Genomic DNA, 57671 nt, shown 5'->3' with positions numbered 1-57671 from the left:
GAGCTTGTGGTGAGCTGCCGACATGATCGCTTCCCAGACGGAGCCTTCGTCGAGCTCGCCGTCCGAGAACAGCGTGTAGACCCGCGCGCTGGAATTCTTGCGCTTCAGCCCGAGCGCCATCCCGACGGCGATGCTCAGACCCAGCCCGAGCGATCCGCCCGACATCTCCATGCCGGGCGTGTGGGAGGCCATGCCGGACATCGGCAGACGGCTTTCGTCGCTGCCATAGGTCTCGAGCTCCCCTTCGGGAATGACCCCGGCCTCGATCAACGCCGCATAAAGCGCTATGGCATAGTGGCCGTTCGAGAGCAGGAAGCGGTCGCGTCCCTCCCAGGACGGCTGCTCAGGCCGGTAATGCATGGCGTGGAAGTAGGCGACGGCAAGCACGTCGGCGATGTCAAGCGCCTGCGCGATATAGCCTTGCCCCTGGACTTCGCCCATCCGCAGCGCGTTACGGCGGATGTTGTGGGCGCGTTGCGCCAGTGTCGGCGCGTTGGCAATCGTCCCAACCGGTTCCATGGCGAACTCCTCCTCTCGCGCTCAGTGGATGAGCATGCCACCGTTGACGTCGATCACCGCCCCGGTGACATAGGCGGACAGGTCGGACGCTAGGAAGGTGTAGATTCCTGCGACATCGCTGGCTTCGCCGAGGCGGCCGAGCGGAATGCCTTCGAGTATCTTTGCCTTCATCTCGTCGGTGAGCTTGCCGGCGGTGATGTCGGTTCCGATCAGGCCGGGTGTCACGCAATTGACGCGAATGCGGTCGGGCCCGAACTCGCGGGCCATCGCCTTGGCGAGGCCGAGCACGCCGGCCTTCGCCGCGGAATAATGCGGCCCGCCGAAAATGCCGCCGCCGCGCTGCGCCGAAACCGACGACATGCAGGCAATCGAGCCGGACTTGCGCCGGCGCATGTGCGGGATCACGGCCTGGGAGAGAAAGAGCACGCCCTTGAGATTGACGTCCTGAATGCGTTCCCAGTCCGCCGGCGTGATCTCGAGCAGCTTCACCGGCTGGGTGATGCCGGCATTGTTGATGAGGATGTCGATCTGGCCGAAGGCGCCGATCACGACATCGGTCGCATCCATGCAGGATTTCTGGTCGGCGACGTCGCAGGCGAGGCCGAGATGAGGTCCGCCGGAAACGGCGTCCAGGCCTTTCGCTGCGGCTTCCGCCGAGGCGCCGTCGATGTCGAGTATCGCGACGCGGGCGCCTTCCGCGGCAAACCGCCGGGCGGTTGCCAGGCCTATTCCGCGCGGCGAGGCCGCGCCCGAAATAATTGCCGTCTTGCCGCGTAGCAGCATGCATTCCTCCCTGACATCGACCCCCGCAACGCATCTGCTATCGGGGCCCCGTTTTCTTGACGAAATCGACTACGCCCGGCGCGCAATTCGGACAAACGCGCAGTTGTCGTCCATAGATGAATCTGGTTCACTTATGGCATGTTGCTGTCCAGTATCCCGATTTCGGCGATCCGCGCCTTCGAGGCGGCCGCGCGCACCGGCTCCTTTCGCGACGCTGCGAGCGAACTTCATTTGACGCCGAGCGCCGTCAGTCACGCGATCCGCAAGCTGGAAAGCGCGATGAGCACCACGCTGTTCGAGCGCAGCGCCCGATCGATCCGATTGACGCCGGCCGGACAGAACCTGATGCGTCATGCCGGCGCCGCATTCGACAATCTGCGACGCGGCATCGAGGAGGTGGCCGGCCGCGGGCCGCAACTGCTTCGGGTCCACTGCGCGCCGAGTTTCGCCGCGCAGTGGCTGGCGCCGCGTCTCGCCCAATTCCTCGCTGCCGAGCCCCGGCTGGAAGTGCGGCTCGCCGCCAGCACCGAATATGCCCGCTTTGGCAATGACGATTTCGATCTCGACATCGTCTATGGGCAGCCCAGGAGCGATGCGCTGGAAATCATCCCGCTAGGCGAGGAAACCGTGACGCCGCTTTGTACGCCGGCGCTTGCCAAGCGAATCCGCAAGCCGAAGGATTTGTTCGGCCAGGTGCTCATTCGCTCGGAAGTCAAGCAGGTCCAGTGGCATCAATGGTTCGCCGCGAACGGGCTCGAGTCACCTGCGATTCACGGCATGCGTTTCGATCGTAGCTTCCTGGCAATTGCCATGGCCTCGAGCGGTCTTGGCGTTACGCTGGAATCGACGCGACTTGCCGAGCGCGAAATCGAGACGGGCAGATTGGTCGCTCCGCTCGCCGGCAGGGCCATCGATGTCCGCTATGTCGGCCACCATCTCGTGTTCCCCCGCGCCAACCGGCAGCGCCGCGCGGTTCGGGCATTCGCTGATTGGATCATGTCGGAGCTTGATCGGACCACCACCCGCTCCTAGCGTGCCACGCTTCATTTGATGCGTTCAACTCGGACGGTGACCGGTCCCGGCCGATCAAAAATCGAAACGTCACCGGTCACTTGGCCAAGCATGATGATCCCGGGCTGAGGGACACGGCCGTTGCGGTAGTAGATCACAAACTGATTGGAGCTCCAGAGGCCCAGTGTACCGGTCGAGAAATCAAGTTGCCGCTCGACCGCCGGCAAGGGCGACGGCAGATTTCCGGTCTTTTCCTGGCGCAGGTGATCGCGCATTTCGATGATGAGCGGCAACATACGGATCAGCGATCGGGTCGCGTCGTTGTCGACCAACTCAGCACTGACCTTGCCCCAGTCGGAGGAAATCAGAATGCGCTCTTGTGCCATTGCAGCTCCGATGAATCCGATTGTGATAACGAAAGCGATCGAGAATCGATTCGGCATTCGGCAGCCTCCCTGCTTTTCGGGCCTAGTTTCCTTGATTCACTCGGCAAGCGCCGCTGTCGCACCGCAGTCCGATCGAGAACTAGCCGGAAGGCGGAATCAATTTCCCCGGGCGCGATCTCAGGACGTGATTGTCTTTGGCAGTCGCCGATTTTCCGGATAGTCGCCGTCACCGCGGATTTAGCGCGCGCATCAAGAGCGACTGGCCGCTATAATCGGCATGAACTTATAAACGAGATCGATAAATGCCGAACAGCAAACTGGATGACCTTTTGGCCTTTGTGGCGGTTGCGCGGGAGCGCAGTTTCACAGGCGCGGCGGCCAAGCTCGACGTTCGCAGTCGGCCCTGAGCTATACCATCGGCAAACCCGAGGCGCGTCTGGGCGTGCGGCTGCTGACCCGCACCACGCGAAGCGTCGCGCCAACGGAGGCCGGCGAGGGCCTGCTTCGGACCGCAATTCCCCGGCTCGAGGAGATCGAGGCCGAGCTTGCGGCGATCAGAGAACTTCGGGAGAAGCCGACAGGCACGATCCGGATCACCGCGACAGAATATGCCGCGGACGCGATCCTGCTGCCGAAACTGGCTAAGCTCCTGCCGGAGTACAGCATCGAGAAAAATCGCAGTTTGGCGTAGGAAATCGCAGGATTGGTAGCGGGGGAGCGCTACCGCCTTTCCCCACACTCGCCGGGCCTCCGATATCTTCTTCAATCTTCCGACTCATGGAAGCGACCGAGCAGATCGGGATGTGGAACGCACCGCACACGGCGAGCTTCTCCACCAGCATTGTAGAACTGGGATGGCAGCGCAATAGCTGGCGGAGGCCGCTCTAGGATGGTAATGTCTTCAGGAGCTATTGTAGCTCCGAGACTGCGGATCTCGCTTACGCGATCAATCGCGGTCGAGACAATGGCCCTCGAAGAGATGCACTCCAAAGTCAAGCGGACGATCGCGCCTGCGGTCGGATGGCGCGGAAAATGGAGGACGTTATGGCGTCCTGGCGTGACGACAGGGTCAGGGCAACCCTGATCCGCGATGCAGCGGGAAGCGTCCAGCCGGGCAAGACCCCCCGGACTTTTGCCGAGCTTCTATTCGGCCACACCAATAGCGAGGATCTCACCAGCTACGATGCCGCGTCCCTCGCCTTCCTGGCGGAACAGGCTTGGGAGCATGTGCAGCAACGCGCGGCAGGCCGTGCCGATATCCGCGTCATCAATCCAATGATCCCGGACGGGCGCGAGATTTCCGTGCTCGAAGTTCTTAACGACAACATGCCCTTCCTCTTCGATTCGACCATGGCGGAACTCGCCGAGCAGGGCATCGAAGTCACGCTGGTCGCCCATCCGATCATAGCCGTCGAGCGCGACGCGTACGGCAAGCTGCTGCGTTTCTATGGCGAAACACTGCCCGAAGGGTCAAAGGGCGAGCGCGAAAGCCTAATCCATCTGCATATCGCCCGTCTCGACGCCGCTGACGACCGGCAGAAATTGATCGACGGCCTCACCAAGACGCTGAACGACGTGCGCGCTTGCGTGACCGACTGGCGAGCCATGCGCGCCCGCGTCGAAGGGGCGATCAAGACCTTGAGCTCCAATCCGCCGCCGCTGCCGATCGACGAGGTCGCCGAAGCCAACCAGTTCCTGCAATGGCTGTGCGCCGACAATTTCACCTTCCTGGGCCTGCGCGAATATCGCTTCTCGCCCGACAGCGCTGCGTCGGACGAGATCAGCAGCGGCGAAGGTCTCGGCATCCTGCGCGATCCTGATGTGAGGGTGCTGCGCCGCGGGACCGAAATGGTGGTGATGACACAGGAAATCCGCGAGTTTATGCGCGAGCCGACCCTCCTCATCGTTGTCAAGGCCAATGTCAGCAGCCGCGTCCATCGCCGCGTCCGGATGGACTACATAGGCATCAAACTGTACACGCCAGACGGCCGGCTCGACGGCGAACTGCGCCTCGTCGGTCTGTTCACCTCGGGCGCCTATACTCGTTCGGTGCGACAAATCCCCTACGTCCGCCACAAGGTGGCGCAGGTGCTCCAGCGCGCCGGCTTCGACCCCAACAGCCATTCCGGCAAGGCTCTGCTGCATATCCTCGAAGAATATCCGCGCGACGAGATCGTCCAGGTCGATGTCGAGACGCTCTATAATTTCGTCATGGAAGTCCTGATGCTTTATGAGCGCCCTCGCTTGCGGGCGTTGGCACGAGCTGACAAGTTTGACCGCTTCGTCTCCATCCTCGTGTTCATTCCGCGCGAGAAGTATGACACCGACGTACGGACGCGTGTCGCCGCCTTCCTGGCCCAGATATATAAGGGGACCTTGGCAGCCTCCTACGTGTCCTTCCCCGAAGGTCCGCTTGCGCGCGTCCACTACATCATCGGGCGCTATGAAGGCAAAACGCCCGTCGTCGAGCGCGCAACGCTTGAAGGCGGGATCAGCGCAATCATCGCAACATGGGGCGACAAGCTGAAAGCCGCGCTTGCGACCACCACTGACGGCATGCGGGCTCGCCTGCTCGCCAACCGTTATGCCCGGGCCTTTACCGGCGGCTATACGGAGATCTTCGACGCCTCACAAGCCATCACTGATATCGCCACCATCGAAAAGCTCAGCGCCGCTCGTCCCGTGGCGCTTTCGGTCTACCGCATCGACGGCGATGATCCGACGCGTTTCGGCCTTAAGGTCTTTTCGCGCGGCACGCCGCTATCACTATCCTATCGCGTCCCGGTAATCGAAAATCACGGCCTGCGCGTCGTCAACGAGCGCACCTACCAGATTACGCCCAGCGCCACGCCTGCACCCGCACCGGTTTGGCTACACGACATGACGATCGAGGCCAATGACGGCAAGCCGCTCGTTGTTACCGAGGAATTCGCCCGTCGCCTGGAAGCCTCGATCATGGCGGTGGTGGGCGATCGCGCCGAATCCGACGGATACAACGCCCTCATCCTGCGCACGAGCTTGAGCTGGCGCGAAATTTCGGCCATCCGCGCCCTCTCCCGCTATCTGCACCAGATCCGCGCTCCGTTCAGCCAGGACTATATGTGGGGGACATTGCTCAAGAACACCGCAATCACCGCCAGCATCGTCGCGCTGTTCCAGGCTCGCTTCGACCCGCGCCTCGCCGCCACCAAGGCCGAGCGCTCGGCGCGCGAGACGGCTCTCCTCGCCGAGATTGAGGAGCAGCTCAAATCCGTCGCCTTGTTAGACGAAGACCGCATACTGCGCCGCTTCACCAATCTGGTGCAGGCGACCGTGCGCACCAACCTGTGGCAAATTGGCCAGGACGGACATCCGCGTCCAGTGATTTCCTTCAAGTTCGACGCCCGCAAAATCGATGACCTGCCGGCTCCGCGACCGCTCTACGAGATCTTTGTCTATTCGCCGCGTGTCGAAGGTATCCATCTACGTTTCGGCAAGGTCGCGCGCGGCGGCCTGCGCTGGTCCGACCGGCCGCAGGATTTCCGCACCGAGATCCTCGGCCTTGTCAAGGCACAGCAGGTCAAGAACGCCGTCATCGTGCCGGTCGGCGCTAAGGGCGGCTTCGTGCCCAAGCGCCTGCCGCCGCCCTCCAATCGTGAGGCCTGGATGGCGGAAGGCACCGAAGCCTATCGCATCTTCGTTCGCTCGCTGCTCGAACTTACCGACAATCTCGATGGGGATGCGATCGTGCCGCCCGACGACACCGTGCGGCACGACGAGGATGATCCGTATCTCGTCGTCGCGGCCGACAAGGGCACGGCGACTTTCTCCGACACCGCCAACGCGATCTCAGTCGAGAAAGGCCATTGGCTCGGCGACGCTTTCGCCTCCGGCGGCAGCCAGGGTTATGACCATAAGAAAATGGGCATCACCGCGCGCGGTGCGTGGGAAGCCGTCAAGCGCCATTTCCGCGAACTCGACACCGATATCCAAACCGTGCCCTTCACGGTTGCCGGTGTGGGCGACATGTCCGGAGACGTCTTCGGAAATGGCATGCTGCTTTCGCCGGCGACAAGGCTGGTGGCGGCCTTCGACCACCGGGACATCTTCATCGATCCCTCGCCCGACCCTGCCATCAGCCACGCCGAGCGCCTGCGCTTGTTCAACATGCCGCGGTCGAGCTGGCAGGACTACAACAAATCGCTGATCTCGCAGGGCGGCGGCGTGTTCTCGCGTTCGCTCAAGGCAATTCCGCTCGCGCCGGAAGTGCGCGCCCTGCTGGATCTCGACAAGCCAGAGGCCACGCCTTTCGAGGTGATGACGGCGATTCTGAAGGCACGCGTTGACCTGCTCTGGTTTGGCGGCATCGGCACCTATGTCCGCGCCTCTACGGAAAGCGACGATCAGGCGGGCGATCGGGCCAATGATCCGATCCGTGTTACCGGTTCTGATGTCCGCGCCCGAGTGATCGGCGAAGGTGCCAATCTTGGCTTGACCCAGCGCGGCCGCATCGAAGCGGCGCAGAGAGGCGTCAAGCTCAACACCGACGCCATCGACAATTCGGCCGGAGTGAACACTTCTGACGTCGAGGTCAATATCAAGATTGCGCTGGCACGCCCTGAACGCGACGGGCATCTCAGTCCGAGTGACCGCAACAGCCTGCTTGCCGCGATGACCGACGAGGTCGGCACGCTCGTGCTTCGCAATAACTATCTTCAATCGCTCACGTTGTCGTTGGCCGAACGCAAGGGCGTGGCCGACAATGGCTTCCTTGCCCGCCTGATGCAATCGCTCGAGCGGCGGGGTCTGCTCGACCGCGCCGTTGAGTTCCTGCCGGACGACGTCGCAATCGCCGCGCGCACGCAGCGCGGCCAGCCCTTCACGCGGCCGGAACTCGCCGTGCTGGTCGCCTACGCCAAGCTCACCCTTTACGATGATCTGCTCGTCACGAGCGTGCCGGACGACCCTTATCTCACCGGCGAATTGTCAAAATATTTCCCGTACGAGATTCGAGACAAATTCCCCGATTCCATGAAACACCATCGTCTGCGGCGGGAGATCATCTCCACCAATATTGCCAATGCCGTGATCAATCGCGGCGGCCCGACCTGCATCGGGCGCCTAATCGATGAGACGGATGCCGACGTATCCACCATCGCTATGGCTTTCGTGGCGGTGGAAGAATCTTACGGTCTCGAGCGGCTGAATAACGCGATTGATGCGCTCGACACCAAGATCAACGGTCAAGTGCAACTCGGCCTCTACGCGGCGATTCAGGATCTCCTGCTCTCCCGCATGGTCTGGTACGTGCGTAACGTTGATTTCAAAACCGGTCTGCACGCGGTGATCTCGCGCTTCGGCCCGAGGATCCGCGAGATCGCCGCCGGGCTCGACAACGCCCTGCCGCAGGACTTGCAGGCTGGCCGCAGCAAGCGGCGACGGGATCTGGTCGATGCCGGCGTCCCCACCGACCTCGCAAACGAACTCGCCGATCTCGACGCCTTGGTCTCCGCACCGGATATCGTGACTGTCGCCGAGCGCACCACCCGCGCCATCGGCGACGCCGCCACGACCTTCTTCGCTGCCGAGGCCAATTTCCACCTTCATCCCATCATCGTCGCCGCGCGCAGCGTTCCGGCAAACGATCATTTCGAACGTCTCGCCATCGACCGCGCGGTTGACCAGATCGCAGCAGCCGAAAGAAGATTGGCCGCGGATATGCTGACAACCGGCCAATGCGGCCAGCAGGCTACCGAGACCTGGCTCGCGGCTCATCCTGAGGCGACGCGCATCCGCCGCTCCGTCGAGGAGATCGCTGGCAGCGGACTGACGCTCGCCAAGCTGACCGTGACGGCGAACCTGCTGGGGGATTTGGTGAAGGGCTAATCGGGCGCGCGGCGGCGAGACGAGAGTTGCGATGTCCAGACCATCAACCTGCCGGACTGGATTGCAACAAGTCGCGGGCTGGCGTGCAAAATCGTACGATTGGTAGCGGGGGAGGGACTCGAACCCCCGACCCCAGGATTATGATTCCCGTGCTCTAACCAGCTGAGCTACCCCGCCACGGCATCGCGGTGGCGGCAGGCAATGCCGCGGTCGCGAACGCGCGGCATATAAGGAGCGGGTCGACGACCTGTCAAGCAAAGCGAGCCGTCCGGCCAAGCATCTGCAAAATTGTGCTATTTCGGCCGGATTGACGGGTCGCCGCCGGGACTGCCGGGCGGCGGAATCACCGGCGTCCTGCTGCCGTTCGGCGCAGGCGCATGCATTTCGGGATCTATCCCCGGAGGCGGACACAATACGCCCTCCGAACGGGCCAGTTTGTCGCCGAGCGGCTCGGTCCGTTGGCCGGTGGTCGTTCCTTCCGGGGTCTTTCCCCCCGGAACCGTCGGGCTCGAATGCGGCGTCGGCTGCATCGGGGCACAATTGGCGGCGCGGTCGGGCGATGGCGGTGCGGTCTGGGCAGGCGGCGTCGCCGGGCTGGGCGGGGCTTGAGCGCCCGCCATACTCGTAGCTGTCATCAACACGCATGAAAGAAGAAGTGCCCGGTGCATTGCCATGCCGGGAAAACGGTCCGCGCGCGCGGAGGTTCCCCAATAAGGCGCCGCCTGCACTTCACGATTTCCGAAAACGGATCAGCGAAAAATGTCCCATCGGCGGCATCGGCCGCCGCTCGGTCAGGGTGACGCCGCCATGTTTGGCGGCCCAGTTGGTCAGGCGTTCCCACGGAAATTCCGGCCGCCAGCCTAGTCGCCGCGCCAGTGGCGCGAACGCCAGTTCGAACGCGCGGCGCGGCCCGGTTTCGGCACCGATGTGATTGACCAGAATGAGTTCGCCGCCGGGTTTCAGCACGCGGATGAAATCATCCAGCGTGCGTTCCGGATCCGGCACCGCCGTGATGACATATTGCGCCACCACCGCATCGAAAAACGAATCCGGAAACGCCAGGTTCTTGGCGTCCATCACCGCAAGCGCTTCGACATTGATCAGGCCGAACTCGCGCACTCGCTTGAGCGCCCGCCGCAGCATCGGCTCGGAAATGTCGACGCCGCACAATTTCGTGTCGCGCGAATATTCAGACAGCGACAGTCCGGTGCCGACGCCGACGTCGAGAACGCGTCCGCCTATCTTGTCGGCTTCCGCGATGGTCGATCGACGACCTTCGTCGAACACCTTGCCGAAAACCAGATCGTAGACCGGCGCCCAGCGCCCATAAGCCTTTTCGACCCTCTCGCGGTCGATATCCCCAGCCATTCCCTCTGCCCCGATTTTTGTCTCTTAAGTGCGCATCACCTCGGCGAGCGGCGCGGCCTTTTCCTGCGCCCCTGCCCTCGCCACCGGATGGCGTGCGGTCGCGTTCTTGATGAATCCGCCGCCGAGCACGCGCGCCTGTCCCGCAGGCGCATCGTAGAACACACAGGCCTGGCCGGGCGAGACGCCCTCTTCGCCGGCAACGAGTTCGACTTCATAACCGCCGTCGACCACACGCAGCCAAGCCGGCTGCGGCGCGCGCGTCGAACGCACGCGCACGAACATCTCGATGCCGTCACCGATGACGCGGTCGAGTGCGCCGTCGCCGATCCAGTTGACGTCGCGCAGGCGGATGCGATCCATCCGCAACGCCTCGCGCGGCCCCACCACGACCCGGCGGGTGGTAGCATCGAGCTTGACGACATAGAGCGGCGCGCCGGCTGCAATGCCCAGTCCCTTGCGCTGGCCGACGGTGAAATGAACGATCCCTTGATGGCGGCCGATTGTACGGCCCTCGAGATCGACGATGTCGCCGGGCTCGATCGCGCCGGGCTTGAGGCGGCCGATGATGTCGGTGTAGCGCCCGGTCGGCACGAAGCAGATGTCCTGGCTGTCCTGCTTTTCGGCGACTTCGAGGCCGAACCGCCGCGCCAGGTCGCGCGTCTGCGGCTTGGTCATGTCGCCAAGCGGAAAGCGCAAATAGTCGAGCTGCTCGCGCGTGGTCGCGAACAGGAAATAGCTCTGGTCGCGATCGGCATCCGCGGCGCAGACCAGCGCGCGCGATCCGTCGGCAAGGCGGCGCGAGGCGACATAGTGTCCGGTCGCGAGCGCCTGCGCGCCGAGTTCACGCGCGGTCGCCAAGAGATCGCGAAACTTGATCGAGCGGTTGCACTCGATGCAGGGCACCGGCGTTTCGCCGAGCGCGTAGCTGTCGGCGAAATTGTCGATCACGGATTCGCGGAAGCGGCTTTCATAGTCGAGCACGTAATGCGGGATGCCGATCCGCTCCGCCACGTTGCGGGCGTCGTGGATGTCCCGACCCGCGCAGCAGGCGCCCTTGCGATGGGTGGCCGCGCCATGATCGTAAAGCTGCAGCGTGATCCCGACCACGTCATAGCCCTCGGACTTCAGCAAGGCGGCCGTCACCGAGGAATCGACGCCGCCGGACATGGCGACCACGATCCGTGTGTCCTGCGGACGGCCTTCGAGATCCAAACTGTTTCGCATGCCAGGGGTCATCGACTTCCATCGCGAACACGCCATGGCGGTTCGCGGCCAGGGTTTAAAAAGCCTTCTTAAAAAGCCTTTATGTATAAGGCCTTACGGCGTCATTCGGCCATACCGGGCCGGATCGGACGCCGCTCTTTAATATAGGCCGTATTCTCGTGAAGCAATCAGCCGATCCCCATTTTGGAGCTTGTCCAGGACGGCAAATCTTGCCGCCGGGCAGAAAAGGCGGCCGTGGTCACGCTCCGCAATCCGGGCACTATCTTTCTAAGTACTTGAAATAACGTGATATTTTTTACCGCAGCGGCTGGCCCGGTCCTTGCTGAATGGTAGCCGAGAGCTCAGCGCGAGGGTTACCCGTGGTTAGTGTCACGTCAGAAGTATCGGCAAATGCATCTTTCCAGAGCGCGGCGGCGAGGTCCGCCCGGGCGGATTCCGATCCGCCCGCCGGAAACGACAGCTTCGCGGCGCTGGTCGACAGCAACACGGCCGCGAGCCACAACGACCGCGCGCAGGACGCAGCGCCCTCCCCGCGCCGCTCCGACGACGCGCAACCAGCTTCCGACAACCGTTCGCGCGACAGCGCCGCCGCATCCGACAAAGCCGACAAGACCGCGCGCAACGACTCGAATAATCGCGACGCCGCGGCCAAGGTGCGCGACGACACGACACGGGACGACAAGACACGCGACAACGGCAAGGTCGACACCAACGCCGATGCCGAGACTAGGTCCGCAAAGACCGGTCGCGCCAAATCGAAGTCGGACGCACCGAAGTCCGAGAAGGCGACGTCCGACGAGGCGACGCAGGCTTCTCCCAGAGACGCCTCACCAGCGACCGATCAGACCGAACTGGCGCAGGACGGAACGGCCGTGGTGACGGCCGACGCGATTGCCGTCGCCATCCCTGCTGCCGCAGCGCCGGCGACAACGGCCCCCGCCGCGCCCGCAACCGATAAGGCGACCGCGCCGCTTGCCATAGCGGCGGCTGCGATCGCGGCCTCCGCTTCGCTCGCCGCCGAGACCGCGCCAACCAGTCCCGCCGGTGAAAGCGCCGAAGCGACCGCCACCACGACCGCGAACGCTGCGCAAGGGGACGGCACGAAAACCAACGCGCAAGGCATCGGCCAGACCGTCAGCGCCCAGGCCACATCCGCCGACCCGTCGGTCACAACCGGCATCGCTCAGGCCGCTTCCGTAGTTGCAGCGACACCCGCCGCCACCAAATCGGCCGTGCCGCTCAAAAGCCCGGATCTCGCCCGAAAAGGCGCCACGACGGTCATCGAGCAGGTCGAAACCTCCGACGCCATCGCACCCGCAGCGACTGCCGCTGATACTATCGTGCCTGCCGTCACGCAGCCGACCGAAGCCGCAGGCAAGCTTAAGTCCGAGAATGGCATCGCTGAGACCGTGAAGGCCGACGCCTCGGGTAATTCCATCGTGCCGTCGGCCGCCAACGCCAACACGCATTTTGCCGCCCCAGATCTCGTCGGCCAGACGCCGGTCAACACGTCCGGCAACGGCCTGCAGGCCGCCGGCACGATTCAGACGCAGCAACCGGCCACTTCCACCACGATGGCGGCTGCCGCTACCCAACTCACCGCCACGGCAGCCACAAGCGCGGCGGTGCCGGTGAGCGGGCTTGCGATGGAAATCGCGGCTTCCGCCAAAAGCGGCAAGACCCGCTTCGAGATCCGGCTCGATCCCGCTGAACTTGGCCGCATCGACGTCCGCATCGATGTCGATCGCCACGGCCAGGTGACGTCGCATCTGACCGTCGAACGGCCGGAAACGCTATCTATGCTGCGTCAGGACGCCAACCAGTTGCAGCGCGCACTCGACAACGCCGGCCTCTCGACCGGCAACGGCGGCCTGCAGTTCAGCCTGCGCGACCAGTCTTCGCAGGGCCAGAACGACGGCAACCAGTCCAATCCCAACGCCCATCGCCTGGTGGTGAGCGAAGAAGACAACGTTCCGGCCGTGGTCGCCGGCCGCAGCTATGGTCGCATGCTCGGTTCGAGCGGCGGCGTCGATATCAGGGTTTAAAGGGAGATCGCCATGGCAGTCGATGTAACCATGCCGACAACGGTCGTCTCGGCGCCGGGGACCGGCAGCGCCACGAGCAACAACACGTCTTCGACTAAAACGGCAGGGATCGCCGACAACTTCCAGACGTTCCTGACGCTGCTGACCACGCAGCTTCAGCACCAGAATCCGATGGATCCCCTCGACACCAACCAGTTCACCCAGCAGCTCGTGCAGTTTGCCGGCATCGAGCAACAGCTCAAATCGAACGAGCAGTTGAAGGCGCTGGTGGAAATCGAGAAGAGCGCCCAGGCGACGCAGGCGCTGGTCTATGTTGGCAACACTGTCGCCGTCGACGGCAGCAAGGCGCAGTTCAACAAATCGGCGACCTGGAATTTCAATTCCGAGAAAGACACCAGCGCGACGATCACGATCACCAATTCGACGGGACAGACGGCGTATACCGGCAACTACACGCTGAAGAAGGGCGGCTCCAGTTTCGTCTGGGACGGCAAGGGCAATGACGGCGTGCAGTGGCCGGCCGGCACTTACACCTTGACCGCCACGGGCAAGGACAGTTCGGGCAACAACGTCGCGATTTCCACCGAAGTCCAGGGCGTGGTCGACTCGGTCGATCTCAGCGCCTCTCCGCCGCTGCTGTCGATCGGCGGCCAGAGCTACACCACCGATAAAATCAAGCGCGTGGTCCGTCCGAGCACCTCAAGCTAGCCCAACGGACCCGCTCGCGGGGCCTAGCTCCTAGCTCCGCTGTTTTACCCCGGCAATCCCAGATCGAACGAACGCGTTCCGGGAACCGGGCGGGCGTATTTTCCATCATTTTCAAGGAGATTCGTATTGAAGCCGTAGGCTTAGGCAAATTTTAAGCCGACGGGCGTAGGTTACCATGGTGAGTTCAGTGGTTGAGAGTTTGTGAGTACGCCATGACAGAACCCCATCGCCCGAGGGTAAAATACGTCATCGGGCCTGACGGCAGTCCGTTAACAATTGCCGACCTGCCCGCGCCCGGCACCAAACGGTGGGTGATCCGCCGCAAGGCCGAAGTCGTTGCCGCGGTCCGTGGCGGCCTGCTCTCCCTCGAGGAAGCCTGCAGCCGTTACACGCTGACCGTCGACGAATTCCTGTCCTGGCAGTTTTCCATCGACCAGCATGGCCTGGCAGGCCTCCGGACCACCCGGATCCAGCAATATCGCCAGTAACTCTCCCGAACCGAAAGATTTGATGAAAACCGGCTTCGTTTTACGAAGCCGGTTTTTTTCATGCCGGAACTATTCGCGGCGGCCTTAAGGGTTGTTAACCATATGGAAACCATCCCCTAGGCAATAATTGCCCAGTCGGTCCCTCGGGCCGAATCCCTGGGGGCGGTTGGTGCAAAGTCTCGTTGCTTTCCTGAAAGGCCTGGGCGCAGCGCGGCTGATGGCCATGGTTGCGGTGACGACCGCGCTGATCGGCTTCTTCGCCTTCGTCATCATGCGCGTCACCACGCCGCAGATGACCACCCTGTTCACCGACCTCTCGTTTGAAGATTCCTCCAGCATCATCAAGGATCTGGAACGCCAGGCGATTCCCTTCGAGCTGCGCAACGAAGGCGCGGTCATCATGGTCCCGAAGGACAAGGTTACGCGGCTGCGGATGAAGCTGGCCGAAAGCAACCTGCCCAAGGGCGGTGGCGTCGGCTACGAGATCTTCGACAAGTCCGACGCCCTCGGCACCACGAGCTTCGTCCAGAACATCAATCATCTGCGCGCGCTGGAGGGCGAACTTGCCCGCACCATCCGCGCCATCGACCGCATCCAGGCCGCGCGCGTCCATCTGGTGCTGCCGGAGCGGCCTTTGTTCGCCCGCGAGGCGCCGGAGCCGTCAGCCTCGATCGTGGTGCGGGTGCGCGGCAGCCTCGAACCCCAGCAGATCCGCGCCATCCGCCACGTCGTCGCCTCCGCCGTCAACGGACTGAAGCCGCAGCGGGTATCGATTGTCGACGAAGCCGGCCGGTTGCTGGCCGATGGCGCCAGCAAGGATCCCGAGATCGCCGTCGGCGACGAGCGCCGCACCGCCTTCGAGAAGCGCATGCGCAACGAAGTCGAGGCGATCGTCTCCTCGGTGGTCGGCCAGGGCCGCGCCCGCGTCCAGCTCACCGCCGACTTCGACTACAACAAGGTCACCCAGACTTCCGACAAATTCGATCCTGAGGGCCGCGTACTGCGCTCCACCCAGACCCGCGAGGAATCTTCCCTGACTGCCGAGAACAGCGGCCAGGTGACGGTCAACAACGAGCTGCCCGGCAACCAGACCAACACCACCACGCCGGCGGCCCGCGACCAGAGCAAGAAGAGCGAGGAGACCAACAACTACGAGATTTCCCGCACCACCAAGACCGAGGTCACCGAGGCCGGACGGGTCAACCGGATCTCGGTCGCGGTGCTGGTCGACGGCGCCTATACCAAGAACGAAAAAGGCGAGATGGTCTATCAGGACCGCAGCAAGGAGCAGCTCGACCGCATCGCCACGCTGGTGCGCTCGGCGATCGGCTTCGACCAGAAGCGGGGCGACCAGGTCGAGGTCGTCAATCTCCGCTTTGCCGAAGCGCCCTCCGTGCCCCCGGTCGTCGAACCGGGCGGGCTTCTCGGCATGCTGCAGTTCACCAAAGACGACGTCATGTATGTCATCGAGCTCGGTGTCATGATGCTGCTCGGCCTCGTGGTGCTGTTCCTGGTGATCCGTCCGCTGGTCAAGCGCATCCTGGCTGCCGAAGTCATTCCCGCTCCGGCCGAGACCGTACCCGCCTTGACTGACGGCAGCACACACCCCGAACTCGGCCCCGGCCAGGCCCTGATCGCCGGCACCAGCGGCACCGCCCAGTTGATCGATGTCGCGCAGGTCCAAGGCCAGGTCCACGCCCAGGCCGTGCACAGGGTCGGCGAGCTGGCCGAACGTAATCCGAACGAGACCGCCTCCATTGTTCGCCAATGGCTGAGCGAACCCGCCGAGAGCTGACATGGCCGCCGTACCGCAAACCTCAAACGCCAACGACATCACCACCGTCATCTCGGCGCTGGCGAGCCGTCAGAGCAGCCGGCCCAAGGGCAAGCCGTTGAGCGGCCCGAAGCGCGCCGCCATCCTGATGCTGGCGCTGGGCGAGCAATATGGCGGCAAGGTGTGGTCGCTGCTGGACGACGACGAGGTGCGCGAACTGTCGATCCACATGTCGACGCTCGGCACCGTCGAGGCCGATGTCGTGGAAGACCTGCTGCTCGAATTCGTCTCGCGGATGTCGGCTTCCGGCGCCCTGATGGGCACCTTCGACGCCACCGAACGGCTGTTGCAGCAATATCTGCCCTCCGAACGCGTCAGCGGCATCATGGATGAAATTCGCGGCCCTGCCGGCCGCAACATGTGGGAGAAGCTCTCCAACGTGCAGGAAGAGGTGCTCGCCAACTATCTCAAGAACGAATACCCGCAGACCATCGCGGTGGTGCTGTCGAAGTTGAAGCCGGAGCACGCCGCGCGCGTGCTGGCGATCCTGCCCGAGGACCTCGCGCTCGATGTGGTCGGCCGCATGCTGAAGATGGAAGCCGTCCAGAAAGAAGTCATCGAGCGCGTCGAGCAGACGCTGCGCACCGAATTCATGTCCAACCTGTCGCAGACCCGCCGCCGCGACGCCCACGAGGTGATGGCCGAAATCTTCAACAATTTCGACCGCCAGACCGAGACGCGCTTCATCACCTCGCTGGAAGAGGAAAACCGCGAATCCGCCGAGCGCATCAAGGCGCTGATGTTCACCTTCGACGACCTCATCAAGCTCGATTCCGCCTCGGCGCAGACGCTGATGCGCAACGTCGACAAGGACAAGCTCGGCATCGCGTTGAAGAGCGCCAATGAGGAGGTGCGCGCCTTCTTCCTCGGCAACATGTCCTCGCGCGCCGGCAAGATGCTGCTGGACGACATGGCCGCGATGGGACCGGTGCGGCTGCGCGACGTCGACGAGGCGCAGGCGCTGCTCGTCAACCTAGCCAAGGACATGGCCGCCAGGGGCGAAATCACCCTGACCAAGAACCGCGCCGACGACGAATTGGTGTACTGATGGCCGCGCCCGCAAAATTCCTGTTCGACACCGACTTCGCAGCCCCCGATAGGACGCGCGAGCGTGCCGCCACGGCCGCCGAGATCGCGCAGAAGGTCGCGGAGGCTGAAGCACGTGCCTACCGCGCCGGCTACGAGGCAGCCCAGCACGAGGCCAGGGTCGAGAGCGACCGCCGCTCGGCGCTGGCGCTCGAAGAAATCGGCATCGCCATCCGCGGCATCGTCACGCGTTTCTCCGGCATCGAGGCGAGAATGGAAACCGAGGCCGTCGACGTCGCGGTGGCAGTGGCACGCAAGCTGTGCACCGAGCTGATCGCCCGCGAACCGCTCGGCGAGATCATGGCGCTGGTCAGCGACTGCTTCTCGCATCTGGTCGCCACGCCGCATCTTGTGGTTCGCATCAATGATCAGCTCTATGAGGCCGCCCGCGAGAAGATCGAACGCCAGGCGGCCCAAAGCGGCTTTGAGGGCCGGCTGGTGATCCTGGCTGAGCCCGGCATCGCCACCGGCGACTGCCGGATCGAATGGGCCGACGGCGGCGTCGTGCTGGAGCGCGCGGCCATCGAAGCAAAGATCAGCGAACTCGTCGGGCGCTATCTGGCGTCTCGCGATCAGGCCGCAATGTGAAGGCCATGAGGACTGAACCATGAGTGACACCGACGCACAGGTACCGCTACCCGATCTCAACGCCGCCGACGCGCCGCCGGTTGACGATCTCGCCTACAACGAGGACGAACAGGCCTCGCGCATCGCGGCCGACCTTGAGGCCGTATTCGACGTGCCTGTGCAGGTTTCGGCCGTGCTCGGCCGCTCCAAGATGGACGTCGGCGAGCTGTTGAAGCTCGGACCCGGCACCGTGCTCGAACTCGACCGCCGCGTCGGCGAAGCCATCGACATCTATGTCAACAACCGTCTGGTGGCGCGTGGCGAAGTCGTCCTGGTGGAAGACAAGCTCGGCGTGACCATGACTGAAATCATCAAGGCGGAACGCAGCTAACAATTTTGGCGATACGCGCCCGGAAGGCGCGAACAGACGGACAGGAGACAGACATGCGGCTTCTCATCGTTGGCACATTGAAGGGCCAGCTCACGACCGCCACCAAGATCGCAATGGCGAACGGAGCTTCCGTGACCCATGCCGAAGCGATCGAACAGGCGATGGCCGTGCTGCGTGGCGGCAAGGGTGCCGACCTGCTGCTGGTCGACGTCGGCCTCGACATCCGCGACCTGGTGATGCGGCTGGAAGCCGAACATATCCACGTGCCGATCGTGGCCTGCGGCATCTCCAACGATGCCCGCGCCGCGGTCGCCGCGATCCACGCCGGCGCCAAGGAATACATCCCGCTGCCGCCCGATCCCGAACTGATTGCCGCCGTACTCGCCGCCGTCGCCAATGATTCACGTGATCTGGTCTATCGCGACGAAGCCATGGGCAAGGTGATCAAGCTGGCGCAGCAGATCGCGGGCTCGGATGCTTCCGTGATGATCACCGGTGAATCCGGAACCGGCAAGGAAGTGCTGGCGCGCTACGTCCATTCCCGCTCCAACCGCGCCAAGCGGCCGTTCATCTCGATCAATTGCGCGGCGATCCCCGAGCACCTCTTGGAATCCGAACTGTTCGGCCACGAGAAGGGCGCCTTCACCGGCGCGGTCGCCCGCCGCATCGGCAAGTTCGAGGAAGCCACTGGCGGCACGCTGCTGCTCGACGAAATTTCCGAAATGGACGTACGGCTGCAATCCAAACTGTTGCGCGCGATCCAGGAGCGCGTGATCGACCGCGTCGGCGGCACCAAGCCGGTGCCGGTCGATATCCGCATTATCGCGACCTCGAACCGCAATCTCGCAGACGCCGTGCGCGAAGGCACCTTCCGCGAGGATCTGCTGTTCCGCCTCAACGTCGTCAACCTGAAGATCCCGCCGCTGCGCGACCGTCCGGCCGACATCCTCGAGCTGGCGCAGCATTTCGCCAAGAAATATGCCGAGGCCAATGGCGTGCCGCTGCGCCCGATCTCAGTCGATGCGCGGCGGGTGCTGACATCAAACCGCTGGCAGGGCAACGTTCGCGAGCTGGAAAACACCATCCACCGTTCGGTGCTGATGGCGCAAGGGGACGAGATTGGGCCTGAGGCCATCCTGACCCCCGATGGTGACCGGCTCGACCTCGCCAAGACCGCGCCCGCCGTGGCCCACGCCACCTTTGCCGCTGAACAGGTGACCCGTGCCCTCGTCGGCCGCACCGTCGCGGACGTGGAGCGCGACCTGATCCTGGAGACGCTGAAGCACTGCCTCGGCAACCGCACCCATGCCGCCAACATCCTCGGCATCTCGATCCGTACGCTGCGCAACAAGCTGAACGAATATGCCGACGGCGGCATCCCGATTACGCCGGCGGGGGCGGGCGATAATCAGCGGTTTGTCACGGCGGGGTAGATTGCTCGTTCCCCGGACGCGGCGCAGCGCGCGAGCGGTGCGCTGCTGAGCCGGGGTCCAGCTTCACTGCACTCCAGACAGCCGTCACGCAATCTGGGTCCCGGCTCTGCACTGCAGCGTTGCACGCTGCAGTGCGTCCGGGACACGATCGCGCCGGGAATAACTCGGCGCATCCGGCTTGCGGAAAATGTGAATGGGATCGCCGGGCTGCAGGTCACGCCCGGTAAAGACAGCATAGGCGTACAGCGCGAGATAGGCGATCGCGATCGCGCCGATGCCATAAAATACCCAGGTCGCCAATCGCTTCATTAGATAGCCGCACCACGTTGAGCCTTCGCAAGGTTAACACACCGTGGGGCGCTGGCCCAACCGCTATCCCGCCGCGACTTTTGCCGCCGGCGCGACATTGATCGCCAGCTTGCCGTAGCGATCCCTGAATGCCTCGGTGTCGATCTCCTCGAGCTGGATCGCGCCGCTCATCACGCCCTGCTTCCAGGCGTCGTGTTCGGGGTCGTTCTGGAATTCGGGCATCACCTCTTTGGCGAACAGTTCGAGCGATTCACAGATGTGCTCATGGGTATTCTTGCCCGCCTGATTGAGCAGGATCACCTGGTCGATGTGCGAGGTGCGGAAACGTCTTAGCTTTTTGCGAATGGTTTCCGGCGACCCGATCAGGCCGCCGCGCAGCGCCGCCTCCTGCGCCTCGGGATTTTCACGCTTCCATTTGTTGTACTCGTCCCACATGTTGACGGTGCCGGGGTCGGGACGCTGGCGGTTCTGCGAGGCGCCGTAGTAGCGCAGCGCGAACTGGAAGAAGGTGGCGCCATCGGCACGCGCCCGGGCCTCCTCATCCGTCTTGGCGCACATGAAGAACGACACCAGCGCCATGTTCGGATTGATCTCGTATTCCGCGAGCTTCTTCAGCCGCTTGGTGATCGCATTGTAATAGGCATGCACCCAGGCATGCGCCGCTTCAGCGCTGACGAACTGGAAGCCGAGCGCGCCAAAGCCGTTCTGGCCAGCGCGTTCGATGGTTGGCAATTGCGAGCACGCCATCCACAGCGGCGGATGCGGCTTCTGCACGGGCTTAGGCACCACATTGCGCAGGGGGATATCGAAATATTTGCCGTGATGCTCGGTACCGACCTTGGTGAACATCGGGAAGATCGCCTGAACCGCCTCCTCGAACACCTCGCGCTTGGTCTCCATGTCGCGGCCGAACGGCGTCAGTTCGGTGATGGAAGCACTCTCGCCCACGCCGAATTCGCAGCGGCCGTTGCTCAGGAGATCGAGCACCGCGACCCGCTCGGCGACGCGGGCGGGATGATTTGTCGTGAGCTGGAAAATGCCATGGCCAAGGCGGATATTCTTGGTGCGCTGGCTGGCGGCGGCAAGAAAGGATTCCGGCGCGGGGGAGTGCGAATATTCTTCCAGGAAATGATGCTCGACCACCCAGGCGTAGTCATAGCCGAGCCGGTCGGCGGTCTCGAGTTGCGTCAGCGCATTCTGGTAGAGCCGGAGCTCGTCGCCCTCTTCCCATGGGCGCGGCAGTTGCAGCTCGTAAAAGATGCCGAATTTCATGACGCCTCCCAAGACCACTTGTTGTTTTCGGGTGAGTGTATTCTCCGCAAATCGCAAGTCTAGCCTTGGTCGCGAAATGGCAATTCCGCGTCACGGAAGTTGTCTTGCATGGAACGCGCGAATGGTTAGCTTTACGGTCTGTTGAGTCGCGGCCTCACCGCCCGCTCTTCTCTCCATCTGGATCCCATGACCACCTTTACGCCGCATCAGGATTCCGCGCTGAAGGCCGTTGCCGACTGGCTAAAGGCCAAGCCGGGCCGCAACGGCACGCCGCCGGTGTTTCGCCTGTTCGGCTATGCCGGCACCGGCAAGACCACGCTGGCGCGGCACATCGCCGAGGGCGTTGATGGCGAGGTGAAATATGCCGCCTTCACCGGCAAGGCGGCGCTGGTGATGCGCAACAAGGGTTGCGACAACGCCTCCACCATCCATTCGCTGATCTATCGCGCCAAGGAATCCGGCGTCGAGCAGCCGAGCTTTGAGTTGTGGGACGACGCGCCGGCTTCGAAGGCGAAGCTGATCGTGATCGACGAATGTTCGATGGTCGACGCCGAGCTCGGCCGCGACCTGATGTCGTTCGACTGTCCGCTATTGGTCCTCGGCGACCCCGCGCAGTTGCCGCCGATCCAGGGCGGCGGCTTCTTCACCAATTGCGAGCCCGACGCGATGCTGACGGAGGTGCACCGGCAGGCGCAGGACGACCCGATCGTGCGTATGTCGATGGACATTCGCGAGGGCCGCGAGCTCGAAATCGGCCGCCACGGCGAGAGTGAAGTGGTGCCGCGCAGCGAGCTCGATCCCGACCGCGTCATGAGCGCCGACCAGGTGCTGGTCGGGCGCAACAACACGCGCCGCGCCTACAACATGCGGATACGGCAGAAGCAGAACATCGAGGATCCCCTGCCGGTCGCCGGCGATAAGCTGGTGTGCCTGCGCAACAACCGCAAGAAGGGCCTGTTCAACGGCGGGCTGTGGCGCGTCAAGTCGCGCACCCAGCCGCGATCGAAATCACAGATATTAAGCATGCGGCTGTCGCCCGACGAAGAGTTCGGCCACAAGGTCACCAAGGTCTCGGTGCGCCATGATTGCTTCCAGGGCGGCATCGAGGCGATCCCGTGGGAGCAGCGCAAGCCCTATGACGAGTTCGACTACGGCTACGTGCTCACGGTGCACAAGTCGCAGGGCTCGCAATGGGACGACGTCGTGCTGTTCGACGAGAGCTTTGCATTTCAGGACAGCCGGGCGAGATGGCTGTACACCGGCATCACGCGCGCGGCGAAGCGGCTGAGTGTGGTGGTTTAGACGGCGCTACCGTCATTGCGAAGCAAAGCAATCCATGGTGCTGCGTGCGGAAGCATGGATTGCTTCGTCGCGAACGCTCCTCGCAATGACGACGGCAACTACTTCCCGCCACGAAACAAGAATCCTCGGCGTCCCGGCAATGATCCCTGGGAAGCCGGCTTCCGGCCGCTTGCCGCGGTTTTTCACGAACTCGTGTGCCATCAGCCGTAACATTATGTGCCGCGGGCCGTATCTTTGGCACCGGAGAGAACCGGGCCGATTGCGAAACACCGTTGTCGCTCTAAACTGACCCCAACTAGGCTATCCAAGAGGAAACAATGTCCCCTCGCCATTTCAGCCGCCTCTCGCTGTGCGCCGCCGCCATCGCTGCGCTGGCCATTGCTGCTTTCACGGTAACGCCCTCGCGTGCGTCGGAAGCGGCCGTCATCATTCCCGCGCCCACGCTCGACGTTCAGGCGGCCGACGGCATCCAGACCGCCGTGATCGCCGGCGGCTGCTTCTGGGGCGTGCAGGGCGTCTACCAGCACACCGCCGGCGTGCTCAACGCGGTGAGTGGCTATTCCGGCGGCAGCAAGATGACCGCGAACTACACCATGATCGGCACCGGCACGACGGGACACGCCGAGGCGGTCGAGATCAAGTACGATCCGAAGAAGATCAGCTACGGCAAGATCCTGCAGATCTTCTTCTCCGTCGTGCACGACCCGACCCAGTTGAACCGCCAGGGCCCCGACATCGGCACGCAATATCGCTCGGCGATCTTCACCACCAATGACGAGCAGAAGAAGGTGGCGGAGGCCTATATCGCGCAGCTCAACGCCGCCAAGGTCTACAAGAAGCCGATTGTCACGAAGGTCGGCCCGCTGCAGGCATTCTATCCGGCGGAAGACTATCACCAGGACTACCTGACGCTGCACCCGAACCAGCCCTATATTGTCTTCAACGACATCCCGAAGATCGAAAACCTGAAGAAGATCTTTGCGGAGAATTACATCGAGCAGCCGACGCTGGTACGCAACGCGAAGGCTGCCAATTGAAAGGCTACCAATTAAGGAGGGCAAATGTCCGATACCAAGACATCCGGCAAGGTCGTCAAGAGCGAGGCCGAATGGCGCAAGGAGCTGACGCCGATGCAGTACGCCGTGCTGCGCGAGAAGGCGACCGAGCGGCCGTTCTCGGGCGAGTATGAGCACGAGCACCGCAAGGGCACCTATACCTGCGCCGGCTGCGGCCAGACGCTGTTCGAATCCGACGCCAAGTTCGACTCCGGCTGCGGTTGGCCGAGCTTTACGCAGCCTGCAGTGGGCAGCCATATCGATGAGGAGCGCGATTTCAGCCACGGCATGATCCGCACCGAAGTGTTGTGCTCGAAATGCAATGGCCATCTCGGCCACGTTTTCAACGACGGCCCCGGCCCCACCGGCCTGCGCTACTGCATCAACTCGGCGGCCTTGAAGCTGCAGCCGAAATAAGTTCCTGCTGGGCGGCCTTTCCGGTCGTTTCGGCGGCTATGGCAGGGGCCGTTCCGCGATGGGCCCGGTGGCGCGATTTTAATCGTGCTTCTCATCCTGCTCCTGCCCGGCAAGCTGCAAATCGTGGAACCCATTGAAATAACTTGATTTAATTTACCCGCCCCGCAGCCATGCGTGGATTCATCATCACCCCCGATGCCGGACTTCAGGGGTCGCATTTTTGTTAAAGAAGCTTATATTGGGGCCTGAAATGACGTGCACGGCGTGGCCCCTGCTGTGGCCCACCGTCATCCAATCCCCATTGCTCACACGAAAAGAGCCGAAAAAGATTGAGGTCACCGTCCATGCGTCCATTCAGCTACAACACCGCCGCCGAACTGTTTCCCGCCGCGATCCGCAAGAAGAAGCGGGCCGGTTTTGCCTATCGGCGTTTTGGCACCGCGGCGGAAGCAGTTCGCTTCGCGATCGAGGAATTGCCGGCGGACTCGCTGAATGGCGCCTATCTGCAGGTCGAGGAAGCGCGGTTCGACCAGAGCGGCATCCGCTCGCTCTATGAAAGCGAGGCGTTCCCGCTGCCGCGTCGTCCGCGCCCAGCCGCCACCGACGACAAGGCCGACGCGGCCTAACGCTTCCATATTTTCAAACAGCGCGCCCCCGGAAATCATTTCGGGGGCGTTTTTCTTTAACGCGGCTGCTTATCGAGCCAGCGCTTGAGCATGCGCACATTGCGCACGTTGGCGCGGAACATGACGTCGAAGGCGTCGCCCGCGACCGGCACCAGGCCAACCGCGCCGTCAAGCGCGACATTGGCGAGCATCCGCGCCGTGATGTGCCAGGGCGCGCCAAGCGCACGCGCCTCGCGCACCACCCACAGCGAAATCGCCGTCGTGATGATGTCGCCGACCACCGGGATCAGGCCGATCAGCCCGTCGATGCCGTAGCGAAAATTGGTGCCGGGAACGATGAAGGCGACATCCAGCAATTTGGCGATGGCATCGAGCCGCGCGATCCGCTGCTCGCGCGTCAACTCGCCGAACGGATTGGCGGCGGAATGACCGAAATCGAACTGCATTCCCTCGAACCGCGTATGCAGGTTCGGCTCGGGGAGTTCGCGCCCCTCCTGGTCGATAACCGGCCCACGTCCGGGCGCGCGTGTCCGGGAAGACGGTCCGGAACGCGAACGGGGCGGCGTATAGATATCGTCGTCTGGCATGGGCATCAGATGGTAACGCGAATGCGAGGCGCAAGTTGCGTCAAATTATCGCTTTCCCTGTCATTGCGAGCCAATGGGTCGCGCGAATGCGCGCCCGATGACAGGCTCTGCGAAGCAATCCATTTCTCCGCATAGAGGCGACAATGGATTGCTTCCGCCTTCGCTCTTCGAGCTACGGCGGACAAGTCGCTGCGCTCGCAATGATGAGGTGATAGCGTCGCAATACACCACTGTCATCCCCCGCGCAGGCGGGGATCCAGTACGCCGCGGCCTAGCCGTTCAATCACTACTGGATCACCCGCCTTCGCGGGTGACGACAATTGAGTCCCGTCGGATGGGTTTCACTGCGCGATACCCATCAATGCCGGTTGCAAGACGATGGGTATCGCTGCGCTCCACCCATCCTACAATTCGGAGTATGACTTCGCGATCTCGCGACGCGTTGCGCCCGAGCTTTGCTCTTCACTTCCCGCCCTCCTGATCAGAGCAACTGTGGCGAGGTAGCCCGGTGCTCGGGCGGCCTCAAGGCTGGCGCTGGCGCGCCCCCGCCTTCGGCGGCTACGGCCTTGACCCCGCCCGTTCACCGGTCTGTTGGCTTTGCATGAGCTCGGCCGAGGACCGAGCGCATCAAGAAGTCTGTTCGATCAGCTCAGCGCATATCGACTGGGATCCCACTTCTGCCGTCGTGCGATCATGGTGTTGAGGATGATGATCAGCTTGCGCATGCAGGCAATGAGAGCGACCTTCGGCTCCTTTCCCTTGGCAAGCAGGCGTTGATAGTAGGCCTTCAGAACGGGATTGTTCTTAGTGGCTGCGCCAACGCAGGGCATGTAGATGGCGTTACGGACCCAGCGCCGGCCACCCTTGATGTGGCGCTCGCCGCGTCGCTTTCCGCTATCGTCGTCATAAGGGGCAACGCCCATCAAGGCAGCGGCGATCTCGTCGCTCACCTGGCCAAGTTCCGGAATCCCTGCGACAAGGCTTGCGGAGCTCGTCTCGGCCAAACCCGGCACACTCTCGATGATCTCGACGCGCTCGGCAAATTCCGGCGTGGATTTGATTTTGGCGGAGATAGCGGCTTCGAGCTTGGCAATCTCGCTGGTCAGGCTCTTCAAGATGCGGGCATGCGCTTTTTGAACCAATCCCGGCGCAGCATGTTCGCTTTGGCTTACCAAGCGTATCCTGGAATCGATCAGGTCCAGGCGCGCCTTCACCAATGCCTTCAACTCCTCACGTGCCGCGTCGTGTTTCTGGCTCGGCGCCTCGCTGAACGTCTCGGCGAACCAGGCGATTATCTCTGCGTCGATCGCATCGTTCTTGGCTAGCCGTCCTGCCGACAGCGCGAAGCTGCGGACCCGCTTGGGATCGACAATCCGCACCTCGATGCCAGCCTCGCGCAGCACCTTGGCCCAGGCACGCTCATAGCCGCCGCTCGCTTCCATCACCGCCTTGTTCACCTGGTGCTTGCGAAGCCACGCCACCAGCTTGCGCTGCCCCTGTGCTGTGCTCGGCCAGGTCTGACGTAATTTGAACGCGCGTATGCATGCATCTACTTTGTCCTTGGCCACATCGATGCCCACGACACCGGGATCATTTTGTGCCATCATCCACTCCCTTCCTTGCTCGGTACGGGCTCAAAGCCCTTGCAACTGTTCGGGTTGAGGAAGACACCGGAGCTGTCCCTCGCTCTGATACAGGCTCTGTCGCCTTTGGGCGCAACGGGCTCAGCTCCAGCAACGGGCGGTTGGTGCGCAACCGCCCGTTCGCACATTCTGATAGATTTTCTGGACACAAGGGCGCAGGGAAGACCGGGTGCGCGCCGCACCCGCGGTCTCGTGTGCAATTTGCGCACTAAGAACGCGCACACGAGCATACAGGTACAGCGGGAGCATCCCGGCCTTCCCTGCGCAATGGCTTTACGGCTTACTTCGTGCTCTTCCCGGTGAACGGCTTTCTTGCCACCGTCGCCCCCGAGAAGCTTCGCTTCTCCTGGGACTTAACGCCAGCACCGCGGCGCCAGAACCACACGACTTCGCCGTACGCTTCCGGCGCCACCGTCTTGCGCGCCTTCCGCGTCCATCGCATCTCACCGCACGTTCGTGACGATCGCGAGCCGCCCCTCAATCGGGTGAGACGGGCGGAGTTATGCAGATGATTTGCGTCACAAGTTAAGCGGAATATTTTTGCCAAAGGGGCTGGACAGGTTTTTACTGATTTGCCCGTCGTGCCAATTGGTCGCGGCCGCGCTTTGAATTTTCGCTTACGAGCGCGGCAAATCAGTCGGCGGAGCTGTAGGGTGGGCAAAGCGCAAGCGTGCCCACCCTCAAGCAGCGCGTTCGATGATCGATGGTGGGCACAGCGCTATCGCGCCTTTGCCCACCCTACGGATCTACGGATCATCGCTACCACGCATCGATGCACGGGCGCTTCTTGGTCGCGCGCACTTCCGGCTTTGGCACCGAGCGCAGGCCGGACATGATCCAGTGCCGCGTGTCGGCGGGATCGATCACTTCGTCGATCTCCAGCACGGACGCAATCGAGACCGCCTTGCCGTTGGCGTAGAGCTCGGCGACCTTGGCCTTGTAATAGTCCTCGCGCTCGGCGGGGTCTTCGATCGCTTCCATTTCCTTGCGGAAGCCGAGCCGGACATAGCCTTCCAGCCCCATGCCGCCGAACTCGCCGGTCGGCCAGGCCACGGTGAAGAACGAGGCGTGGAAGCCACCGCCGATCATCGACTGCGCCCCCAAGCCGTAGCCCTTGCGCAGCACGATGCCGAACAGCGGCACCGTGAGGCTCGCGCCGGTCACGAACATCCGCGCGACATGGCGCACGATCGCGGTCTTTTCCGCCTCGGGCCCGACCATGAAGCCCGGCGTGTCGCAGAGCGATATAATCGGGATGTCGAAGGCGTCGCAGAGCTGCATGAAGCGCGCGGCCTTGTCGCCGGCCGCCGCATCGATCGCGCCGCCGAGATGCTTCGGGTTGTTGGCGATCAGGCCGAACGGTTTTCCCTCGATGCGGATGAAGGCGGTGATCATGCCGACGCCGAAATCGCGACGGATTTCCAGCACCGATCCCTCGTCGGCGAGCAGATCAATAACGGTGCGGATGTCATAGACCCGCAGGCGGTTTTCGGGAATGGCCCGGCGCAGCAGGCGCTGGTCCGGCGCTTTCCAGTCGGATACCGCGCCCTGGAAGTACGATAGATACTTTTGTGCCGCCGACGTCGCTTCCGCCTCGTCCTCGACCAGAATGTCGATGACACCATTGGGCGACTGGAACGACACGGGACCTACTTCCGCCGGATGATAGACGCCGAGCCCGCCGCCCTCGATCATCGCAGGTCCGCCCATGCCGATCGAGGCGTTCTTCGTCGCGATGATGACATCGCAACAACCCAGCATCGCGGCATTGCCGGCAAAGCAGTAGCCGGAGACAACACCGATGACCGGCACGAGACCGGAGAGCTTTGCGAACTGCACAAAGGACGGGCCGTCGAGCCCGGTCATGCCAAGCCTGTCGGTATCGCCGGGCCGGCCGCCGCCACCCTCCGCATAAAACACCAGCGGCATCCGCCATTGCTCGGCTAGGCCCAGCATGCGGTCGATCTTCTTGTGGTTCATATGGCCTTGGGTGCCCGCCAGCACGGTGTAGTCGTAGGCGATCACCATGCAGCGGGCGGCGTCCGCGCCGAATTGTTGCGCATTCACGGTGGCCACGCCGGAGATCAGGCCATCGGCCGGCGTGTTGCGGATCAGATCGTCCACCGTGCGCCGCCGCCGCTGGGCGGCAATGGCGAGCGAGCCATATTCGACGAACGAGCCTTCATCGACGAGATGGGCGATATTCTCGCGCGCCGTGCGCTGGTTGGTCTTGCGGCGGCGCTCGACCGATGCGGGCCGATTTTCGTCCTGCGTGATGGCGCGGCGCTCGATCAATTCCGCCAGATCGGGGCGAATGTGGTCGAGATCGAAATCCTCCTCCTCCGCCACATCATGCGCGTCGATCTCCGCCGGCTCCAGATAGAGGATCGGCTCGTCCTGCATCAGCGTGACGCCGGCGTCAGCCGCAATCTTCGTGACCCTGCCACCATGCGGCGCGGTCACCAGATGCTCCATCTTCATGGATTCAAGCACGGCGATCTGCTGGCCGGGGCGGACGAGGTCCCCTTCCCTGACGTCGACGGCGACGATCGTGCCTTGCAGCGGCGCCGGCACCGGCTCCGAGCCTGCCGGCCCCGCCGATACGGCGGCTTCAGGCGTGGCGTCTTCCGCCGCGCTGCCGGATTCGATCAGCGCCGTCTCCGCCGTCGCTTCGGCCTCGCCCACCAGGGCCGCGACGTGTTTGTCGATGAAGCCGGTGCTGAGGCGGTTATCAACGAAATCCGGATGCGCCAGGACCGCGGCGAGGAAGGGGATGTTGGTGGCGACGCCGCCAATGCGAAATTCACGCAGCGTCCGCGAGGCCTTATGCACCACGTCGGTCCAGTTGCCGCCCGGCGAATGCACGATGACCTTTGCGAGCAGCGAATCGAAGGCGGCGCTGGTCCGGTAACCCGAATAGCCGAACGTATCGATGCGCACGCCGGGGCCCGACGGCAGGTCGAACACCGCCAGCGTCCCGCCGGTCGGCCTGGTGGCGCCGGTCTCGTCCATCACCTCCATGTTGACACGGAGCTGCATCGCAAAGCCGCGGGGCCGCGGGATATAGCCCTGCGCAAGGCCGAGCGAGCCGAGCGTGGCGCCGGCTGCGACGGCGAGCTGCGATTGCACGAGATCGAGGCCGAGCACTTGCTCGGTGACGGTATGTTCGACCTGCAGACGCGGATTCGCCTCGATGAAGGCAAACGCCTTGTCGCTTGTCCTGGCATCGTTATCGACCAGGAATTCGAAAGTGCCGAGATTGTTGTAATTGACGGCGGCGGCAAGTTCCTTGGCCGAGTCGATGATGCGGGTGCGCAAGCTATCGGTCAGCGACGGGCTCGGCGCGATCTCGATCAGTTTCTGGTTGCGGCGCTGGATGGTGCATTCGCGCTCCCACAAATGGCTGATGGCGCCGTGGTGGTCGCAGATGATCTGCACCTCGATGTGACGGGCATTGCGGATCAGGCGCTCGACATAGACGCCGTCGCTGCCGAAGGCCGCTATCGCCTCGGACTGGCAGCGCGCAAAGGCTTCCTCTAGCCTGGCCACGTCATCGACGATGCGCATGCCGCGCCCGCCCCCGCCGGCAATCGCCTTGATCATGATGGCGCCGCCGGGGCCGAGCGACTCAAGGAAGGCCTTCGCCTGTTCGAGGCTGGTTGGGCCACTGGTGCCTTCGATAACCGGCACGCCGCACCGCTTCGCCAATGCCTTCGCCTGCGCCTTGTCGCCAAACAGGTCGAGCGCCTGCGGCGACGGCCCGACAAAGACGATGTTTTCTTCGGCGCAGCGCCGGGCGAGCGCGGAATTCTCGCTAAGGAAGCCGTAGCCGGGATGCAGCGCATCGCACCCGGTTGCCTTTGCGGCCGCGATCATCGCCTCGATGTCGAGATAGGCCCGTGCGCCGCGGCCGGGGATTTCATGCGCGGCATCGCCGGCGCGGACGTGCAGCGACTGGGCGTCATCGGCGGAATAGATCGCGACGGTGGCAAGCCCGGCGTCGCCGGCGGCGCGCGCGATGCGGATGGCGATCTCGCCGCGGTTGGCGATCAGCAATTTGTGGAAGGACATCGACGTTTCCGTTCAGGCGTCGGAGCGAACTGAAGGGGTGACTGCCCCATCTCGCCCCGCTTGCTTCCCCCATGCACCACCGACGGCGAAACACGGCCACCGGTTCGTTTCCCGTTGCTGAACATGAAACCTTTGCCGAGATTCTGCGCAAGTGGAATTTCGTTCCACATCACGGAATTCGCAAGACAGGCTCGGCTTAGCGGCAATCCAAATGCGCTTCGAACCAGCTTTGCAGCGAGGTCGAAAGCGCCGGCCAGGCGCGCTGAAGGCCGGAGAGCTTTTTCGCATTGGCGCGGTAGATTCCGCGCAGCTCATTCTCGATTCCAGGCAGGTCGACGCCGGTGCACCGGGCTTCGCTGACGATCAGCCGTCCATCAACTACCACATCGCGCAGGAGAGACGCGTTGCCGCGCGCAAACAAGAGGTCGATGGGCTCGACGGGGATGATCTGGTCGCGGTCGAGGCGGTCGAGATCGAGGGTGACGAAATCGGCCGGTGCGCCGGAGATGAGTTCACCGGTACCGGGTGCGCCCGTCGCCTTGCGGCCATTGGCGATCGCGAGCGCGAGGAATTCGGAAGCGGTCCAGGTTCGCTGGAAGCCGAGGCCGCCGTGCATCATCTGCACCAGCCGCATCTCGCGCAGGACATCGTCATCTTCATCGAGCGCGAGACCGTCGACGCCGACCGCGATGGCGCAGCCACATCGGTGTGCCGCGGCGATCGGGGCGAGGCCGGAGCGCAGGTGCATATTTGAGGAGAAGTTGGTAACGATACGCGCGCCGGACGCAGCGATCATTTCGATCTCGTCGGGGCGGGCGTGGATGCAATGCGCCAGCGTCAGCCGCTCCGACAGGAAGCCGATGTCGCGGAGATAACGGACGATGCCATCCGGGAAATGCTGGTCTGCCCAGGCGCGCTGATAGATTGTCTCCAGAAGATGCATGTGGATGCGTCGCCCGGTCTGTGCCGAATTCTCAGCCACCGCCTCGAGCAGCGGTTTTGAGCACCATTGCACGCCCGCGGGGCCAAGCTGTACGTCCACCTTCGGCCCCGCGATAACCGAGGCAATCGCATCTGTCAGCTCAATGTAGGCTTTCGGCGGCATCGGCGCACGGACGAACAACTCCTCGATCGTCTTGCGGTCATCGTCGGAGAGTTCTGACAGCACCGGTTCGCTGTCGCCATAGACCACCGGATTCTGGTCGCGCACGGCGAGCGCAAACGCGATGCGGATGCCGACGTCGGACGCCGCCCGCGCAATCGCCTTCGCCTCCTCGACCAGCGGCATGGTGCCGCTTGGCCGGGTGTAGTGCACCATCATCGCCGCGCAGCCCGCCCGAGCCGAGCGCGCCAGCGCGGAAGCCGCGGTCAGATAGGGATCAACCGGCGTGCCGAGCGCGGAGCGCAGGATCCAGCTTTCCAGGGGCATGCCGAGCGCGCAGAACGAGGACGCGGTCGGCCGCGCGTGATCGTGGGCGTTGACGAAGGCGGGAAGAATGAGGGAGCGCGGGCCGGTTGTAGGTGACGTCGCCGGCGAGATCGACCTGATGAGGCCGTTGTCGTGATGAAGCACGACGTTGTCGAGCAGCCCGCGGTCGGAGCTAGAGAATAGGCTGTGTGCGGCAACTTCGGTGGCCATAAGGGCACTCCGTCATTGCGAGGAGCCAACGGGTCGCGCGAAATGCGCGCCCGATGACAGGCTCCACGACGAAGCAATCCATCTTTCCTCGCACGGAGGCATGGATTGCTTCGCTACGCTCGCAATGACGAGTTGATATACCACCCTGTCAATTCGCCGTATACACCAGCTCCCGCTCCGCGCGCGGCGGCAGGAATTCGCGGGAAAAAATCTCCGACGGCGCCGGTGCGCGGGCGAGCTGGTAGCCTTCGACAATGATGCCGATGGCGCGGGCCATGCGGTCGTCCTTGACGTCGCCGACGCCGATCTCCTTCATCTCCGGCGAGACGATCAGCTTGTCGAAGGAAAACTGCAAGCGGCGCTTCTCGACCTCTGCATTGATCAGATTGTCGTAGTTCAGCGCGGCCTTCATGCCGGCATTCTGATCCTTGGCGATCGCGATCACGGCCTTGTTGACGGCACGAACCAGACCAGCGACGGCCTTCGGATTGGACACCAGCAGCTTGCGCGATACCATCATGCCGTTGGAATAGAGGTCGAGCCCGTAGTCGCCGAACGAGAACCATTTGTAGTCCTTGTCGGGGTCCTGGCGGTTCAGCACGAGATTGAAATAGCTGGTGATGTTGAAGACCAGTGCGGCGTCGATATCGCCCTTGATCAGCATCGGCTCCTGCAGGTTCGGCGCCATGTTGGAGATCTTGATCTTCTCGCCCTCCAGCTTGTTCTTGTTGGCAAACACCGGCAACAGCCGCGTCGTCGGCGTGCCCTGCGCGCCGCCCAGCGTGCGGCCCTCAAAGTCCTTGATGGTGTTGATGCCGCTGGTCTTCTTGGTGACGATGGCGAATGGCGGCTGGTTCCAGATCATGTAGACCATCACAGGGGCGTCCTGCGGCTTGGTCGAGGCGTTCTGGATGATGGCGTTGACGTCGCCGAAGCCCGCGTCATAGGCGCCCGACATGATGCGCGTCACCGTCGCTCCAGAGCCCTCGCCCTGATCGATCACCACATTGAGGCCCTCTTCCTTGAAGAAGCCGTTATCCTTCGCATAGAAGAACGCGGCATCAGAGCCTTGCGTCTTCCAGCCCAGCGTAAACTTGATCGTCGTCTCCTGGGCATTGGCAACGCCGGTAAACAGGACGGCTCCCAACAGCGCGGCACTTACTCTGGCTAACATCGCGGGTCTCCTCGATAAGGGTTGAAGGACAGTTGGCGAAACCTTGGCTCATGTTGCGATCATGTCGTTCTTGCGGGTGGCCCAGCCGGTGACGCGCCCCTCGATTACGGAGAAGATCACGTAAAGCGCGACGCCGAGGCCGGCGAGCACGAACAGACCGGCGAACACCAGCGGCACATTGAAATTCGAGGACGCAGTCATCATCACATTGCCGATGCCGCGGTTCGAGGCGACGGTCTCCGACAGCACCGCGCCGACAAAGGCGTAGGAAATCGCGACCTTCAGCGAGGCAAAGAAGAACGGCATGGTCCGCGGCAAGCCGACATTCCAGAGTATGTCGAACTTGCTGGCGCCCAACGCCTTCAGCACGTCTTCGAGTTCGGGTTCGGTCGTCGCCAGTCCCGTCGCGATGTTGACGACGATCGGGAAGAAGCAGATCGAGAGCGCGGTCAGCACCGCCGGCACGCTGCCGGAGCCGAACCACAGCACGAAGATCGGCACGACAGCGACTTTTGGAATCGAGGAAAATCCAACGAGCAGCGGATAGGCGGTATCATAGGCGGTCTTCGAGACGCCGATGATAGCGCCGAGCATGACGCCAAGGCCCACGCCAAGAACAAAACCGATCATCGTCGTCGCCAGCGTCTGCAGGATGTGCGGCCACAGGATCGGGAATTTCTCGATTAGCGTGACGAGCACCTGCGAGGGGCGCGGCAGCACCAGGTCGGACATGCCTGATATCAGGCAGAACAATTCCCAGGCGACGAAGAACAGCACGATCAGTGCTGCCGACCAGGCTTTTTGGCGATAATCGAGATCGGGCATGTCAGGCTGCTCCCTGCGCAGAAGCCGTTCTGGCATCGACGATGAAGGCACGGAGCTTCTGGTTCAGCGCGACGAAATCAGGCTCGAAGGTCATGGCCACGGTGCGTGGCCGGGCGAAGTCGACCCGGCTGTCGTCGAGGATGCGGCCGGGCCGCGCGCTCATCACGCAGATGCGGCTGCCGAGAAAAGCGGCCTCGCGCAGATCATGGGTCACCAGCAGCACGGTCGGCCGGTGGGCGATCCAGAGGTCCTGCAGGATCGACCACAGCTCTTCCCGCGTGAACTGGTCGAGCGCGCCGAAGGGCTCATCGAGCAGCAGCATGCGCGGCTCGTGAATCAAGGCGCGGCAGAGATTGGCGCGCTGAAGCATGCCGCCGGAGAGCTGCCAGGGGTAGCGGTTGCCGAACCCTTTGAGGCCGACCTGCTCCAAAAGCGCGTTGGCCTTGTCGCGGAATTCGGCCTTGCGCAGCTTTCGGAACTGCGAGCGAAACGGCTCGACGATCTTGAGCGGCAGCATGATGTTGCGCTCGATCGACATCCACGGCAGCATGGTCGGATTCTGGAACGCCATACCGACGCGGAGCGCCCGCGCGGCGACTTCGCGGCCGCCGACGATGACCACGCCTGATGTGGGCTGCACCAGGCCGCTCACCAGCCGCAGGATGGTCGACTTGCCGCATCCGGACGGCCCGACGAGGGCGACGAACTCGCCGTCGGCGATCCGCAGCGTGGTCGTAGAGAGGGCCCGTACCGCCCGGGCGCCACGGCCGAAGGTGACAGAGGCTTCCGAGAGTTCGATCGCGATCGGAGCGGCGGAAGCCGGAACCGGCGCGCGCTGAAATTCGGAATGTGGTTGCATGCGCATCATGGCTGGAAGTGCATGCAAGCCGGATGCCAGCGAAACTTGCCTTTGAAATCAATGAGCCTACGGTTCGCCGCCCGAGCCGGCGGACTCCTTTTGTGCAATTCCGCCCTCAAAGTGCATGCAATTGAGGCGCACAATCAGTCGGTAATTGTGATAAGAGAGCCCCATTCGAAGCACCCGTCAGGAGTCGCCGATGGCGCCCCGCTCCGCCAGCAAGACCGCTGAGCCGTCCGACAAGGTCGGCGTGATCTGCCGCGCGCTGCGCCGCGCCATCATCGAGCAGGCGCTGGCGCCCGGCGCAAAGCTGCCGGAGGATTCACTCGGCGAGCGGTTCGGCGTCAGCCGCACCATTGCTCGCCACGCGCTGGGCCAATTGGCCGCCGAAGGCCTGGTCGAGCTTCGCCGTAACCGGATCGCCGTGGTGGCGACGCCGAGCTGGCAGGAAGCGCGCGATGCCTTTGATATCCGGATCGAACTCGAACGCCTGGTGGTGCGCCAGCTCGCCGGCAAGCTGACCAAGAGCCAGATTGCCGAACTCAATGCCCATGTCGATGCCGAGGACCGCGCGCGCGACGGCTCGGATGCGGTGTCGATTCGCCTCGCGACGGAATTCCACATCCTGCTCGCCAACATGACGAACAGTCCGATCCTGGTGCGCTACGTCAGCGAGGTCGCCTATCGCTGCTGCCTGACGCTATCGCTCTACAGCCGGCCGCACTCCTCGGAATGCGCGATCAACGAGCACCGCGCGATCATCGCAGCGTTGGTCAAGGGCGACGAGACCAAGGTGATGAGCCTGATGCACAGCCATCTGGATTCCGTGGCCAGCCGCGCGCTGGTAGCCCCTGCCCCGCCGCGCGGCCGCGATTTGCTGGATATTCTGGCGCCCTATGCCGAGGAAAGCGAAGGCGAGCGGGTAGTGAAGATGCCGAAGGTGGTGCGGGCGAGGTAGGCGACGTGTCCCGGACGCGGCGCAGCGTGAAACGCTGCTCCGCAGAGCCGGGACCCAGGGATCGGCGAGTGGACCCCGGATCAGCAGCGCACCACGCCGCAAGTGCGGCGTGCTGCGCAGCATCCGGGGAGCGACCTCACGCCTCAATCCCCATCTGCACCAAAATCCGCTCGGCGCTGTCGTTCCAGACGTCCATCTTCACGATCTGCCCGCCCCTGACCACGAAGCGATCGACATAGCGGTTACCTTCGAACGGCGTGCCGTCGAGCCATTCGCCATACAGCGTGCCGATGCTGTAGACCACGGTCTCTTCCGCGCCCGGGCAGACGTCGAAGCGGTCCATCTTCTTCTTGACCCAGCGATAGCGCCGCGCGTTGAAGCCGGTCGGGCCGCGCGGATGATCGAACTCCCGGCCACCGGTGAACGTGATGATCGTGCCCGGCTTCATGTAGGCCGCGGCCGCATCGGGATCCGGGATCATCGAGGCCGTGAGATAGGCCTCGACCACCTCGGCGTCGGACATTCCCTTCACTTCGGCTTTGGCGGCGACAGACATGGCGGTTTCTCCTGGTGCGGCGAAATACTACAGTTCGAGCAGCAAACTGCATGCACATATTTTGAACAGTTCAGCCTTCCAATTGCACACAATCTGGAGCTGCCCGGCGCCCCCGCTTCCGATAGGTTGAGACCTTCTTTCTCCAGCCAGACGCCCGATGAACACCAAATCCGCCTTTGACCTGATCTTCCGCAACGCCAGGACGCGAACCTTGGCCACGCCTGTCGATATCGGCGTCGCCGGCGGGCGTATCGTCGCCATCGAACCCCGGCTTGCCTGCGAAGGACCCGAGATCGAGGTGGACGGCAGATTGGCCCTGCCCGGGTTCGTCGACAGCCACATCCATCTCGACAAGGCCTGCCTGCTCGGCCGTTGCGCGCACAATCACGGCAGCGTCAGCGAAGCCATCGCCGCCGTCGCCGCGATGAAGCGCGATTTCACGGTCGAAGACGTCTATGCGCGCGGCGCACGGGTGATCGAGCGCGCCATCGTGCATGGCACGACGCGGATGCGAACCCACGTGGAGATCGATCCACGGATTGCGCTGCGCGGTTTTGAGGCGATCAAGGCGCTCAAGCGCGATTATGCCTGGGCGCTCGATCTCTCGATCTGCGTGTTTCCGCAGGAAGGACTGACCAACGATCCCGGCGCGGAGGAACTGCTCATTGCGGCCTTGCGCGACGGCGGTGAGGTGATCGGCGGCTGCCCCTATATGGACACCGACCCGAACGCGCATCTCGAAAAGATTTTCGACCTGGCGCAGCAATTCGATATCGATGTCGACCTGCACCTCGACTTCGACCTTGACCCCTCCTGGTGTCATCTCGAAGAGGTCTGCCGGCAGACCGAGCGGCGCAACTACGAGGGCCGTGTCGCGATCGGTCACGCCACCAAATTATCGGCGCTGCCGCCGGACCGGCTGAAGGCCGCAACGGCGCGCCTCGCAAAATCCGGCGTCGCTGTCACCGTGCTCCCCGCCACCGATCTCTATCTGATGGGCCGTGACGCCACGCATAATTCGCCGCGCGGGCTAACGGTGGCGCACAGGCTGGTTGAAGATGGCGTTCTCTGTTCGGTCGCGACCAACAATGTGCTCAATCCCTTCACCCCGTTCGGCGACGCTTCGCTGCTGCGGATGGCGAATTTCTACGCCAATGTCGCGCAAGCAGGGGTCAGCGACTTCGACGCCTGTCTCGATCTCGTCACCGAATTGCCGGCGCGGCTGATGAACCTGCGCGATTACGGCATCGCGCCGGGCAATCCGGCGGACCTGATCATTCTCGATACCGACAGCGGGACAAACGCGATCGCGGAATTGCCTGATGTGCTGATGGGATTCAAGAACGGGCGGAAGGTGTTCGAGCGGCGAAAGCCGACGCTGTTTTCGCCGCGGGGCTAGCGCATTCCGGAACGTCGGTGGCTACATCCTTCGAGACGGCGCTTTCGCGCCTCCTCAGGATGAGGTCTGAAACCGAAGTCTAAGACCCTCGTGGTGAGGAGCGCGGCAACCCGCGCGTCTCGAACCATGCAGGCCTCGGCGCGCCGGATAAGCACGATCTGCATTGACGGTCTGCGCTGCCCTGCAATTGACGATCCGGCCAATCCGTTGTTGTTATCAGCCAACCACAACAACAAGCCCGGGGCAGGAAATCATGAAAAAAGCCACCACCATAAGAAGCGTCGAAACGCTCGCCTGCGACGCCGGCTGGCGGAACTACCACTTCGTCAAGATCATGACCGAGGACGGAATCGTCGGCTGGAGCGAGTACGACGAGGGCTTTGGGGCGCCCGGCGTGACGGCGGCGATCGAACGGCTTGGCGCGCGCGTTGTCGGCAAGAACGCGTTTCAGCACGAGCGGATCTACGCCGAACTGTTTGCCGCGACGCGACCGGCCGCCGGCGGCGTAGTGGCGCTGGCGCTTGGGGCGCTTGAGAATGCGCTGCTCGACGTCAAGGCGAAGGCGCTCGGCGTGCCCTGCTACGAACTGCTCGGCGGCAAGATCCGCGACCGCATCCGGGTCTACTGGTCGCACTGCGCGACCTGGCGCATCAACCACCCTGATTGGTTCAAACCGGCGATTATCGATCTCGATGGCGTGAAATCGATCGGCCGCGAGGTGCGCGAAAAGGGCTTTACGGCGATGAAGACCAACATCTTCGTCTATACCGACGGCAAGCCGCAGGGCTGGCGGCCGGGCTTCGGTTCGCCGTTCGAACCCGAGATCAACGTCGATCGCAAGGTGCTGCGCAATCTCTGCATGCACCTCGAAGCAATCCGCGACGGCGCCGGTCCCGACGTCGATCTGCTGCTCGACCTCAACTTCAATGCCAAGACTGAGGGCTATCTCAAGATACTGCGCGCCATCAAGGACATGGATCTGTTCTGGGTGGAGATCGACACCTTCAACCCGCAGGCGCTCGGGTACATCCGCCGCCAGAGCCCACATCCGGTCTCATCCTGCGAGACGCTGTTGGGGCTGCGCGAGTTCCTGCCCTATTTCAACGAACAGGCGATGGACGTCGCCATCATCGACACGCCCTGGAACGGGGTGTGGCAATCGATGAAGATCGCCGCGGCCGCCGAGCACTTTGAGGTCAACGTCGCCCCGCATAATTTCTACGGCCATCTCTGCACCATGCAGAACGCGCATTTCTCCGCCGCGGTGCCGAATTTACGCATCATGGAAACCGACATCGATCGCTTGGCGTGGGACCATGAATTGTTCACCCACGTGCCCGAAATCGTCGACGGCCATCTGATAATGCCGGACCGCCCCGGCTGGGGCACCGAGCCCAACGAGGAAGGCCTGCGCGCCCATCCGCCAAAGAGCCAGGGCGGGCTGTTGAATTACGGGCAGAAGAAGTAGGCGGAGCCATGTGCCGTCATACTCCGCGCATGCGGGGTATCCAGGACGCCGCGGCCTGCATGGCTCAATCGCGTGCGTCTCGGCGTACTGGATCGCCCGCCTTCGCGGGCGATGACAGTGGTGATGATCGTAGGGTGGGCAAAGCGAAGCGTACCCACCATTCAGCTTGTGCAATGGGAAACGTGGTGGGCACGGCGCTTCGCGCCTTAGCCACCCTACATTCAGAACATCACTTATCGCCCGGCACGCCCAGGAACGCGCTCTCGATGACGTCGCCGATCGGCTGCCAGGCGCTGCCGTCGAACTGCACCAGCCGCATCTGCTCGATCGGATGGAAGTCGGTCGGCCCGGTGTTGATCGCTATTCCCGGAAATGCGACCCCGCTCTGGTAATTCCGTAAGGACGCCGCCTGCCGCATGATGTTCTCGCGCGACAGGTCGTCGCCGCACTGGGTCAACACCTGGACCAACGTCTCGGCCGCTGCATAGCCGAAGATGGCATTGCCATCCTCCTTGTCGCCGTCAGGATAATACTTGTCCATGAACGCCAGCCACTCCTTGATCGCAGGGTCATCCCTCCAGGTGGTGTCGCTGGCATCTTTGAGGAACGAGGTGGAGATCACACCGACGGAATTCTGCAGCCCCGCCGGCCTCAGCGCGTTCGCGATCGAAGCTGCCGCATTGACCAGCAACAACACAGGATGCCAGCCCAGTTCAGCCGCTCTACGGATGGCACGCGCCGAGATCGGCGGTGCGCAGTTGAGCACGAGCACTTCAGCGCCGGAGTTCTTGAGAATGTCGACCTGGGTATCGATCGACATATCGGCATCAATGGCGATATCCGCAACGATCATGTTGGCGGTGATGCCGAGCCCCTCCTGCAATCCCCGGAACAGGTCGCGTCCGAACTGGTCGTTCTGCCAGAGCACGGCGATCTTCCTGCTTGGATAGGCGGCCTGGATGTAATTGGCATAGATCCGCCCCTCGGAGCGGAATGTCGGCTGCCAGCCCATCGTCCAGGGAAATCGCTTCGGATGCGCCCACTCCTCGTCGCCGGAGGCGACGAAGAGCTGCGGGATATTTCTCTCGTTGAGATAAGTTCGCGTCGCCAGATTGGTCGGCGTGCCGAACGACCCGAACATCAGGTGCACGCGTTCCTGCTCGACCAGTTCACGTGTCTGCTCGACTGCCGTTCTTGGATTTGAGCTGTCGTCGCGGGAAATGAACTTGATCTGCCGGCCGTTGATGCCGCCGCGCTCGTTGATCATGTCGAAATAGGCGGCCTCCGCCCGGCCGATCGAAGCGAACGCGGCCAGCGGGCCGGTGTAGGGCATGAGGTTGCCGATGCGGATTTCGGTGTCGGTCACGCCGGCAGCCCGGGCCGGCTGCAGGTCGGCCAGTATCGATGCCAAGAACACTGCGAAGAAGGCTGGTGACAGCCATTTTATTCTTGTTTTCATCAACGCGGCCCCTCGAACCCGAGCTGTTCAGAGCTCGTGACGCCACCCAGCGATGACGATGATAGCGCGGGAGTTCAGGTTGTTAAAATGAAATGTTGGCGGCGCGGCATTGCCACGCCAAATGGGTCGCCAGTCTTCATAAAATGAGACGTTGCGGTTCAAGCGTGTTTGATGTCCGATATACCGCTCAGCAGCGGCACGAATTCGAACATCCCTGGATATCCGAGTTCCGTCTAAGCAGTGTGTGGCAAGGAGGTCGAGGCATGAGGATAACGATCGTAGCTTTGGGAACGGCCCTGGTCCTGTGTAACCTGGGCACGTTTGGTACCGCAGCGCATGCGCAGACGGCCCAAGTCGTTCGTGAACCACGGGAAAGGCCCATCATCAGGGTGCCCGTCGTAAGGCCAACTCCCTACTGGGATTACAATATCGTTCCACGATATCGTTATCGCCCTGAGGACGACCGGGTCGATCCATGCGGCGGGCCCGTAGTGCCGGTGATACGCGAGGGGCCTCAAGAGGCAACGGTTCCGTTGTGGCTGGCGAACGAATTGGGTCTTGGCCGTGTGCATGGTCGAGATTGGCCGTGTAGGGGCCGAAATCGGTAATGCACCGATTTGAGCAGCAACGTAGCCGCATGAGCCAACGGGTCGCGCGAATGCGCGCCCGATGACAGGCTCCGCGACATGCGGGACAACGGCCGGTCCCGGATATCGCTTCGCTCATCCGGGCTACATATCATTGCAACGATATATCCAGCCAACCAAGCTCGTTGACCGTGACGCGGTCGCCAGTGTCGACGAGCACCGTGGTGGTCTCGGCTTCAATGATCGCCGGCCCCGTCAGCGTATGGCCCGGCTGCAGGTCGTCGAGCGCGTAGACCGGGACTTCGCGCCAGCCGCCGAAGAAGGCTTGCCGCCGGCTGCGTGGCGAACAGGCGCTGGATGATGCGGCTTCGCGAGCGCCCTCGTCTTGCCGTTGGACCTCGCCGACCGCGGCGACGCGGGCGTTGACGAAGACGACCTCCTGGCCACGCGAGGCGTAAGTGTACAATTCCTCGTGCCTGATGTGGAAGCGGTCTTCGATCCGGTCGACGAGATCGGCGGCGTTCCAGTCGAGGCCGTCGAGCGAGACGTCGATCTCAAAGATCTGCTCGCCATAGCGCATCTCGGCGGAGCGTTCGATTGTAATAGGCCCGCTGAACCACGAACGCAGCCGGCCCGCGGCCTGCTGTTCCAGTCCGGCGAATAGCTCCCGCACCTCATCGGCCGAAACGCGGGCGCCGGCGCCGTAATGCGTACTGCTGACTTCATAGCGGAGATCGCTGGTCAGCATGCCCCAGGCCGACAGCACCGATGCCACGCTCGGCACGATGATGCGCTTGATCTCGAGTTCGCGCGCGACTTCTGCTGCGTGCAAGCCAGCCGCGCCGCCGAAACCGAGCAGCGCAAACTTTCTGGGATCGACGCCGCGGCGTAGCGTCATCAGGCGGATGCCGTCGGCCATGTTCAGATTGATCATCCGATAAATGCCGGCGGCGGCCTCGACGCGCGACAGCTCCATCGCACTGGCGATGCGATCGATCGCGGCTTCCGAAGCCGCGCGGTCGAGCGGACGTTTGCCGCCCATGAAGGCGGCGGCATCGAGATAGCCGAGCACGACATTGGCATCGGTGACTGTCGCGGCCTGCCCGCCATTTCCGTAACAGGCCGGGCCCGGCACGGAGCCGGCGCTCTCCGGCCCCACCCGCAGCGTGCGGCTGGCATCGACGCTGGCGATCGAGCCGCCGCCGGCGGCAATGCTTGCGATATCGAGGCTGCGCAGCGCGATGCGCTGGCCGGCCAGCATGCCGTCGGCGGAGAGCGAGACCTGTCCCCCAGAAATCAGCGAGATATCGGTGGAGGTGCCGCCCATGTCGAACGGCACCAGATCGGGAATGCCGACCAAATCAGAACAGCGCCTCCCGCCCGACATGCCGCCCGCGGGACCTGACAGCACCGTGCCCGCAGCAAGCCGAGAGGCCTCTCCGACCGGCGCCATGCCGCCATGCGACAGCACGACAAAGAGACTACCTTTGAAGCCGGCCTCGACGAGACGCGTTTCGAGATTGGTCAGATAGCGCCGCACGATCGGCTCGACATAGGCGTTCACGATCGTGGTCGAGACGCGCTCATATTCCTTGATCTGCGGCAGCACGTCGCTGGAGCGCGAGATGCTGATGCCGGGCAGCGCCTGCTGCAGCCGCTCGACGGCGGCGAGTTCGTGAACCGGGTTGAGATAGGAATGCAGAAAGCACACCGCGACCGAGGTCGCGCCTGACTGCCTGATGCCGGCAATGGCCTTGTCTAGCGATTTTGGATCAAGCGGAATGAGGACACTGCCGTCGGCCTTGAGCCGCTCCCTGACACCGAAACGCAAATCGCGCGGCGCCAGCGGCGCGGGCGGCGGTGAGCGCAGATCATAGCGGTCGGGCTTCAGTCCCTCGCGCATCTCGATGACATCGCGATGGCCTTCGGTGGTGATGAGCGCAACCTTTGCGCCCTTCCGTTCCAGCAGCGCATTGGTCGCGACCGTGGTGCCATGTACGAGGCGATCAGTCGCAGCGAGCATTTCCGCGCGCGTGACGTTGAGCCGCCGCGCCAGCTCTTCCAGGCCTGCCATCACGCCGAGCGATTGATCCGCCGGCGTGGACGGCGATTTTGCAAATATGGTTCGCCCGGTCTCGTCCGTGGCCACCAGATCGGTGTAGGTCCCGCCGACGTCAACGCCAATTCTGAACATGATTAGCTACGCTGCTCCGCCGCGACTTCGGTCAGGCCCTGCTCGCGGTCGCGCCGCCGTGCCTCCGCGGACCGTTTTTCGGGCGGCCCCCAACCGCCGCCGCCGGAAGAGCGTATTTCCAGACAATCGCCGGGGCGAAGCTCGATGCCGACTTCCTTGGTGCGCAGTACGCGCGGTTCGCGGCCCGCGGAGAGCAGACGATAATGATGCGGCTTGCCATCCTCGCCACCGAGCATGCCGCAGGGACCGTGTCGCGCGCCGTCACCGGCAGTGTTGCCCTTTGCGATCTCTTCCGTCTCCAGCACCAGATCGAGCGACACGCCGAGGCCGCCGCGATACTGGCCGTCGCCGCCGGAGCCCGGACGGAATTCATGCGTGCGGAAATGCAGGGGAAAGCGCACTTCGGCCACTTCGAGGCTGCCGAACTTCAGGCCGCCGACCGAATGCCACTCGCCGATCGATGACCAGCCGTCGCCGCCGGAAGACGCACCGCCGCCGGGGCGCGCCTGAAACAGGTGCCAGATGAAATTCTTGCCGGTGCGCGGGTCCTCGCCCTGGATCGCGATCCGGAATCTTCGGCTCCAGCCCGCCATTGCGCGCTCCGGGCAGGACGCCGACAGGGCTTTCACGATGGCTTCGACGATTTCATTGGAGGGATGGCTGGTGCACAGCGTCACCGGCCGGCCCGGATCGGCCCACACCACCGTGCCCTGTTTGGCGATCACCTTCAGCGGCCGCAGCGCGCCGGTGTTTTTGGGAATCTCCGCATCAATCAGGTAGGCAAACGCCATCGCGACTGCGGCCTGCATGTTGGCGTGCGAGGAATTCACAAAGCTCGTCGATTGTGGATCGGAATCGGACAGATCGACCTCGACGTCGCTGCCCTTCTTGGTGACTTTCGCGGCGATACAGATGTCGGTACGACCGTGGCCGTCATCGTCGAGAAACGCCTCGCCGAAAAATACGCCGTCCTTCCAGGTCGACACCACGGCGCGGGTCTGCTGCTCCGTCGCGTCGAGGATCGCTTCGACGGCCGCTTCGACCACCGGCGCACCGAATTCCGCAAACAATCGCGACAGCCGCCGCTCGCCGAGATGCGCAGCCCCCAGCATCGCCGCGAGGTCGCCGCGGAATTCGCGGGGGTTGCGGATGTTCAGCGCCAGCAGGTCGAGCAGATCGTCGCGCAGTCGGCCTTCCTCGTAGAGCTTGATCGGAGGGACACGCAGCCCTTCCTGATAGATCTCGGTGGCGGCGGGATTATAGGCGCCGTGGGTGGCGCCGCCGATGTCGCTCTGGTGCGCGCGCACGATAGTCCAGAGCAGCCGCCGCTCGCGGTCGAACACCGGCACGAAGGCGGTCAAATCAGGCAGATGGCTGCCGCCGTGATAGGGATCGTTGAGCAGGATCACGTCGCCGGGTTTAACGTCCTTGAAGCGCTCTTCGACCGCGAGTGTCGCCCATGGCAGCGCGCCGACATGAACCGGCAGGTGATCTGCCTGCGCGATCAGCCGTCCCGCGGGGTCGCAGATCGCGAGCGAAAAATCTCGGCTGGAATTGAGAATCTGCGAATAGGAGGTGCGAAGCATCGCCTCGCCCATCTCCTTTACGATCGAGCTGAGCCGATGCTGGACGACGGAGCGCGTGATGGGATCGATCCTGGCGGACATGGTTACCTGCTATTATCTGGCATTCTGCGCCGGAGTGTAGGATGGGTTGAGCCCTTGCGAAACCCATCAACGCAGGAGGCCGGCATGATGGGTATCGCTGGCGTTCCACCTATCCTACGTATACATCAGAAACACGATCGTCCCCACGATCACTGCCGCCGCCATAAACAGCAGCACCGCAGGCAATCCGAACATTGCCGCGACCACGCCGGTTGCCGATTGCATCAGCGCGGCGCCGAGGAAGAACGCGAGGTTGACGGCGGAGAGTGCCTTGCCGGCGTTCTGCGCGCCCGCCAGTTGTCGCGTCATGCCGAAGAGCAGCGGCTGTGCCGATATCGCGATGCCGATCAGCACCAGCAGTACGGTATCAAGTCGCGGCGGCATCACCGTCACTCCGAACAGTTCCGAAAGCGGATAATGCGGCGCGGCCGCCGCCATCAGCGCGAGCAACACGGCTACGAAGGAATGGGTGGCGGCCAGCACCTCGCGGCGGTGCCCGATATTGCGGTCGAGGATGCCGATCAAGAGGGGACCAACGATTAACGCCAGCGTGAACAGGCCGAGCGCGTTGCCGGCCTCGATGCGGCCAAGCCCTTTGATTTCCATCAGCCACGGTCCGCCCCATAATCCGCGCAACACCAGCGAGGCCGCCAGCGAGACCAGCGACAGCGCGATCAGGCCGCGCAGTGGGCGCGACAAGCCGATGCGCAGCACCTCGGCCATTTGCGAGAACGGCGAGGAGTCATCGGCATGCGCGGCCGGCTGCTTCGGCACCAGCGCGAATACCGCCACTGCCACCACGGCGCCGAAGCCAGCGGAAATCCAGAATCCCGCGCGCCAGCCAAAATGTTCTACGACGAAAGCCAGCGGGCTCGACGACAGCAACATGCCGACATTGCCGATCGAGAGGATGATGCCGGACCACAGGCCGAAGCGCGCCGCCGACATCTGTTTCGCCGCCAGCGTCATCGGGCACATCAGCATGCCCGAGGTGGCGACCCCGAGCAGGAACTGGCCGAACAGAAAGCTCTCCGGCCCGGTGGCCAGACCCGACGCCAGCGCGCCGACGATGGTTCCCGCCAGCAGATTGAGCGACACCGGCCGCACGCCAAAGCGATCCATCGCTGCGCCGACCGGAATCTGCGAGGCGGCAAAGGCGAAATGATAGATCGAGGTCAGGCTCGCCAGCGTCTGCGAGGGCGTTTTGAAATCGGCCGCCATCACGTCGAGGCTCACGGCCGGAATGGTTCGCAGCAGCGTCGACAACATGTGACCGCAGGCCAGCGCCAGCAGCGCAAAAATCAGGGCGCGGAAATTGACATCCGCACCGTCGGCCTTGCCGTCGTCCATGAGCCGTCTCGCCCCAAACTGTTTCGGGGCGAGGTAGCACCAATGTGGTGGGAACGCGAATCCGCCCGCTCGCGGCGATCAGTTCCTGTGGAACACCAGCGTTCGCAGTTCGATGCTCTCGCGCGGCGGCGCATCGGCCGGCGTAGTCGGATCGACGAAGGCGGTATGCGGCCCGAAACGTGTGCGGCCGTCGGTTGCTGAATCGTAGCACTTCAAGAGCAGCGCCTCGTCGGTCCGCATTTCCGGAATGTAGTACCAGCGGTGGTTCGGGTTGTATTTTACCGAATAGGTTTCGCCGCTGCGGTTTGGATAGATCAGGTCGGAAGCAACGAGATCGCCCGGCTCCACCGTCTGGCCGTCGCACATTGCCAGCGGCGTATCGCGCAACGGACCCCGGATCGGCCGCCAGACATTGACGACCTGCACCCGTCCCTTCAGAAGCTCGTCAGCCTCATCCGGCAAATGCTCGCGCACGCGGTTGGCGCCTGATTTATCGGTCTGGTCGACATGGACGCGCGTGGCCGGCTGCCGTGGGCCAGCGCCCCTGATATCGGCGGCGCCCTCCACGCGTTTGCGCACGGTGTGATCGAAGATGAAGACGCGGTCGGCTTTGAGGGTCGCCTTCAGGAAGGCTTCCACGGCGGGGTAGTAGACGTTCTTCACTTCCTTATCGTCGTAGAAATTCCTGACGATGGTGGGATGGCGGACCAGCGCAAAACCCTCGCGGTCCAAAGAGAGGTTGGCGGCGATCAGGCGCGCGTCGAAGATCGGGACGTTGTGCGGCTCGGGCAGCGCGGAGGATTTGGGTTCGCCCGGCGGCGGATCGAAGGCGTAGGTGCGGGGCTTTCCCGGCGTGGGCGCGAGATAGTTCAGCTCGGCGGCGACGAAGGGAAGCGATTCGAGTTTTGCTTGCTGCAGGCCCATGGTGGTCTCCTGGACTCCATTGTTGTTCTGCTTGATCTTGGCGCGGCCGCCGGGCCCCACAAGGCGCGTTCGAAAATAGCAACATTGCCGTTTCCGGCTTGGGCAAACGGAGAAAATCCTTATCGAGGACGCCTGCCAAACCGGATGGTATTTCCGGCGCTCACGCGTCCGTCATCGCGCAAAAGCGCGCGTTGACGCTGCGATGAGGCACGGCAACAATGGGGTTCACTCGACCGGTTCCGGGTCAAATCACAGGCAGAACGACATGCAAGTCACGATGAAGGACAGAGTCGCCGTCATCACCGGCGGCAGCAAGGGAATTGGCTTCGCCGTCGCCCGGCAATTCGCGGCCTCCGGCGCCAAAGTGGCGATCCTCGCGCGCGGCGCAGCCGATCTGACGGCGGCGCGGGAGCTGCTCGCCAAGGACGGACTGGAAGTTCGCGACTACGTTTGCGACGTCTCGAAGGCGGAAAACATCGGCAATGCGCATGAAAGGATTGTCGCCGATCTCGGCTCGGTCGACATCCTCATCAACAATGCAGGCACCGCGCGGACGATGGCATTCGAGAATATCTCCGATGAGGCCTGGCAGGAAGACCTAGATCTCAAACTGTTCGCGGCGATCCGCTTCAGCCGGCTGGTCTGGCCGGGCATGAAGGCGCGCAAATGGGGCCGCATCATCAACGTGCTCAATACCTACGCCAAGCGCCGGCGGCCTCCTCGGCGCCGACCTCGGTCTCCCGCGCGGCCGGCATGGCGCTGACCAAGGTGATGGCGAGCGAGGGCGGCGAGCACAACATTCTGGTCAATGCCATGCTGGTCGGCCTGATCATGAGCGATCAATGGGTGAAGCGCCACGCCGCGCAGGCGCCCGATATGGAGTTCGAGGTGTTTGCCAAGAACCTCGCCAAGGGCACGCCCTTGGGGCGCATCGGCACGGCGGAGGAATTCGCCAATCTGGCCTGCTTCCTAGCCTCCGAGCAGGGCTCGTTCATCACCGGCACGGCGATCAATGTCGATGGCGGGCGGTCACCGGTGGTGTGAGGGTGAGTTGCGCTGCTGCATCTTCTCCCTCGCCCCGCTCTTGCGGGGAGAGGGTTGGGGTGAGGGGCTGTCTCGGCAAATTCGAAAAATCGGAGTGGGTGGAGAGCGCGCCCCTCACCCGCCGCGCAAGCGCGGCGACCTCTCCCCGCAAGAGCGGGGCGAGGTGAAGTAAACAAAAAGGCCCCCGTCGCCAGGGGCCTTTTCGCTTTTCTTAAACCGCGTCCTTGGCGGCCTTGACCGGGCGGGCCCGGACGATCTTGCGGGCCGGCTTGGCCTTGAACATCATTTCCTCGCCCGTGAAGGGGTTGGTGCCCTTCCGAGCCTTGGTCGCCGGCTTCTTGACCACGACAAACTTCGCGAAGCCGGGAACGAGGAATACCCCGTTCTTCTTCAGTTCCTTGTGACCGACGTCGACGAGCGTGTCCATCACGCTCTTGACCTCTTTCTTCGAAACTTCGGTGGTGGTCGCGATCTTCTCGATCAGCTGCGACTTAGACATTTGGGTGGCCATGGTTGCTCCATTGATTCTGGCACAGGCGACGATATGGCGGAAACCGCCTAAAAAACAGGGTTTCCGACATTCTGCACAACTATCTCGCTAGTCGAGTTGCAGTGATTCGTCCAATTTTTCGCTGAAATTCAGGCCTCCAAAGCCGCCGGACCCTGTTTTTAAGGGGTTTGAGGCGCCTTGTTCGGGACTTTACCCGGCAATCCCAGACTGCGCCCGCCGCTTAGCCTCTATTCTGGCGAGCCGCGATTTTCGCCTTCACGCGCAAGAAATCGGCAGATCGAATGGCCGGCGAGCACGTTGTTTTCTGGCAGGATTTTCCGCACGCGCGCGACGATTTGAAAATGACTCGCGTTGGCGTTCCATCGTAACATCGAGCCCAAGGCGGACGCGTGAACGGTCCGCCATCAATATTTGTTCGGAGACTTCGCATGGATTTGACGCGCCTTGAGATCAATCGCCGCACCGCGTTGCTGACGTCGGCGGCCATTGCGGCCAACGTGGTCAATCCGATGCGGGCCTTTGCGCAGGAAACGCCGCGCAAGGGCGGCGTGTTCTCCGTCCATTACGCCGCCGAGCAGCGCCAACTCAATCCGAGCATTCAGGCTTCCACCGGCGTCTACATCATCGGCGGCAAGATCCAGGAGAACCTCGTCGATCTCGACGCCAACGGCCAGCCCGTCGGCGTGCTCGCCGAAAGCTGGGAAGCCTCGCCCGACGGCAAGACCGTGACCTTCAAGCTGCGCAAGGGCATCACCTGGCATGACGGCAAGCCGTTCACCTCGGCCGACGTCGAATTCACCGCCATGAACATGTGGAAGAAGATCCTCAATTACGGATCGACGCTGCAGCTGTTCCTGACCGCGGTCGAGACGCCTGATGCCCACACCGCGATCTTCAAATACGAGCGGCCGATGCCGCTGAACCTCCTGCTCCGTGCCCTGCCCGACCTCGGCTACGTCTCAGCCAAGCATCTCTATGAGAGCGGCGACATCCGCCAGAACCCGACCAACCTTTCGCCTGTCGGCACCGGCCCGTTCAAGTTCGTCAAATATGAGCGCGGACAATATATCATCGCCGACCGCAATACGGATTATTGGCGCCCTAACGCGCCCTATCTCGATCGCATCGTCTGGCGCGTGATCACGGATCGCTCCTCCGCCGCGGCGCAAATGGAAGCCGGCGAACTTCATTACGCTCCATTCTCGAGCCTGACGCTCTCGGACCTCGCGCGGCTCGGCAAGGACAAGCGCTTCATCGTCTCGACCAAGGGCAATGAAGGCAACGCGCGCACCAATACGCTTGAGTTCAACTTCCGCCGCAAGGAATTGTCCGACATCCGCGTCCGCCGCGCGATCGCGCATGCGATCAACGTGCCGTTCTTCATCGAGAATTTCCTCGGCGATTTCGCTAAGCTCGGCACCGGGCCGATCCCCTCGACCTCGACCGATTTCTATCCGGGCCCGAACACGCCGCAATACCCCTACGACAAGGCCAAGGCCACGGCGCTGCTGAATGAAGCCGGCTACAAGCCGGGCACTGGCGGCACGCGCTTCACGCTAAAACTGTTGCCCGCGCCGTGGGGCGAGGACATCTCGCTGTGGTCGACCTTCGTCCAGCAGTCACTGGGCGAGATTGGCATCCCGATCGAGATCGTGCGAAACGACGGCGGCGGCTTCCTCAAGCAGGTCTATGACGAGCACGCCTTCGACCTCGCCACCGGCTGGCACCAATACCGCAACGATCCCGCGGTCTCGACCACGGTCTGGTATCGCTCGGGTCAGCCGAAGGGCGCGCCCTGGACCAACCAGTGGGGCTGGGAAGACAAGAACGTCGACAAGACCATTGACGATGCCGCGACCGAAATCGATCCGGCCAAACGCAAGGCGCTTTATGCCCAGTTCGTCAAGGAAGTGAACACGGAGCTGCCGGTCTGGATGCCGATCGAGCAGATTTTCGTCACCACGATTACGGCGAAGGCACGCAACCACTCCAATACCCCGCGCTGGGGATCGACGAGCTGGCACGATCTTTGGCTTTCCGCTTGACGCCATATCCGCCAAGATAGGTCTATGCGCATTCTGAGCCTTGCGGGGCGGCGGCTTGCCGCCTCGATCCCGACCCTCGTTCTGATTCTGATCGGTGTGTTCCTGCTGCTGCAGTTCGCACCGGGCGACACCGTCGATGCCATGATGGCGCAGATGGGCGGCGGCGATGCTGCGACCGCCAAGGAGCTGCGGAAATTCTACGGGCTCGACCTCTCGATCCCGGCGCAGCTCGGCAATTACCTCTGGCGGCTGGTGCGGCTCGATCTCGGCTTCTCCTCGATCTACGGCAAGCCGGTGGCCTCGGTCATCCTGGAGCGGCTGCCTCCGACGATCCTGTTGATGACGGCCTCGCTGTCGTTTGCATTTTTCTTCGGTCTCGTCTTCGGCGTGATCGCCGCCCGCAGCGTCAACCGTTGGCCCGATACGCTGATCTCCACGCTTGGCCTGATCTTCTACGCCACGCCCTCGTTCTGGTTTGGCTTGATGGCCATTGTCGTGTTCTCGGTCTATCTGCAATGGCTGCCGCCCGGTGGTTTTGAGGACATCGGAACGGTCCGGACCGGCATCTGGCGAGCCCTCGATATCGCAAGCCACCTGGTGCTGCCGACGCTGACGCTCGGGCTGATCTTCCTGGCGATCTATTTGCGCATCATGCGCGCCTCGATGCTGGAAGTGCTGAACCTCGACTACGTCCGCACTGCACGCGCAAAGGGCCTCGACGAGACGCGCGTGGTGACGCGGCACGTGCTGCGCAATGCGCTGTTGCCGATGGTGACGCTGATCGGGCTGCAGGCCGGTACCATGCTGGGTGGATCGGTGGTGGTCGAAAGCGTGTTCTCGTTGCCGGGGCTCGGGCGGCTTGCCTACGAGTCCGTGGTGCAGCGCGACCTCAATACGCTGCTCGGCATCGTGTTCGTCTCCGCGCTGCTCGTCATCACCGTCAATTTCATCGTCGACCTCATCTATGCACGGCTCGACCCGCGCATCACGGCGGAGGGTTAGGGCCATGGATGCGGTCAAGCGTTACTTCCGAAGCCCCGCCGCGGTGGCAGGCCTGATCCTGCTGCTGATCGTGATCGCGATGGCGATCTCCGCCGGCTGGTTCTATCCACGCGATCCGCTGGCGCTCGCTGGCCGACCGCTGGTCTGGCCGTTCTCCAATCCGCGTTTCCTGCTCGGCACCGACAATTCAGGACGCGATATCGCAGCCCAAATTTTCTACGGTGCGCGGATATCGCTCTTGATCGGCGGCGTCGCAACCGCAATCGCGATCCTGATCGGCATCCTCGTTGGCGCCTTCGCCGGCTATTACGGCGGCTGGGTCGACAATGTCTTGATGCGGATCACCGAAGCGTTCCAGACGCTACCGAACTTCGTGCTGCTGCTGGTGCTGGTTGCCGTGTTCGGCTCGACGCTGACCACCGTCACCATCGCGGTCGGGGTGGTGTCCTGGCCGGCGCCGGCGCGGCTGACCCGCGCGGAATTTTTGTCGCTGCGCAACCGCGAATTCGTCCAGGCCGGCCGGATGCTCGGCATGAAGAACATCCAGCTCATTTTCGGCGAGATCCTGCCCAATGCGCTGCCGCCGGTCATCGTCTACGCCAGCGTGGTGATGGCGGTCGCGATACTCCTCGAAAGCGCGCTCGCCTTCCTGCGGCTGTCCGATCCCAACGTCGCATCCTGGGGCAATTTGATCGGCCTCGGCCGCGATGTGCTGCGGGTGCAATGGTACGTCTCGGCGATCCCGGGTATTGCGATCCTCGTCACAGTGCTCGCGGTGTCGCTGGTCGGCCAAGGCCTCAATGACGCGCTCAATCCGAGGCTCAGGGGCCGATGAGCGAGCACGAGACCATCCTCTCGCTCGACAGCCTGAGCGTCCGCCTGCCCGGCGGCGCCGATCGCGCGCACGCGCTTAGGGACGTGTCGCTGGAAATCGCCTCCAACGAGATCCTCTGCGTGGTCGGCGAATCCGGCTCCGGCAAATCGATGATGGCCAACGCGATCATGCGGTTGCTGCCCAACGAGGTGACGATCGACGGCGGCCGGGTGATGTTCGAGGGTCGCGATCTCTGCAAGACCTCGATCGCGGAGATGCGCGAGGTGCGCGGCGCAGGCATTGCCATGATCTTCCAGGAGCCGATGACGGCGCTCAATCCGCTTCGTACCATCGGCGACCAGATCGCCGAGATGTTTTCGGTCCATACCAAATTGTCGAAGGCGGAGATCGGCGCGAAAGTGCTGGCCCTGCTCGCCGACGTCCGCATTCCCGATCCGAAAGTTGCAGCAAAGGCCTATCCGCACGAGCTATCCGGCGGTCAGCGCCAGCGCGCCATGATCGCGATGGCTTTGGCGCTCGATCCAAAGCTTCTGATTGCGGACGAGCCGACGACGGCGCTCGACGTCACGACCCAGGCGCAGATTCTAAAACTGATCCGCGACCTGCAGCAGCGCCGCAGGACGGCCGTCATGTTCATCACCCATGATTTCGGCGTGGTGGCGGAGATCGCGGACCGTGTCGTGGTGATGCAGCATGGCGTCGTCGTTGAGCAAGGTACGGCTTCCGATGTGCTGCACCATCCGCAGCATGCCTACACCAAGCAGCTCATCGCTGCCGTGCCGCCGCTGAACGCGCCTCCCCCGCGGACGCTTGCCTCTGACAACATCCTGACGATCACCGATGTCTCGAAGACCTATCGAACCGGCGGCTTTCTCGGGCGCGGCGCGCGCGTGACGCCGGCCGTGAAGAACGTATCCCTCAACCTGCCGCGCGGGGCGACGCTAGGCATTGTCGGCGAATCCGGCTCGGGTAAATCGACGCTGGCGCGCTGCATCGTGCGGCTGATCGATCCGGATACGGGATCGATCGTGCTGGACGGCAACGACTGGGCGAAGATGTCGCGCGAAAACGTCCGCCGCGAGACGCGGCATATCCAGATGGTGTTTCAGGACCCGTTCGCTTCGCTCAACCCGCGCCGCAAGGCGGCCGAGCTGGTGGCGCAGGGCCCGATCGTACACGGCACACCGCGCGCGAAGGCAATTGCAGATGCGAAAGAACTGTTTTCACTGGTCGGGCTCGATCCTTCCTCCGCCGACCGCTACCCGCACGAATTCTCCGGCGGTCAGCGCCAGCGCATTGGCCTCGCCCGCGCGCTGGCACTGAAGCCGGACGTGCTGGTGGCGGATGAGCCGGTATCGGCGCTCGACGTCTCCGTGCAGGCGCAGGTATTAAAGCTGCTCGCCGAATTGCGGGCGCGGCTCGGGCTTTCCATCGTCTTTATCACCCATGATTTGCGCGTGGCCGCGCAAATCTGCGACCTGGTCGCCGTGATGAAGGACGGGGAGGTTGTCGAGCATGGGCTGGCGGCAGAGGTGTTCGGCAACCCGCAACGCGCTTACACGCGGGCACTACTCGACTCGATCCCTGGCGGCGAATTTGCGCGAGAGCACGCGACGGAGGCGGTGTAGCGGCACTCTCCCCTCTCTTCGCGGGGGGAAGGGGCATCACGCCATCTCGCGGGCATCTCGGCGGCGATAGACCAGCAGCATCAGCGGCGCCAGTTTGCGCAGAATGCCGTGGGCGACGATGGGCGCTGGCTCGGTGAACGGCAGTGCCAGTTCATTCTCCGGCACGCCGCGGACGGCCTTTGCCAATTCATTGCCGAGCGGAATGGTCAGCGCCACGGCGCGGCCGTTGCAGCCGGTCCAGCCATAGGCATTGGGGCCGAGCTTGTGGATGCGCGGCAAAAAGTCCGTGGTCATGCCGACATAGCCGTTCCAGACATAGTCGAATGAGACCTCGCCGATCTGCGGCCAGAGCCGCTGCAGGCGCTCGGTGACGCGCGCCTTGATCCGTTCCACCTTGTTACCGGGGCCGATCACCGCGCCGCCGGTGACCAGACGGTTTCGCGCGTCATAGCGCGCGAAATAGAGTTCGCCATGGGTATCCGACATCGCCTGCCGGCCCGGGATGATGGTCTTGCGGACGTTGTCCGACAACGGCTGCGTCGCCATTTGCCACGACAGCACCGGCATCACCTCGCGTGCAATCTCAGGCACCAGCGATTTGGAGAATTCGCCGCTATAGGCGTTGCTCGCCACCACTAACGCACGGCCGGAGATTTCGCCCTTCGTGGTTTTGACCACCCAGCGGTCGCCCCGGCGCTCAAAACTTTCCGCTGGCGAGCGTGCGTAGATGCGCGCGCCGAGGCCGAGCACAGTACGCGCGAGGCCACGGGCCAGCGCCAGCGGATTGATGTGACCGCCACTCTTATTCCAGAAGCCACCGAACCATGCATCGGAGCCGAGCATGTCGCGCGTCTGCTCGCGCGACAGCAATTCGACCGGCGCGCTGAACTTCGACCACTGCCGCACCCGCCGTTCCGCGATCTTGATGCGGCCAGGCGAATGCACCGGTTGAACCCAGCCGGTCTGTTCCCCCTCGGCGTCGATCTTGTAGCGCCTTGTCACGTCGAAAAGATAGGACGCGCTGTCACGCAGTATACCGACGAAACGTTCTCCCGCCTCGCCGTGCTTTGCGACAACGTCCTCCGGATCAGGCCGCGACAGCGTCGGAATGACCTGGCCATTGTTGCGGCCCGATGCACCCCAGCCCGGCTCCGCGGCTTCGACGATGGCGACATCGACCCCGGCCTCGCGCAGATGCAGCGCGGTGGAGAGGCCGGTGAAGCCGCAACCGATGACGACGACATCCGCCTGCTGCGTGCCGATCAGTTCCGGTAAATCAGGTCCCGACGGCGTCACGGCCGCCCATAGCGAATCGGGCCAGCGGACGTTGCTCGTGTTCATCATGATCCTTCCTTGCGGGCAACTGATCGTTCTGATTAGCTTAGCCCGCTAACAAGCCTCAGGGAACAAAAAGAGTGGCACTCAAAAACGTCATCGGAATCGATCACGCCGTAATCATGGTGAAGGATCTCGACAAAGCCGCCGAAAACTACAAACGGCTCGGCTTCACCGTGTCGCCGCGCGGCACCCACAGCGCACATATGGGATCGGGCAATTACACCATCATGTTTGACCCCGACTATATGGAATTGCTCGGCGTGCTGACGCCGACAGAACATAACGCTCCGGCGCGGGCGTATCTGGAAAAGAATGGCGAAGGCATCGAGCGCATCGCGTTCACGGCCGTGGATTCCGCCGAAGGCGCGGAAGAAATTCGCGCGCGCGGCTATCCGCCGATTGGACCGACCGATTTCGAACGTCCCGTGACGATGCCCGATGGCACGATATCCGCTGCGAAGTTCCGCACGTTTCAATGGCCGACGGCGAAAGCGCCAGGCGGCGTGCGCATCTTTGCCTGCCAGCACAAGACGCGCGAGACGGTATGGATTCCTGAACTGATGAAGCATGCCAATGGCGCCAAGCGCCTGAAGCAGGTGCTGATCGTTACCCCGGAGCCGGCGGATGACGCCGCCCAACTCGCGAGCATGATCGATCGCGAGGCAAGGGTCGAACCGGACGGCGTCATTGCAGTCCCTTCGGGCGGCGAGCGCGCCGACTTCGTATTCCTGACAAAGACCCAGCTTGGCACACGCTACCCTGACGTCCCGCTGATGGGGCTGCCTGAGCGCGGCGGCGCGGGGCTGGTGATCGCGGCCGATCTCGCGGCGGCGGAGAAGGCGCTTGGCGCGACGGGCGTGAAGAGCGCTGGTGGCGTGGTGGTGCCGCCGGCCGAGGGCAACGGCACGATGCTGGCGTTCGTGAAGGGGTAAGTTGAAGCGCTCGTGTCCCGGACGCGGATGCAGCGTTCTCCCGGCGATGCGAAGCATCGTCCGGTACGCTGCTTCGCAGAGCCGGGACCCAGCCGGGACATTGGACCCCGGCTCTGCAGCGCACCGCTGCCGCGCTGCGCTGCGTCCGGGGAACGAAACCGTTCACTCGGCTGGTGCCGTTCTCTCTCCCCTCATCCTCTTATGTCCCGTGTCAAGAGGCGGGACATGATGAAGGGCTGTCTCCAGGAATTGCAGGAGAGGTGTCGGTGGAATGATCGTGCAAGGGT

The 57671-nt window shown here is 63.3% G+C and carries 47 protein-coding genes, 1 tRNA gene and 2 pseudogenes (1 of these 50 running past the window's edge); 26 read left to right on the top strand and 24 right to left on the bottom strand.

What is annotated here, in order from left to right; genetic code table 11:
- On the bottom strand, positions 1-519 hold the 5' portion of the coding sequence (locus tag IVA95_RS00465) for a transketolase (RefSeq protein ID WP_247508698.1). Its footprint begins 330 nt before the window's first position; the window shows 519 of its 849 coding nt (coding positions 1-519); it begins with the start codon at positions 517-519; the stop codon falls past the left edge of the window.
- A 21-nt stretch (positions 520-540) separates the two neighbouring features.
- The gene (locus IVA95_RS00460) at positions 541-1302 is read right to left on the bottom strand and encodes a glucose 1-dehydrogenase (protein ID WP_247508697.1); all 762 of its coding nucleotides are present in this window, start codon (positions 1300-1302) and stop codon (positions 541-543) included.
- A 141-nt stretch (positions 1303-1443) separates the two neighbouring features.
- Between IVA95_RS00460 and IVA95_RS00455 the strand changes: the two genes are divergently transcribed.
- On the top strand, positions 1444-2334 hold the full coding sequence (locus tag IVA95_RS00455) for a LysR substrate-binding domain-containing protein (RefSeq protein ID WP_247508746.1): 891 nt from the start codon (positions 1444-1446) through the stop codon (positions 2332-2334).
- Positions 2335-2345: 11 nt separating this feature from the next.
- On the opposite strand, the gene IVA95_RS00450 is transcribed toward IVA95_RS00455, so the two are convergent.
- Complete coding sequence (locus IVA95_RS00450; RefSeq protein ID WP_247508696.1) at positions 2346-2756, bottom strand: cyclophilin-like fold protein; 411 nt, start codon at positions 2754-2756, stop codon at positions 2346-2348.
- Between the two features lie 245 nt (positions 2757-3001).
- Here IVA95_RS00450 and IVA95_RS00445 point away from each other — a divergent pair.
- Together IVA95_RS00445 and IVA95_RS00440 are read left to right on the top strand one after the other, a co-directional pair.
- Positions 3002-3360 (top strand): annotated as a pseudogene (locus IVA95_RS00445) (LysR family transcriptional regulator); the annotation flags it as partial.
- 371 nt (positions 3361-3731) lie between these two features.
- Positions 3732-8564: an NAD-glutamate dehydrogenase gene (locus tag IVA95_RS00440; RefSeq protein ID WP_247508695.1), complete on the top strand. Its 4833-nt coding sequence runs from the start codon at positions 3732-3734 to the stop codon at positions 8562-8564.
- Positions 8565-8664: 100 nt separating this feature from the next.
- Here IVA95_RS00440 and IVA95_RS00435 read toward each other — a convergent pair.
- The 4 genes from IVA95_RS00435 to mnmA form a co-directional block, all read right to left on the bottom strand.
- Positions 8665-8741: transfer RNA gene (locus tag IVA95_RS00435), tRNA-Met, on the bottom strand.
- 116 nt (positions 8742-8857) lie between these two features.
- Positions 8858-9238, bottom strand: a complete 381-nt coding sequence (locus IVA95_RS00430) for a hypothetical protein (RefSeq protein ID WP_247508745.1) — start codon at positions 9236-9238, stop codon at positions 8858-8860.
- 55 nt (positions 9239-9293) lie between these two features.
- Entirely contained in the window at positions 9294-9932 is a 639-nt protein-coding gene (locus IVA95_RS00425) for a methyltransferase domain-containing protein (RefSeq protein ID WP_247508694.1), read from the bottom strand.
- A gap of 24 nt (positions 9933-9956) precedes the next feature.
- Positions 9957-11156: a tRNA 2-thiouridine(34) synthase MnmA gene (gene mnmA / locus IVA95_RS00420; protein WP_247508693.1), complete on the bottom strand. Its 1200-nt coding sequence runs from the start codon at positions 11154-11156 to the stop codon at positions 9957-9959.
- A gap of 359 nt (positions 11157-11515) precedes the next feature.
- On the opposite strand from mnmA, the gene IVA95_RS38950 reads away from it, so the two are divergent.
- The 8 genes from IVA95_RS38950 to IVA95_RS00380 all read left to right on the top strand — a co-directional run bounded on the left by IVA95_RS38950 (position 11516) and on the right by IVA95_RS00380 (position 19708).
- A complete protein-coding gene (locus IVA95_RS38950) occupies positions 11516-13201 on the top strand; it encodes a flagellar hook-length control protein FliK (protein WP_247508692.1) in 1686 nt (561 codons plus the stop codon).
- A gap of 12 nt (positions 13202-13213) precedes the next feature.
- Entirely contained in the window at positions 13214-13909 is a 696-nt protein-coding gene (locus tag IVA95_RS00410; protein ID WP_247508691.1) for a flagellar hook capping FlgD N-terminal domain-containing protein, read from the top strand.
- 212 nt (positions 13910-14121) lie between these two features.
- A complete protein-coding gene (locus tag IVA95_RS00405) occupies positions 14122-14397 on the top strand; it encodes a DUF1153 domain-containing protein (RefSeq protein ID WP_002714638.1) in 276 nt (91 codons plus the stop codon).
- A 169-nt stretch (positions 14398-14566) separates the two neighbouring features.
- The gene (gene fliF / locus IVA95_RS00400) at positions 14567-16192 is read left to right on the top strand and encodes a flagellar basal-body MS-ring/collar protein FliF (protein WP_247508690.1); all 1626 of its coding nucleotides are present in this window, start codon (positions 14567-14569) and stop codon (positions 16190-16192) included.
- Between the two features lies 1 nt (position 16193).
- The gene (fliG, locus tag IVA95_RS00395; RefSeq protein WP_213249252.1) at positions 16194-17279 is read left to right on the top strand and encodes a flagellar motor switch protein FliG; all 1086 of its coding nucleotides are present in this window, start codon (positions 16194-16196) and stop codon (positions 17277-17279) included.
- Entirely contained in the window at positions 17279-17905 is a 627-nt protein-coding gene (locus IVA95_RS00390) for a FliH/SctL family protein (protein WP_247508689.1), read from the top strand. The genes fliG and IVA95_RS00390 overlap by 1 nt, the downstream gene beginning before the upstream one ends.
- 19 nt (positions 17906-17924) lie before the next feature.
- Positions 17925-18275 carry a flagellar motor switch protein FliN gene (gene fliN, locus IVA95_RS00385; protein WP_065731301.1) on the top strand — a complete coding sequence of 117 codons (351 nt, stop codon included), beginning with the start codon at positions 17925-17927 and terminating at the stop codon, positions 18273-18275.
- Between the two features lie 53 nt (positions 18276-18328).
- Positions 18329-19708 (top strand): sigma-54 dependent transcriptional regulator, encoded by a 1380-nt coding sequence (locus tag IVA95_RS00380; RefSeq protein ID WP_247508688.1) that lies wholly within the window; start codon positions 18329-18331, stop codon positions 19706-19708.
- Positions 19709-19792: 84 nt separating this feature from the next.
- Here IVA95_RS00380 and IVA95_RS00375 read toward each other — a convergent pair whose 3' ends face one another.
- Both IVA95_RS00375 and IVA95_RS00370 read right to left on the bottom strand, forming a co-directional pair.
- Positions 19793-20017, bottom strand: coding sequence for a hypothetical protein (locus IVA95_RS00375; protein WP_247508749.1), 225 nt, complete (start codon positions 20015-20017; stop codon positions 19793-19795).
- Positions 20018-20080: 63 nt separating this feature from the next.
- Positions 20081-21289, bottom strand: a complete 1209-nt coding sequence (locus IVA95_RS00370) for an LLM class flavin-dependent oxidoreductase (RefSeq protein WP_247508687.1) — start codon at positions 21287-21289, stop codon at positions 20081-20083.
- 186 nt (positions 21290-21475) lie between these two features.
- Between IVA95_RS00370 and IVA95_RS00365 the strand changes: the two genes are divergently transcribed.
- From IVA95_RS00365 to IVA95_RS00345, 5 genes and pseudogenes are all read left to right on the top strand, one after another.
- Positions 21476-22591, top strand: coding sequence for an ATP-dependent RecD-like DNA helicase (locus IVA95_RS00365; protein WP_247508686.1), 1116 nt, complete (start codon positions 21476-21478; stop codon positions 22589-22591).
- Positions 22592-22908: 317 nt separating this feature from the next.
- Positions 22909-23628 (top strand): peptide-methionine (S)-S-oxide reductase MsrA, encoded by a 720-nt coding sequence (gene msrA, locus IVA95_RS00360; protein ID WP_247508685.1) that lies wholly within the window; start codon positions 22909-22911, stop codon positions 23626-23628.
- A 24-nt stretch (positions 23629-23652) separates the two neighbouring features.
- Positions 23653-24063: a peptide-methionine (R)-S-oxide reductase MsrB gene (msrB, locus tag IVA95_RS00355; RefSeq protein WP_247508684.1), complete on the top strand. Its 411-nt coding sequence runs from the start codon at positions 23653-23655 to the stop codon at positions 24061-24063.
- Between the two features lie 4 nt (positions 24064-24067).
- A pseudogene (locus tag IVA95_RS00350) lies at positions 24068-24210 on the top strand (DUF3309 domain-containing protein).
- Positions 24211-24407: 197 nt separating this feature from the next.
- On the top strand, positions 24408-24689 hold the full coding sequence (locus tag IVA95_RS00345) for a hypothetical protein (protein WP_057842144.1): 282 nt from the start codon (positions 24408-24410) through the stop codon (positions 24687-24689).
- Positions 24690-24745: 56 nt separating this feature from the next.
- Here the strand turns inward: IVA95_RS00345 and IVA95_RS00340 are convergent, their stop codons facing one another.
- From IVA95_RS00340 to IVA95_RS00310, 7 genes are all read right to left on the bottom strand, one after another.
- Positions 24746-25282, bottom strand: coding sequence for a DUF4112 domain-containing protein (locus IVA95_RS00340; RefSeq protein ID WP_247508683.1), 537 nt, complete (start codon positions 25280-25282; stop codon positions 24746-24748).
- 638 nt (positions 25283-25920) lie between these two features.
- A complete protein-coding gene (locus tag IVA95_RS00335) occupies positions 25921-26880 on the bottom strand; it encodes an IS110 family transposase (protein WP_247508682.1) in 960 nt (319 codons plus the stop codon).
- 798 nt (positions 26881-27678) lie between these two features.
- The gene (locus tag IVA95_RS00330) at positions 27679-30990 is read right to left on the bottom strand and encodes a carboxyl transferase domain-containing protein (protein ID WP_247508681.1); all 3312 of its coding nucleotides are present in this window, start codon (positions 30988-30990) and stop codon (positions 27679-27681) included.
- A gap of 196 nt (positions 30991-31186) precedes the next feature.
- Entirely contained in the window at positions 31187-32629 is a 1443-nt protein-coding gene (locus IVA95_RS00325; RefSeq protein ID WP_247508680.1) for an amidohydrolase family protein, read from the bottom strand.
- A gap of 148 nt (positions 32630-32777) precedes the next feature.
- Positions 32778-33803 carry an ABC transporter substrate-binding protein gene (locus IVA95_RS00320; RefSeq protein WP_247508679.1) on the bottom strand — a complete coding sequence of 342 codons (1026 nt, stop codon included), beginning with the start codon at positions 33801-33803 and terminating at the stop codon, positions 32778-32780.
- A 48-nt stretch (positions 33804-33851) separates the two neighbouring features.
- Positions 33852-34628 carry an ABC transporter permease gene (locus tag IVA95_RS00315; RefSeq protein WP_247508678.1) on the bottom strand — a complete coding sequence of 259 codons (777 nt, stop codon included), beginning with the start codon at positions 34626-34628 and terminating at the stop codon, positions 33852-33854.
- A 1-nt stretch (position 34629) separates the two neighbouring features.
- The gene (locus IVA95_RS00310) at positions 34630-35487 is read right to left on the bottom strand and encodes an ABC transporter ATP-binding protein (RefSeq protein WP_247508677.1); all 858 of its coding nucleotides are present in this window, start codon (positions 35485-35487) and stop codon (positions 34630-34632) included.
- Positions 35488-35686: 199 nt separating this feature from the next.
- Here IVA95_RS00310 and IVA95_RS00305 point away from each other — a divergent pair, with 199 nt between their 5' ends.
- Entirely contained in the window at positions 35687-36445 is a 759-nt protein-coding gene (locus tag IVA95_RS00305) for a GntR family transcriptional regulator (RefSeq protein WP_213249474.1), read from the top strand.
- 136 nt (positions 36446-36581) lie between these two features.
- Here the strand turns inward: IVA95_RS00305 and IVA95_RS00300 are convergent, their stop codons facing one another.
- The gene (locus IVA95_RS00300) at positions 36582-37001 is read right to left on the bottom strand and encodes a nuclear transport factor 2 family protein (RefSeq protein WP_247508676.1); all 420 of its coding nucleotides are present in this window, start codon (positions 36999-37001) and stop codon (positions 36582-36584) included.
- A 157-nt stretch (positions 37002-37158) separates the two neighbouring features.
- On the opposite strand from IVA95_RS00300, the gene IVA95_RS00295 reads away from it, so the two are divergent.
- Together IVA95_RS00295 and IVA95_RS00290 are read left to right on the top strand one after the other, a co-directional pair.
- Positions 37159-38400, top strand: coding sequence for an amidohydrolase family protein (locus tag IVA95_RS00295; protein WP_247508675.1), 1242 nt, complete (start codon positions 37159-37161; stop codon positions 38398-38400).
- Positions 38401-38653: 253 nt separating this feature from the next.
- A complete protein-coding gene (locus IVA95_RS00290) occupies positions 38654-39868 on the top strand; it encodes a mandelate racemase/muconate lactonizing enzyme family protein (RefSeq protein ID WP_247508674.1) in 1215 nt (404 codons plus the stop codon).
- A gap of 229 nt (positions 39869-40097) precedes the next feature.
- Here IVA95_RS00290 and IVA95_RS00285 read toward each other — a convergent pair whose 3' ends face one another.
- The 5 genes from IVA95_RS00285 to IVA95_RS00265 all read right to left on the bottom strand — a co-directional run bounded on the left by IVA95_RS00285 (position 40098) and on the right by IVA95_RS00265 (position 48049).
- Positions 40098-41327: an ABC transporter substrate-binding protein gene (locus IVA95_RS00285; protein WP_247508673.1), complete on the bottom strand. Its 1230-nt coding sequence runs from the start codon at positions 41325-41327 to the stop codon at positions 40098-40100.
- 738 nt (positions 41328-42065) lie between these two features.
- Positions 42066-44108, bottom strand: a complete 2043-nt coding sequence (locus IVA95_RS00280; protein WP_247508672.1) for a hydantoinase/oxoprolinase family protein — start codon at positions 44106-44108, stop codon at positions 42066-42068.
- A gap of 2 nt (positions 44109-44110) precedes the next feature.
- On the bottom strand, positions 44111-45775 hold the full coding sequence (locus IVA95_RS00275) for a hydantoinase B/oxoprolinase family protein (RefSeq protein WP_247508671.1): 1665 nt from the start codon (positions 45773-45775) through the stop codon (positions 44111-44113).
- A gap of 114 nt (positions 45776-45889) precedes the next feature.
- Positions 45890-47125, bottom strand: coding sequence for an MFS transporter (locus tag IVA95_RS00270; RefSeq protein ID WP_247508670.1), 1236 nt, complete (start codon positions 47123-47125; stop codon positions 45890-45892).
- Positions 47126-47203: 78 nt separating this feature from the next.
- The gene (locus tag IVA95_RS00265) at positions 47204-48049 is read right to left on the bottom strand and encodes a CmcJ/NvfI family oxidoreductase (RefSeq protein ID WP_247508669.1); all 846 of its coding nucleotides are present in this window, start codon (positions 48047-48049) and stop codon (positions 47204-47206) included.
- A gap of 277 nt (positions 48050-48326) precedes the next feature.
- Between IVA95_RS00265 and IVA95_RS38645 the strand changes: the two genes are divergently transcribed.
- Positions 48327-48812: an SDR family NAD(P)-dependent oxidoreductase gene (locus IVA95_RS38645; RefSeq protein ID WP_253075366.1), complete on the top strand. Its 486-nt coding sequence runs from the start codon at positions 48327-48329 to the stop codon at positions 48810-48812.
- On the top strand, positions 48803-49093 hold the full coding sequence (locus IVA95_RS38640; RefSeq protein ID WP_253075365.1) for an SDR family oxidoreductase: 291 nt from the start codon (positions 48803-48805) through the stop codon (positions 49091-49093). The genes IVA95_RS38645 and IVA95_RS38640 overlap by 10 nt, the downstream gene beginning before the upstream one ends.
- A gap of 211 nt (positions 49094-49304) precedes the next feature.
- On the opposite strand, the gene IVA95_RS00255 is transcribed toward IVA95_RS38640, so the two are convergent.
- The gene (locus IVA95_RS00255) at positions 49305-49604 is read right to left on the bottom strand and encodes an HU family DNA-binding protein (RefSeq protein ID WP_057843247.1); all 300 of its coding nucleotides are present in this window, start codon (positions 49602-49604) and stop codon (positions 49305-49307) included.
- Positions 49605-50032: 428 nt separating this feature from the next.
- Here IVA95_RS00255 and IVA95_RS00250 point away from each other — a divergent pair, with 428 nt between their 5' ends.
- Genes IVA95_RS00250 through IVA95_RS00235 form a run of 4 tightly spaced genes read left to right on the top strand, consistent with a single transcriptional unit; the run spans position 50033 to position 55114 of the window.
- The gene (locus IVA95_RS00250; RefSeq protein ID WP_247508668.1) at positions 50033-51649 is read left to right on the top strand and encodes an ABC transporter substrate-binding protein; all 1617 of its coding nucleotides are present in this window, start codon (positions 50033-50035) and stop codon (positions 51647-51649) included.
- A 24-nt stretch (positions 51650-51673) separates the two neighbouring features.
- The gene (locus IVA95_RS00245) at positions 51674-52651 is read left to right on the top strand and encodes an ABC transporter permease (RefSeq protein WP_213249454.1); all 978 of its coding nucleotides are present in this window, start codon (positions 51674-51676) and stop codon (positions 52649-52651) included.
- A gap of 4 nt (positions 52652-52655) precedes the next feature.
- The gene (locus IVA95_RS00240) at positions 52656-53486 is read left to right on the top strand and encodes an ABC transporter permease (protein ID WP_247508667.1); all 831 of its coding nucleotides are present in this window, start codon (positions 52656-52658) and stop codon (positions 53484-53486) included.
- The gene (locus IVA95_RS00235) at positions 53483-55114 is read left to right on the top strand and encodes an ABC transporter ATP-binding protein (RefSeq protein WP_247508666.1); all 1632 of its coding nucleotides are present in this window, start codon (positions 53483-53485) and stop codon (positions 55112-55114) included. Before IVA95_RS00240 ends, IVA95_RS00235 begins: the two co-directional genes overlap by 4 nt.
- Before the next feature lie 36 nt (positions 55115-55150).
- Here the strand turns inward: IVA95_RS00235 and IVA95_RS00230 are convergent, their stop codons facing one another.
- Positions 55151-56455, bottom strand: coding sequence for an FAD-binding oxidoreductase (locus IVA95_RS00230; RefSeq protein WP_247508665.1), 1305 nt, complete (start codon positions 56453-56455; stop codon positions 55151-55153).
- A 74-nt stretch (positions 56456-56529) separates the two neighbouring features.
- Here IVA95_RS00230 and IVA95_RS00225 point away from each other — a divergent pair, with 74 nt between their 5' ends.
- The gene (locus IVA95_RS00225; RefSeq protein WP_247508664.1) at positions 56530-57384 is read left to right on the top strand and encodes a VOC family protein; all 855 of its coding nucleotides are present in this window, start codon (positions 56530-56532) and stop codon (positions 57382-57384) included.
- Positions 57385-57671 lie beyond the last annotated feature (287 nt).

This window comes from Bradyrhizobium sp. 157 (genome assembly GCF_023073815.1).
Lineage (GTDB): Bacteria > Pseudomonadota > Alphaproteobacteria > Rhizobiales > Xanthobacteraceae > Bradyrhizobium.
This window is presented reverse-complemented; position numbering and strand designations above follow the sequence as displayed.

Excerpts from the sequence above, each read along its gene's own strand:
- IVA95_RS00460 (WP_247508697.1), bottom strand. The coding sequence starts at position 1,302 with ATGCTGCTACGCGGCAAGACGGCAATTATTTCGGGCGCGGCCTCGCCG.
- IVA95_RS00450 (WP_247508696.1), bottom strand. The coding sequence starts at position 2,756 with ATGCCGAATCGATTCTCGATCGCTTTCGTTATCACAATCGGATTCATC.
- IVA95_RS00440 (WP_247508695.1), top strand. The coding sequence starts at position 3,732 with ATGGAGGACGTTATGGCGTCCTGGCGTGACGACAGGGTCAGGGCAACC.
- IVA95_RS00430 (WP_247508745.1), bottom strand. The coding sequence starts at position 9,238 with ATGGCAATGCACCGGGCACTTCTTCTTTCATGCGTGTTGATGACAGCT.
- IVA95_RS00425 (WP_247508694.1), bottom strand. The coding sequence starts at position 9,932 with ATGGCTGGGGATATCGACCGCGAGAGGGTCGAAAAGGCTTATGGGCGC.
- mnmA (WP_247508693.1), bottom strand. The coding sequence starts at position 11,156 with ATGCGAAACAGTTTGGATCTCGAAGGCCGTCCGCAGGACACACGGATC.
- IVA95_RS00410 (WP_247508691.1), top strand. The coding sequence starts at position 13,214 with ATGGCAGTCGATGTAACCATGCCGACAACGGTCGTCTCGGCGCCGGGG.
- IVA95_RS00405 (WP_002714638.1), top strand. The coding sequence starts at position 14,122 with ATGACAGAACCCCATCGCCCGAGGGTAAAATACGTCATCGGGCCTGAC.
- fliG (WP_213249252.1), top strand. The coding sequence starts at position 16,194 with ATGGCCGCCGTACCGCAAACCTCAAACGCCAACGACATCACCACCGTC.
- IVA95_RS00390 (WP_247508689.1), top strand. The coding sequence starts at position 17,279 with ATGGCCGCGCCCGCAAAATTCCTGTTCGACACCGACTTCGCAGCCCCC.
- fliN (WP_065731301.1), top strand. The coding sequence starts at position 17,925 with ATGAGTGACACCGACGCACAGGTACCGCTACCCGATCTCAACGCCGCC.
- IVA95_RS00380 (WP_247508688.1), top strand. The coding sequence starts at position 18,329 with ATGCGGCTTCTCATCGTTGGCACATTGAAGGGCCAGCTCACGACCGCC.
- IVA95_RS00375 (WP_247508749.1), bottom strand. The coding sequence starts at position 20,017 with ATGAAGCGATTGGCGACCTGGGTATTTTATGGCATCGGCGCGATCGCG.
- IVA95_RS00370 (WP_247508687.1), bottom strand. The coding sequence starts at position 21,289 with ATGAAATTCGGCATCTTTTACGAGCTGCAACTGCCGCGCCCATGGGAA.
- IVA95_RS00365 (WP_247508686.1), top strand. The coding sequence starts at position 21,476 with ATGACCACCTTTACGCCGCATCAGGATTCCGCGCTGAAGGCCGTTGCC.
- msrA (WP_247508685.1), top strand. The coding sequence starts at position 22,909 with ATGTCCCCTCGCCATTTCAGCCGCCTCTCGCTGTGCGCCGCCGCCATC.
- msrB (WP_247508684.1), top strand. The coding sequence starts at position 23,653 with ATGTCCGATACCAAGACATCCGGCAAGGTCGTCAAGAGCGAGGCCGAA.
- IVA95_RS00345 (WP_057842144.1), top strand. The coding sequence starts at position 24,408 with ATGCGTCCATTCAGCTACAACACCGCCGCCGAACTGTTTCCCGCCGCG.
- IVA95_RS00340 (WP_247508683.1), bottom strand. The coding sequence starts at position 25,282 with ATGCCCATGCCAGACGACGATATCTATACGCCGCCCCGTTCGCGTTCC.
- IVA95_RS00335 (WP_247508682.1), bottom strand. The coding sequence starts at position 26,880 with ATGGCACAAAATGATCCCGGTGTCGTGGGCATCGATGTGGCCAAGGAC.
- IVA95_RS00330 (WP_247508681.1), bottom strand. The coding sequence starts at position 30,990 with ATGTCCTTCCACAAATTGCTGATCGCCAACCGCGGCGAGATCGCCATC.
- IVA95_RS00325 (WP_247508680.1), bottom strand. The coding sequence starts at position 32,629 with ATGGCCACCGAAGTTGCCGCACACAGCCTATTCTCTAGCTCCGACCGC.
- IVA95_RS00320 (WP_247508679.1), bottom strand. The coding sequence starts at position 33,803 with ATGTTAGCCAGAGTAAGTGCCGCGCTGTTGGGAGCCGTCCTGTTTACC.
- IVA95_RS00315 (WP_247508678.1), bottom strand. The coding sequence starts at position 34,628 with ATGCCCGATCTCGATTATCGCCAAAAAGCCTGGTCGGCAGCACTGATC.
- IVA95_RS00310 (WP_247508677.1), bottom strand. The coding sequence starts at position 35,487 with ATGCAACCACATTCCGAATTTCAGCGCGCGCCGGTTCCGGCTTCCGCC.
- IVA95_RS00305 (WP_213249474.1), top strand. The coding sequence starts at position 35,687 with ATGGCGCCCCGCTCCGCCAGCAAGACCGCTGAGCCGTCCGACAAGGTC.
- IVA95_RS00300 (WP_247508676.1), bottom strand. The coding sequence starts at position 37,001 with ATGTCTGTCGCCGCCAAAGCCGAAGTGAAGGGAATGTCCGACGCCGAG.
- IVA95_RS00295 (WP_247508675.1), top strand. The coding sequence starts at position 37,159 with ATGAACACCAAATCCGCCTTTGACCTGATCTTCCGCAACGCCAGGACG.
- IVA95_RS00290 (WP_247508674.1), top strand. The coding sequence starts at position 38,654 with ATGAAAAAAGCCACCACCATAAGAAGCGTCGAAACGCTCGCCTGCGAC.
- IVA95_RS00285 (WP_247508673.1), bottom strand. The coding sequence starts at position 41,327 with ATGAAAACAAGAATAAAATGGCTGTCACCAGCCTTCTTCGCAGTGTTC.
- IVA95_RS00280 (WP_247508672.1), bottom strand. The coding sequence starts at position 44,108 with ATGTTCAGAATTGGCGTTGACGTCGGCGGGACCTACACCGATCTGGTG.
- IVA95_RS00275 (WP_247508671.1), bottom strand. The coding sequence starts at position 45,775 with ATGTCCGCCAGGATCGATCCCATCACGCGCTCCGTCGTCCAGCATCGG.
- IVA95_RS00270 (WP_247508670.1), bottom strand. The coding sequence starts at position 47,125 with ATGGACGACGGCAAGGCCGACGGTGCGGATGTCAATTTCCGCGCCCTG.
- IVA95_RS00265 (WP_247508669.1), bottom strand. The coding sequence starts at position 48,049 with ATGGGCCTGCAGCAAGCAAAACTCGAATCGCTTCCCTTCGTCGCCGCC.
- IVA95_RS38645 (WP_253075366.1), top strand. The coding sequence starts at position 48,327 with ATGAAGGACAGAGTCGCCGTCATCACCGGCGGCAGCAAGGGAATTGGC.
- IVA95_RS38640 (WP_253075365.1), top strand. The coding sequence starts at position 48,803 with ATGGCGCTGACCAAGGTGATGGCGAGCGAGGGCGGCGAGCACAACATT.
- IVA95_RS00255 (WP_057843247.1), bottom strand. The coding sequence starts at position 49,604 with ATGGCCACCCAAATGTCTAAGTCGCAGCTGATCGAGAAGATCGCGACC.
- IVA95_RS00250 (WP_247508668.1), top strand. The coding sequence starts at position 50,033 with ATGGATTTGACGCGCCTTGAGATCAATCGCCGCACCGCGTTGCTGACG.
- IVA95_RS00245 (WP_213249454.1), top strand. The coding sequence starts at position 51,674 with ATGCGCATTCTGAGCCTTGCGGGGCGGCGGCTTGCCGCCTCGATCCCG.
- IVA95_RS00240 (WP_247508667.1), top strand. The coding sequence starts at position 52,656 with ATGGATGCGGTCAAGCGTTACTTCCGAAGCCCCGCCGCGGTGGCAGGC.
- IVA95_RS00235 (WP_247508666.1), top strand. The coding sequence starts at position 53,483 with ATGAGCGAGCACGAGACCATCCTCTCGCTCGACAGCCTGAGCGTCCGC.
- IVA95_RS00230 (WP_247508665.1), bottom strand. The coding sequence starts at position 56,455 with ATGAACACGAGCAACGTCCGCTGGCCCGATTCGCTATGGGCGGCCGTG.